Annotated in this window: 53 protein-coding genes (2 of these 53 only partly in view); 31 read left to right on the forward strand and 22 right to left on the reverse strand. The window is 64.3% G+C overall.

All coding sequences use genetic code 11. The annotated features are described in order from the left end of the window. From IVB46_RS23590 to IVB46_RS23605, 4 genes are all read left to right on the forward strand, one after another. Nucleotides 1-175, forward strand: partial view of a xanthine dehydrogenase family protein subunit M gene (locus IVB46_RS23590; RefSeq protein ID WP_247308610.1) — the 3' end only. Its footprint begins 842 nt before the window's first position; the window shows 175 of its 1,017 coding nt (coding positions 843-1,017); its start codon lies off the left edge, out of view; the stop codon is at nucleotides 173-175. A 7-nt stretch (nucleotides 176-182) separates the two neighbouring features. Continuing rightward, nucleotides 183-2,387 carry a xanthine dehydrogenase family protein molybdopterin-binding subunit gene (locus IVB46_RS23595; RefSeq protein ID WP_247308608.1) on the forward strand — a complete coding sequence of 735 codons (2,205 nt, stop codon included), beginning with the start codon at nucleotides 183-185 and terminating at the stop codon, nucleotides 2,385-2,387. Nucleotides 2,388-2,484: 97 nt separating this feature from the next. Further along, a complete protein-coding gene (locus IVB46_RS23600) occupies nucleotides 2,485-4,842 on the forward strand; it encodes an Orn/Lys/Arg decarboxylase N-terminal domain-containing protein (protein WP_071915534.1) in 2,358 nt (785 codons plus the stop codon). Between the two features lie 6 nt (nucleotides 4,843-4,848). Beyond that, on the forward strand, nucleotides 4,849-5,427 hold the full coding sequence (locus IVB46_RS23605; RefSeq protein WP_247308604.1) for a GNAT family N-acetyltransferase: 579 nt from the start codon (nucleotides 4,849-4,851) through the stop codon (nucleotides 5,425-5,427). A 3-nt stretch (nucleotides 5,428-5,430) separates the two neighbouring features. Here the strand turns inward: IVB46_RS23605 and IVB46_RS23610 are convergent, their stop codons facing one another. The 3 genes from IVB46_RS23610 to IVB46_RS23625 all read right to left on the reverse strand — a co-directional run bounded on the left by IVB46_RS23610 (nucleotide 5,431) and on the right by IVB46_RS23625 (nucleotide 7,401). Beyond that, nucleotides 5,431-5,643, reverse strand: coding sequence for a hypothetical protein (locus IVB46_RS23610; protein ID WP_028150282.1), 213 nt, complete (start codon nucleotides 5,641-5,643; stop codon nucleotides 5,431-5,433). Nucleotides 5,644-5,784: 141 nt separating this feature from the next. Beyond that, nucleotides 5,785-6,234, reverse strand: a complete 450-nt coding sequence (locus IVB46_RS23615) for a flagellar basal body rod C-terminal domain-containing protein (protein ID WP_247308602.1) — start codon at nucleotides 6,232-6,234, stop codon at nucleotides 5,785-5,787. A gap of 117 nt (nucleotides 6,235-6,351) precedes the next feature. Further along, complete coding sequence (locus IVB46_RS23625; protein WP_247308591.1) at nucleotides 6,352-7,401, reverse strand: hydroxyacid dehydrogenase; 1,050 nt, start codon at nucleotides 7,399-7,401, stop codon at nucleotides 6,352-6,354. Nucleotides 7,402-7,645: 244 nt separating this feature from the next. Between IVB46_RS23625 and IVB46_RS23630 the strand changes: the two genes are divergently transcribed. From IVB46_RS23630 to IVB46_RS23640, 3 genes are all read left to right on the forward strand, one after another. Then, entirely contained in the window at nucleotides 7,646-8,212 is a 567-nt protein-coding gene (locus IVB46_RS23630; protein WP_247308588.1) for a thiamine pyrophosphate-binding protein, read from the forward strand. Nucleotides 8,213-8,223: 11 nt separating this feature from the next. Continuing rightward, nucleotides 8,224-8,832, forward strand: coding sequence for a thiamine pyrophosphate-dependent enzyme (locus IVB46_RS23635; RefSeq protein ID WP_247308587.1), 609 nt, complete (start codon nucleotides 8,224-8,226; stop codon nucleotides 8,830-8,832). 77 nt (nucleotides 8,833-8,909) lie between these two features. Next, the gene (locus tag IVB46_RS23640) at nucleotides 8,910-9,272 is read left to right on the forward strand and encodes a VanZ family protein (RefSeq protein WP_247308585.1); all 363 of its coding nucleotides are present in this window, start codon (nucleotides 8,910-8,912) and stop codon (nucleotides 9,270-9,272) included. Between the two features lie 60 nt (nucleotides 9,273-9,332). Here IVB46_RS23640 and IVB46_RS23645 read toward each other — a convergent pair whose 3' ends face one another. From IVB46_RS23645 to IVB46_RS23695, 11 genes are all read right to left on the reverse strand, one after another. Further along, on the reverse strand, nucleotides 9,333-9,716 hold the full coding sequence (locus tag IVB46_RS23645) for a DUF1236 domain-containing protein (RefSeq protein WP_014496647.1): 384 nt from the start codon (nucleotides 9,714-9,716) through the stop codon (nucleotides 9,333-9,335). A 114-nt stretch (nucleotides 9,717-9,830) separates the two neighbouring features. Then, on the reverse strand, nucleotides 9,831-10,718 hold the full coding sequence (locus IVB46_RS23650) for a 2-hydroxy-3-oxopropionate reductase (RefSeq protein WP_247308583.1): 888 nt from the start codon (nucleotides 10,716-10,718) through the stop codon (nucleotides 9,831-9,833). Between the two features lie 12 nt (nucleotides 10,719-10,730). Beyond that, on the reverse strand, nucleotides 10,731-11,516 hold the full coding sequence (hyi, locus tag IVB46_RS23655; RefSeq protein WP_247308581.1) for a hydroxypyruvate isomerase: 786 nt from the start codon (nucleotides 11,514-11,516) through the stop codon (nucleotides 10,731-10,733). An 11-nt stretch (nucleotides 11,517-11,527) separates the two neighbouring features. Further along, nucleotides 11,528-13,318 (reverse strand): glyoxylate carboligase, encoded by a 1,791-nt coding sequence (gene gcl / locus IVB46_RS23660; RefSeq protein WP_247308579.1) that lies wholly within the window; start codon nucleotides 13,316-13,318, stop codon nucleotides 11,528-11,530. A 152-nt stretch (nucleotides 13,319-13,470) separates the two neighbouring features. Next, on the reverse strand, nucleotides 13,471-15,273 hold the full coding sequence (locus IVB46_RS23665; RefSeq protein ID WP_247308576.1) for an adenine deaminase C-terminal domain-containing protein: 1,803 nt from the start codon (nucleotides 15,271-15,273) through the stop codon (nucleotides 13,471-13,473). Nucleotides 15,274-15,358: 85 nt separating this feature from the next. After that, nucleotides 15,359-16,159: an NYN domain-containing protein gene (locus IVB46_RS23670; protein ID WP_028150272.1), complete on the reverse strand. Its 801-nt coding sequence runs from the start codon at nucleotides 16,157-16,159 to the stop codon at nucleotides 15,359-15,361. Nucleotides 16,160-16,213: 54 nt separating this feature from the next. Beyond that, entirely contained in the window at nucleotides 16,214-17,713 is a 1,500-nt protein-coding gene (locus IVB46_RS23675) for a tripartite tricarboxylate transporter permease (RefSeq protein WP_028150271.1), read from the reverse strand. Then, nucleotides 17,713-18,195 carry a tripartite tricarboxylate transporter TctB family protein gene (locus IVB46_RS23680; protein ID WP_247308573.1) on the reverse strand — a complete coding sequence of 161 codons (483 nt, stop codon included), beginning with the start codon at nucleotides 18,193-18,195 and terminating at the stop codon, nucleotides 17,713-17,715. Before IVB46_RS23680 ends, IVB46_RS23675 begins: the two co-directional genes overlap by 1 nt. Next, nucleotides 18,192-19,160: a tripartite tricarboxylate transporter substrate binding protein gene (locus tag IVB46_RS23685; protein WP_247308572.1), complete on the reverse strand. Its 969-nt coding sequence runs from the start codon at nucleotides 19,158-19,160 to the stop codon at nucleotides 18,192-18,194. Before IVB46_RS23685 ends, IVB46_RS23680 begins: the two co-directional genes overlap by 4 nt. A gap of 113 nt (nucleotides 19,161-19,273) precedes the next feature. Further along, on the reverse strand, nucleotides 19,274-20,116 hold the full coding sequence (locus IVB46_RS23690) for an IclR family transcriptional regulator (protein ID WP_063984517.1): 843 nt from the start codon (nucleotides 20,114-20,116) through the stop codon (nucleotides 19,274-19,276). 216 nt (nucleotides 20,117-20,332) lie between these two features. Next, entirely contained in the window at nucleotides 20,333-22,462 is a 2,130-nt protein-coding gene (locus IVB46_RS23695) for an acetate--CoA ligase family protein (RefSeq protein ID WP_247308570.1), read from the reverse strand. A gap of 347 nt (nucleotides 22,463-22,809) precedes the next feature. On the opposite strand from IVB46_RS23695, the gene IVB46_RS23700 reads away from it, so the two are divergent. The 3 genes from IVB46_RS23700 to frc all read left to right on the forward strand — a co-directional run bounded on the left by IVB46_RS23700 (nucleotide 22,810) and on the right by frc (nucleotide 26,657). Then, the gene (locus IVB46_RS23700) at nucleotides 22,810-23,505 is read left to right on the forward strand and encodes a GntR family transcriptional regulator (RefSeq protein WP_166105920.1); all 696 of its coding nucleotides are present in this window, start codon (nucleotides 22,810-22,812) and stop codon (nucleotides 23,503-23,505) included. A gap of 74 nt (nucleotides 23,506-23,579) precedes the next feature. Beyond that, on the forward strand, nucleotides 23,580-25,313 hold the full coding sequence (gene oxc, locus IVB46_RS23705) for an oxalyl-CoA decarboxylase (protein ID WP_247308567.1): 1,734 nt from the start codon (nucleotides 23,580-23,582) through the stop codon (nucleotides 25,311-25,313). Nucleotides 25,314-25,379: 66 nt separating this feature from the next. Next, nucleotides 25,380-26,657: a formyl-CoA transferase gene (gene frc / locus IVB46_RS23710; protein ID WP_063984521.1), complete on the forward strand. Its 1,278-nt coding sequence runs from the start codon at nucleotides 25,380-25,382 to the stop codon at nucleotides 26,655-26,657. 314 nt (nucleotides 26,658-26,971) lie between these two features. On the opposite strand, the gene bioB is transcribed toward frc, so the two are convergent. After that, entirely contained in the window at nucleotides 26,972-27,964 is a 993-nt protein-coding gene (bioB, locus tag IVB46_RS23715; RefSeq protein WP_247308565.1) for a biotin synthase BioB, read from the reverse strand. A 298-nt stretch (nucleotides 27,965-28,262) separates the two neighbouring features. Here bioB and IVB46_RS23720 point away from each other — a divergent pair, with 298 nt between their 5' ends. Next, entirely contained in the window at nucleotides 28,263-28,445 is a 183-nt protein-coding gene (locus IVB46_RS23720; RefSeq protein ID WP_063984522.1) for a hypothetical protein, read from the forward strand. A 206-nt stretch (nucleotides 28,446-28,651) separates the two neighbouring features. Here the strand turns inward: IVB46_RS23720 and IVB46_RS23725 are convergent, their stop codons facing one another. The 3 genes from IVB46_RS23725 to IVB46_RS23735 all read right to left on the reverse strand — a co-directional run bounded on the left by IVB46_RS23725 (nucleotide 28,652) and on the right by IVB46_RS23735 (nucleotide 29,480). Beyond that, nucleotides 28,652-28,876 carry a hypothetical protein gene (locus tag IVB46_RS23725; protein ID WP_028151477.1) on the reverse strand — a complete coding sequence of 75 codons (225 nt, stop codon included), beginning with the start codon at nucleotides 28,874-28,876 and terminating at the stop codon, nucleotides 28,652-28,654. 54 nt (nucleotides 28,877-28,930) lie between these two features. Beyond that, nucleotides 28,931-29,173 (reverse strand): transcriptional regulator, encoded by a 243-nt coding sequence (locus IVB46_RS23730; RefSeq protein ID WP_247308555.1) that lies wholly within the window; start codon nucleotides 29,171-29,173, stop codon nucleotides 28,931-28,933. A 97-nt stretch (nucleotides 29,174-29,270) separates the two neighbouring features. Continuing rightward, entirely contained in the window at nucleotides 29,271-29,480 is a 210-nt protein-coding gene (locus IVB46_RS23735; RefSeq protein WP_028151479.1) for a cold-shock protein, read from the reverse strand. A 554-nt stretch (nucleotides 29,481-30,034) separates the two neighbouring features. Between IVB46_RS23735 and IVB46_RS23740 the strand changes: the two genes are divergently transcribed. Beyond that, nucleotides 30,035-30,724 (forward strand): hypothetical protein, encoded by a 690-nt coding sequence (locus IVB46_RS23740; RefSeq protein ID WP_247308553.1) that lies wholly within the window; start codon nucleotides 30,035-30,037, stop codon nucleotides 30,722-30,724. A gap of 152 nt (nucleotides 30,725-30,876) precedes the next feature. Here IVB46_RS23740 and IVB46_RS23745 read toward each other — a convergent pair whose 3' ends face one another. After that, the gene (locus IVB46_RS23745) at nucleotides 30,877-31,119 is read right to left on the reverse strand and encodes a helix-turn-helix transcriptional regulator (RefSeq protein WP_071917595.1); all 243 of its coding nucleotides are present in this window, start codon (nucleotides 31,117-31,119) and stop codon (nucleotides 30,877-30,879) included. Between the two features lie 11 nt (nucleotides 31,120-31,130). Beyond that, complete coding sequence (locus IVB46_RS23750) at nucleotides 31,131-31,697, reverse strand: DUF2975 domain-containing protein (RefSeq protein WP_247308551.1); 567 nt, start codon at nucleotides 31,695-31,697, stop codon at nucleotides 31,131-31,133. A gap of 138 nt (nucleotides 31,698-31,835) precedes the next feature. On the opposite strand from IVB46_RS23750, the gene IVB46_RS23755 reads away from it, so the two are divergent. Together IVB46_RS23755 and IVB46_RS23760 are read left to right on the forward strand one after the other, a co-directional pair. After that, complete coding sequence (locus tag IVB46_RS23755) at nucleotides 31,836-32,273, forward strand: DUF2147 domain-containing protein (protein WP_084795231.1); 438 nt, start codon at nucleotides 31,836-31,838, stop codon at nucleotides 32,271-32,273. Nucleotides 32,274-32,469: 196 nt separating this feature from the next. Beyond that, on the forward strand, nucleotides 32,470-32,913 hold the full coding sequence (locus tag IVB46_RS23760) for an SRPBCC family protein (protein ID WP_063984525.1): 444 nt from the start codon (nucleotides 32,470-32,472) through the stop codon (nucleotides 32,911-32,913). Between the two features lie 169 nt (nucleotides 32,914-33,082). Here IVB46_RS23760 and IVB46_RS23765 read toward each other — a convergent pair whose 3' ends face one another. Next, complete coding sequence (locus tag IVB46_RS23765) at nucleotides 33,083-34,414, reverse strand: Hsp70 family protein (RefSeq protein ID WP_247308549.1); 1,332 nt, start codon at nucleotides 34,412-34,414, stop codon at nucleotides 33,083-33,085. Nucleotides 34,415-34,761: 347 nt separating this feature from the next. Between IVB46_RS23765 and IVB46_RS23770 the strand changes: the two genes are divergently transcribed. The 14 genes from IVB46_RS23770 (at nucleotide 34,762) to IVB46_RS23835 (ending at nucleotide 50,920) form a co-directional block, all read left to right on the forward strand. Next, nucleotides 34,762-34,899, forward strand: coding sequence for a hypothetical protein (locus tag IVB46_RS23770; protein WP_166098301.1), 138 nt, complete (start codon nucleotides 34,762-34,764; stop codon nucleotides 34,897-34,899). A 245-nt stretch (nucleotides 34,900-35,144) separates the two neighbouring features. Then, entirely contained in the window at nucleotides 35,145-36,437 is a 1,293-nt protein-coding gene (gene oxlT, locus IVB46_RS23775) for an oxalate/formate MFS antiporter (protein WP_071915554.1), read from the forward strand. A 260-nt stretch (nucleotides 36,438-36,697) separates the two neighbouring features. Beyond that, nucleotides 36,698-38,020, forward strand: a complete 1,323-nt coding sequence (gene oxlT, locus IVB46_RS23780) for an oxalate/formate MFS antiporter (protein WP_071915555.1) — start codon at nucleotides 36,698-36,700, stop codon at nucleotides 38,018-38,020. A 179-nt stretch (nucleotides 38,021-38,199) separates the two neighbouring features. Continuing rightward, complete coding sequence (locus IVB46_RS23785; RefSeq protein WP_063984529.1) at nucleotides 38,200-38,628, forward strand: CBS domain-containing protein; 429 nt, start codon at nucleotides 38,200-38,202, stop codon at nucleotides 38,626-38,628. Between the two features lie 98 nt (nucleotides 38,629-38,726). Then, the gene (locus IVB46_RS23790) at nucleotides 38,727-39,746 is read left to right on the forward strand and encodes a 2-dehydropantoate 2-reductase (RefSeq protein WP_247343545.1); all 1,020 of its coding nucleotides are present in this window, start codon (nucleotides 38,727-38,729) and stop codon (nucleotides 39,744-39,746) included. Between the two features lie 11 nt (nucleotides 39,747-39,757). Beyond that, a complete protein-coding gene (locus IVB46_RS23795; RefSeq protein WP_247308545.1) occupies nucleotides 39,758-40,531 on the forward strand; it encodes a fumarylacetoacetate hydrolase family protein in 774 nt (257 codons plus the stop codon). A gap of 615 nt (nucleotides 40,532-41,146) precedes the next feature. Continuing rightward, the gene (locus tag IVB46_RS23800; protein WP_247343548.1) at nucleotides 41,147-42,553 is read left to right on the forward strand and encodes a hypothetical protein; all 1,407 of its coding nucleotides are present in this window, start codon (nucleotides 41,147-41,149) and stop codon (nucleotides 42,551-42,553) included. Nucleotides 42,554-42,809: 256 nt separating this feature from the next. Beyond that, nucleotides 42,810-43,013, forward strand: coding sequence for a hypothetical protein (locus IVB46_RS23805; RefSeq protein ID WP_063984531.1), 204 nt, complete (start codon nucleotides 42,810-42,812; stop codon nucleotides 43,011-43,013). A 60-nt stretch (nucleotides 43,014-43,073) separates the two neighbouring features. Next, a complete protein-coding gene (locus tag IVB46_RS23810; protein ID WP_247308542.1) occupies nucleotides 43,074-43,724 on the forward strand; it encodes a hypothetical protein in 651 nt (216 codons plus the stop codon). Between the two features lie 184 nt (nucleotides 43,725-43,908). Then, nucleotides 43,909-44,469 carry a hypothetical protein gene (locus IVB46_RS23815; protein WP_166098330.1) on the forward strand — a complete coding sequence of 187 codons (561 nt, stop codon included), beginning with the start codon at nucleotides 43,909-43,911 and terminating at the stop codon, nucleotides 44,467-44,469. A 272-nt stretch (nucleotides 44,470-44,741) separates the two neighbouring features. After that, the gene (locus tag IVB46_RS23820) at nucleotides 44,742-45,737 is read left to right on the forward strand and encodes a nitronate monooxygenase family protein (RefSeq protein ID WP_063984534.1); all 996 of its coding nucleotides are present in this window, start codon (nucleotides 44,742-44,744) and stop codon (nucleotides 45,735-45,737) included. A gap of 25 nt (nucleotides 45,738-45,762) precedes the next feature. Further along, a complete protein-coding gene (locus tag IVB46_RS23825) occupies nucleotides 45,763-46,731 on the forward strand; it encodes a zinc-binding dehydrogenase (RefSeq protein ID WP_247343553.1) in 969 nt (322 codons plus the stop codon). 256 nt (nucleotides 46,732-46,987) lie between these two features. Further along, nucleotides 46,988-48,361, forward strand: a complete 1,374-nt coding sequence (locus IVB46_RS23830) for a cation-efflux pump (protein ID WP_085400612.1) — start codon at nucleotides 46,988-46,990, stop codon at nucleotides 48,359-48,361. Nucleotides 48,362-48,589: 228 nt separating this feature from the next. Continuing rightward, complete coding sequence (locus IVB46_RS23835; RefSeq protein ID WP_085400611.1) at nucleotides 48,590-50,920, forward strand: PAS domain-containing sensor histidine kinase; 2,331 nt, start codon at nucleotides 48,590-48,592, stop codon at nucleotides 50,918-50,920. Between the two features lie 215 nt (nucleotides 50,921-51,135). Here the strand turns inward: IVB46_RS23835 and IVB46_RS23840 are convergent, their stop codons facing one another. Next, on the reverse strand, nucleotides 51,136-52,029 hold the full coding sequence (locus IVB46_RS23840; protein ID WP_014496684.1) for a LysR family transcriptional regulator: 894 nt from the start codon (nucleotides 52,027-52,029) through the stop codon (nucleotides 51,136-51,138). A 224-nt stretch (nucleotides 52,030-52,253) separates the two neighbouring features. Between IVB46_RS23840 and IVB46_RS23845 the strand changes: the two genes are divergently transcribed. The 3 genes in view from IVB46_RS23845 to fdhF are tightly spaced (at most 10 nt apart) and all read left to right on the forward strand, a layout consistent with a single transcriptional unit that may run on beyond the window. Then, nucleotides 52,254-52,730, forward strand: coding sequence for a formate dehydrogenase subunit gamma (locus IVB46_RS23845; RefSeq protein WP_247308540.1), 477 nt, complete (start codon nucleotides 52,254-52,256; stop codon nucleotides 52,728-52,730). Next, nucleotides 52,727-54,283, forward strand: a complete 1,557-nt coding sequence (locus IVB46_RS23850) for an NADH-quinone oxidoreductase subunit NuoF (protein ID WP_247308539.1) — start codon at nucleotides 52,727-52,729, stop codon at nucleotides 54,281-54,283. Before IVB46_RS23845 ends, IVB46_RS23850 begins: the two co-directional genes overlap by 4 nt. A gap of 10 nt (nucleotides 54,284-54,293) precedes the next feature. After that, on the forward strand, nucleotides 54,294-56,860 hold the 5' portion of the coding sequence (gene fdhF / locus IVB46_RS23855; RefSeq protein WP_247343556.1) for a formate dehydrogenase subunit alpha. It continues 307 nt past the right edge of the window; only the first 2,567 of its 2,874 coding nucleotides appear in the window; the start codon lies at nucleotides 54,294-54,296; the stop codon falls past the right edge of the window.

The raw sequence follows: 56,860 nt of genomic DNA on the forward strand, positions 1-56,860 counted from the left end.
CCAGGCAGCGACGCCGGACCACTTCTCGCGCGCGGCCGATCTGCTGCTGCACGGGGCAACGGCCCGCTCACATAACCGCTTCAAGATCGAGCTCGCACGCCGCGCCATCGTGCGTACGCTGATACAGGCCGCCAGCGCCACGCCACAATCACAGGCTCACAAGAAAATCGCGTGAGGGACCGATGAACGCCTATGTCGGAACGCCAACGTCCCGCGTCGATGGCCGCGCCAAGGTCACCGGAGCCGCCCAATATGCCGGCGAATTTCCGGCAGACGGCCTCCTCCATGGCTTCGTCGTCGAGGCCACGATTCCGCGCGGACATATCGCTCACCTCGACGCCAGCGACGCGCTGCAAGTGAAGGGCGTAGTCGACGTGCTCACGCATGCGCATCGTCCGCCCCTCGCCGACAATGACGATGCCTGGAAGGACGAGGTGGCGCCGGAGAAGGGCTCGCCTTTCCGCCCGCTCTATGACGACAGGATCTGGTTCAACGGCCAGCCGATCGCGCTCGTCGTGGCGGATGACTGGGAAACCGCCAAATTCGCCGCGACCCGCGTGCGCGTTGAATACGACCGGGAGGCATTTGCGACCGACCTCGAATCCGAACATGGCAAAGCCGGCAAAGTGGATCGGCCGCACAAGCCGCGCGGCGACGCCGCCGCGGCGCTGGCTGGGGCCGCTGTGCGGCACCAGGCGGACTACGTCCTCCCGACCGAGCACCACAACCCGATGGAGCTCTATGCGACCACGGTGGTCCGCGACGGCAGCGGCAGGCTTGCCGTCTATGACAAGACGCAAGGTGTCCAGAACGTCCACAAATATCTATGCAGTGTGTTCAACAAGAAGCACGATGACCTCCGCGTGGTCTCGCCCTATGTCGGCGGTGCCTTCGGCTCCGGATTGCGGCCGCAATACCAGGTGGTGCTGGCGACCCTTGCCGCGCTCGAACTCAAGCGATCCGTCCGTGTCGTGCTGACACGGCAGCAGATGTACGGGCTCGGCTACCGGCCGATGACCATCGAGCGTGTCGCGCTCGGCGCAAGGCCCGACGGCACGCTCGATGCCGTCACGCATGAGGCCACTGCCATGACCTCGCGCTACGAGGATTTTTCGCGCAATGACAGCGGCTGGGCGGAACAGCTGTACAAGAGCCCGAACAGCCTCTTCTCCCACAAGCTCGTCGATCTCGACGTCTCCACACCCTGCGACATGCGCGCGCCCGGCGCCGCCTCCGGCGTCTGCGCGCTCGAATGCGCCATGGACGAGCTGGCCGTCGCGCTCAAGCTCGACCCGATCGAGCTGCGATTGAAGTGCTATTCGGACCGCGACCAGAGTGAAGACCTGCCCTACACCAGCAAGCAGCTGCGCGAATGCTACGCCCGCGGCGCGGAAGCGTTCGGCTGGAGCCGACGCAATCCTGCGCCGCGCTCCATGCGTGATGGCAAGGACCTGATCGGTTGGGGCATGGCGACGGGGGTGTGGGAGGCGCTTCAGATGCCGGTCGCCGTCCGCATCGTGTTGACGTCGAACGGCCATGCCGAGGTATCCTGCGCCGCGTCCGATATCGGCACCGGCACCTACACCATCGTGGCCCAGGTGGCCGCCGACGCCCTCGGGCTGCCGATCGAGAATATCGACGTGAGGCTTGCCGATTCGACCTTGCCGCAGGCCCCCGTCGAAGGCGGTTCCTGGATGGCGGCGTCGGCCGCGCACGCCGTGCTGGGCGCGGCCGAAGACATTCGCCAGGAGCTCGCACGGCTCGCCAAGGCGATGCCCGCCTCGCCCCTCGGCGGCGTCGATGCGCCCGATGTGATCCTGGTCGACGGCACGATCGCCAAGGACGGCGACAAGGCCCGTGCCGTCTCGATCGCGGACGCGATGCGTCACGGCAAGCTCGAGCGGATCGAGAAGCAGAAGCTCAATCATTTCGCGGAGGACAAGTCGCACGCGCGCAACACCCATTCGGCGGTCTTCGCCGAGGTCAAGGTCGACGAAGACCTGGGCGTCATCCGCGTCACGCGCGTCGTGAGCGCGGTCGCAGCCGGACGGATCCTCAATACCAAGACCGGCCGCAGCCAGATCATGGGCGGCGTGGTCTGGGGCATCGGAATGGCGCTGCACGAGGAGACGGTGATGGATCACCGCTTCGGCAGGATCATGAACGCGAACATCGCCGAGTACCACATTCCCGTGAATGCCGACGTTCACGACATCGACGTCATCTTCGTCGACGAACCCGACGACCGGATCAACAAGCTGGGCGTCAAGGGCATTGGCGAAATCGGCATCGTCGGCGTACCTGCGGCGATCGCGAACGCAGTCTATCACGCTACTGGTAAGCGCATCCGGCGCTTCCCGATCACGCTGGACAAGTTGCTGGATTGATCGCCCGTCACACGATCCCCGCTGGATCGGACGATTGTCATAGAACTGTCATCGAAAGTGCAGAGACCTGCCAGTCTCTGTAGATTCGGGACACACCATGGATTATTTCAAGCGCTTCAACTTCCTGTTCGCCGCACCTGTGTTCGACGCCGACGATCTGGAAGGCATCCGCTTCAACCAGATTATCGAGGAGATCCAGCGCTCCGGCTTCGAGGTCGTGAGGGCCCGCAGACTGGAGGACGCCGAGATCGCGGTGCAGACCGACGCCGCGATCGGCTGCATGGTGGTAGACTGGGGCAAGAAGGGCCTCGAGGGGAAGACCTCGGCGCTGATCAACCTGATGCGGCGCCGCGGCCTCGACTTCCCGATCATCCTCCTGATCCGGCGCAAGCGCTTCGAGGATTTGCCGGTCGAGGTGCTCGACTTCATCGACGGCTATGTCTTCCTCTCCGAGGAGACGCCGACCTTCATCGCCAAGAATTTGATCAGCCGGCTCAAGCAATATGCCGAGACGCTGAAGACGCCGTTCTTCGGCGCCCTCGTCGACTACGCCGAGGAAGGCAACCAGCTCTGGACCTGTCCGGGTCACAATGGCGGCGTGTTCTACAACCGCAGTCCGATCGGCCGGGTCTTCGTCGAGCATCTCGGCGAATCCGTGTTTCGCGACGACCTCGACAATTCCGTGCTCGACCTCGGCGACCTCCTCACCCATGAGGGTCCCGCGCTGAGGGCGCAGAAGGAAGCCGCCCAGATTTTCGGCGCGGAGAAGACCTATTTCGTGCTCAACGGCACCTCGACCTCGAACAAGGTCGCGCTCGGCGCTCTCGTCACCGACGGCGACCTTGTGCTGTTCGACCGCAACAACCACAAGGCCGCCCATCACGGCGCGTTGATGATCAATGGCGGCGTCCCGGTCTACGTCCCGACCATCCGCAACGCCTGGGGCCTGATCGGCCCGATGCGCTGGGACATGCTCGACGAAAAGGCCCTGCGCGAGGCGATCCGGAACCATCCGCTGGTGACGGACAAGGACGCCTGGCGCAAGGAGCGGCCGTTCCGCGTCGCCGTCGTCGAGCAGTGCACCTATGACGGCTCGATCCACAGCGCCGAGATGATCCTGAAGCGCATCGGCCATCTCTGCGAATACATCCTGTTCGACGAGGCCTGGGCCGGCTTCATGAAATTCCACCCGCTCTATGCCGGCCGCTTCGCCATGGGGCTGGCGAACCTTCCCCCCGAAGCACCCGGCATCATCGCGACGCAGTCCACCCACAAGCAGCTCGCGAGCTTCTCACAGGCCTCCCAGATCCACATCAAGGACCGCCATATCCGCGGCCAGAAGCGGCGCGTCGAACACCGCCGCTTCAACGAGAGCTTCATGCAGCACGCCTCGACCTCGCCGTTCTACCCGCTGTTCGCCTCCCTCGACGTCGGCGCGCAGATGATGAAGGGCCGCTCGGGCGAGGTGCTGTGGGACGACACGATCCGGCTCGGCATTGAGCTGCGCAAGAAGATCCGCGCCATGCGCCGGGAGTTCGAGGAGAAGGAGCAAAATCCGGATCGCCGCTGGTTCTTCGAGCCCTTCGTTCCCGATCGCGTCGCCATTCCCGACGTCAGCCGCCCCGGCGCCGCGCATAACGTCGCCTGGGAGACCCTCTCCACCGACGAGCTCGCCACCAATCCGGCGCTGTGGCAGCTCTCGCCAGATACCAACTGGCACGGCTTTCCCGATCTCGCGGAGGGCTTTGCCATGACCGACCCGAACAAGCTGACGCTGCTGACGCCTGGCTTCGATCGCACCACCGGCGCCTACGCCGAGCACGGCATCCCCGCGCCTGTGGTCGCGCAATATTTGCGCGAAAACCGCATCGTCCCTGAGAAGAACGACCTCAACTCCCTGCTCTTCCTGCTGACCCCCGGCGTCGAGGCGAGCAAGGCCGGCACGCTGATCTCCGGGCTTGTCGCATTCAAAAGGCTGCATGACGACAACGCGTTGCTGGCCGACGTCATCCCCGAATTTTACCAGCGGCGTCAGGCGCGCTATGCCGGTGTGCGGCTGCGCGATCTCTGCGGCGACATGCACCGCTTCTTCCGCGCCGCCGATGTCAGCGCCCTCCAGGCCCGGCAGTTCATGCCCGAGCACATGCCCGAGATCGCGATGTCGCCCCGCGATGCCGCGCGCTATCTGTTCAAGAACGACGTCGACTATTTGCCGATCGAGGCGATCGCGGGCCGCATCGCCACCACGCCCTTCGTGGTCTACCCGCCCGGCATCGCCACCATCGTGCCCGGCGAACGGCTGACGGAGCGGGCCAAGCCCATGGTGGATTATCTCAAGATGTTCGAAACCTGCTTCAACACGTTCCCGGGGTTCGATGTGGAAATCCAGGGCGTCTACAAGGAGATCGATGCACAGGGCCGCATCGGCCTCTATACTTACGTCGTTGCCGAGTAGGTGCCGATGAACGAAACAGCGATTGCGCGTACAGATGACGAACCAGTTCTGGTCCGCCCCTCACGGGAGAGCGATGTCGAGGCGATGCTGGCGATCTACCGCCATCACGTCCGCAATGGGGTGCCGCGCGATGTCGAGGGAACCGGCGCGCCCGAACCGGACGATCTGCGCGACCGCCGCAAGAACCTGAAGCAGACCCGACTGCCGCATCTGGTCGCGACCTATCGCGGCGAAGTCGTCGGCTATGCCTATGCGGTGCTGTTCCGCAAGCGTCCGGCCTACCGCTACACCGCCAAGCATTCGATCTACGTCCACCACGAACATCTCGGCCGCGGCGTCGGCCGGCTGCTGCTCCAGGGAATGATCGATGCGTGTGCGGCGGCCGGCTTCCGCCAGATGATCGGCTATATCGACGCCGACAACGCGCCCTCGCTGGCGCTGCACGAAAAGTTCGGCTTCGCGCGCGCCGGCCTGCTCTGCGGTGTCGCCTATCGCCACGGCCGCTGGTCGGACACGGTCATGGTGCAGCGATCGCTCGGCGCGGGCGTCACCGCGCCGCCAACGCTAACGGCACCGGGCCGGTAAACCTTACGAGGGAAAGTCAGCCGGCTTGACCTGGATTCGGTCGGCATGCAGCGACCAGTGATGCAACGCCTGGTCCTTGCAAAACCTCGCCTTCGCCCGCTCCCGGGCTTCGTCCTCGTCGGTGGCGTCGATTTCGAGCGTGCCCTGGCAAACCTCGATCTGCCGGCCGTACTGGCCGAGCACGTCCTTCATGAACCTGACGACATAAGTTGACATGGGACCTCCTGCCTGCGCCAGCGTGCCCCGGCGGCACTTTAATCCCATTTAGCCTGAACCGGGAAAGGAGTTTTTTGACGCGGATCAAGATCGGTGACGGTTCCCGCCGCCAATGCAGGCGTCGATACAATCCGTCAGCGATCAGGTCTTGATATCGAGGAGGGTCTGTTCTGTCTCGGCGTAGGCTTGAATGACCTTCGCATTGGCGATGAAGCTGTACTTGGCGGTCGCCATTTGAACGAACTCGCTGGCGAGATCGACGTTCGGCGCGGCGACCAGGCCGTCCTCGTTTGCGAAGGGAGCGCTGGGGTCGGATTGTGCGGTATAGCTCGGCGAAACCGTCGACACGGTCGCAACCGTACCGCCTGGCGTCGAGCCGCTCGATTGGGAGACCTGATCGACGCGCAACGGCACATAGGCCGCTGGAAATGTCGGGCCAATGCTCGAGCTGCCCGCACCGGCCGATGTGCTCGATCCGCTTGAGGCGGGTAGCGGGCCGGTCGTGCGGACATTTGCGATGTTGCTCGCGGCCACGTTCACACGCAAACTCGCCGCGGAAAGTCCTGATGTCGTAATCGAAAATATGCTCATGGACTTTCAACTACAGGACAAGTGATACGCGTTCATTCACGCCATCAGTAAAATCCGCAGCTTTCTATTTTCATCCTCGTAACCAACGATCAGAGCGCGATCAGGCTTCGCACGCCCCTACCCCGGCGTCACGCCGAACGCCTGCTTGAAGCGCTCGGCGTAGCGCGGCCAGACCTCGGGATTGATGATGCGCGGCGGGCGTTTGCCGTCGAGCGTCTGCAGCACCTGCTCGGCCGCGATACGGCCCATGTTCTGGCGCGCCTCGATCGTGACGCCTGCGGTGTGCGGGCTCGCCAGCACATTGTCGAGCTGGAGCAGCGGATGCTCGGGCGGCGGCGGCTCCTTCGACCAGACGTCGAGGCCGGCACCGGCGATGCGCTTGTCGCGCAGCGCCTGGAGCAGCGCATCCTCGTCGTGGATGAAGCCGCGCGCCGTGGTGATGAAATAGGCGTGCGGCTGCATCAGCGCGAATTCGCGCGTGCTGATCATGTTGCGGCTTTTCTTGTCGAGCGGACAGGAGATCGAGACGAAATCGGCGCGGCGCAGCAGCTCGTCGAGCTCGACCTTCTCCCCGCCCCGCTCGGCCATCACCTCGGTCGACAAATACGGGTCATAGGCCAGCACCGTCATGCCGAGCAGGCCCTTGCACAGCGCGGCAATGCGGCGGCCGACATTGCCGAGGCCGATGATGCCGACGGTCTTGTGCTCGACCTCGTTGCCGACGAGCTCGTTGCGGTTGACGTTGGCCTCCCTGCGGAGCTTGCGGTCGGACTGGATGATGCGCTTGGACAGCGTCAGCATCATCGCCAGCGCATGCTCGGCGACCGAATGGGCGTTGCCGCCGGACTGGTTGACGACCAGCACGCCCGCATCGGTGCAGGCCTCGACGTCGACAGGGTCGAAGCCCGCGCCATTGCTGGAGACCAGCAACAGATTTGGCGTGCGCTTCAGGAAGGCGGCATCGACATGGAAATGCGGGGCAAGTTCGTCGCGGGCGGCGCCGATCTGGTAAACATGCGCCGCGTTCAGGATCGGGGCATAGAAATCTTCGGGGCTCTCGTTCTCGATGCGATCGAGCCGGACGTCGGACCGCGCCTTCAGGATGTCGATATAGATCGGATTGGCCAGGTATTTGACGTAGAAGACGCGCTTGCTATTGACGGACATCAGGACCCTTCCGGCTCTCTCAAGGAGACCCGCAAGGCCAGCGCACCCCGCGCTCCGTCCATGCGTTCCTCCCGTTTTTGCATTATCGCCGCTTATGACATGGCGGTGCCGGCCACGACAGGCCGTCTGGCGCAGATCACGGTGCTGGCCCGGACATGTTGACAATCCCGCTGCCTGCGTCAAGTTCGGCAGACCGCCGCGACGACCAGAACCAAGAAGCATGCGCGGCTCAAGGGAGAACGCAATGGCGCTTGCGGAACAGCAGACCTCGCCCCAGGCGGCACAAGGCGCCAGCGACAGGAGCTGGCACGGCGTCGTCCTGCAGACCCTGAAGCGGAACGAGATCAGCCTGATCCCTTACGTGCCCGACCGCGTGCTGACGCCGCTGATCAAGAACCTGCACGCCGACCCCTTCTTCACCACCTTTGCCACCGCCCGCGAGGAGGAGGCCGTCGGCATCCTCTCCGGCGCCTGGATGGGCGGACGTCGCGGCGCGGTGCTGATGCAGACCTCCGGCTTCGCCACGCTCGCCAACGTGCTGGCCTCGCTCGCGGTGCCCTACCAGATCCCGCTGATCATGTTCGTCTCCGAGCGCGGCACGCTTGGCGAGTTCAATTACGGGCAATCGCTGGTCTGCCGGACCATGCGCCCGGTGCTGGATTCACTCGCGCTGGAGCACCACACCATCACCCGGCTCGACGAGCTCGAGTTCATCGCCGACCGCTCGATCAAGCAGGCCGTCACCACGCAGGCGCCGGTGGCGCTGATCCTCAACCCGCTGCTCACCGGCGGCAAGGTTTTCGACAAGTGAGGCCGGCCAGAATGAGCACAGATTTGGACAACCGCAACACCAAGGTCATGAACCGCTTCGATGTCACCTCGCGCCTGATCGCCAGGCTCAAGCACGAGGAAGCGGTGATCGGCGGCATCGGCAACACCAATTTCGATCTCTGGGCCGCCGGCCATCGCCCGCAGAACTTCTACATGCTCGGCAGCATGGGGCTGGCTTTCCCGATTGCATTGGGCGTCGCGCTGGCCCAGCCCGACCGCCGCGTCCTCGCGCTCGAAGGCGACGGCTCGCTGCTGATGCAGCTCGGCGCGCTCGCGACGATTGCGGCGTTGAAGCCGAAGAACCTCATCATGATCGTGATGGACAACGGCATCTACCAGATCACCGGTGCGCAGCCGACGCCGGCCGCGGGTGTGGCTGACATCGTCGCGATCGCCACAGGCTCGGGACTTGCCAACAGCGCCTGGGCCGCGGACGAGGAGGATTTCGAGCGGCTGGTCGACGAGGCCATGTCCGCCTCCGAGCCGAGCCTGATCGCGGTCCGCATCGACGACAAGCCGGGCGTGGGTACCACCCGCAGGGATCCCGTTCAGATCCGGGAACGCTTCATGCACGGCCTCGGCGTGCGCGAGCCACTTTAACGTTTCGTCATTAACTACACGGCGATCTGATCCCTGCCCCGCAACAGGCCGTTGCAAATCCGTGCTATCGGCACCGGATGCCCATTTTTATTCGCTTTTTTGCCTGGCTGCTCGCGGCCGCCGTCACTTTCGCAACCCTCGGCCCGCCCGGCCTGCGGCCCCATTCCGATCTCGGCCAGGACGGCGAGCACGCCCTCGCCTTCATCCTGGTGGGACTGGCCTTCGGCCTCGCCTACCGGAATCGCCGCTGGGCTGTCGCAGCCTTCGCGGTGGTCCTGATCGGCGTGCTCGAGCTGATGCAGTTCTGGGCACCGGGACGGCATGCACGGCTGGAAGATTTTCTGGTCGATGCCGGCACCGCCTGTATCGGCTTTGCGCTTGCCGCCGTCACCGATTGGATCATGGCGCGCTTCCGCGCCAGTTTGGCCCTGACGAACTAAGGCCCCGCGGAGTGACGCTCCGCGAGGCCCGGCTCTTCAAAGCCTTCACGCTCTGATCGATCAGTCGATGATCTTGACGACGCGGCGCGTGCGCGGTTCGACGATGACGCGGCGATCGTTCACGACCGCGTAGCGGTACTCGGTGTAGTTCGGCACGGGGCGCAGCACCACGGTCGGGGGTAGCGGCTCGCCGACGACGACGCGCTCGTGGATCACGACGGAATCGTCGCGCGGGATTCCGCCGAGCACGGCATTCGGAATTTCGAGGCCGGCGCCGACGGCCGCACCGACGGTGCCGCCAACCATCGCGCCGATCGGGCCACCGATGTCGCCACCCGCACGCGCGCCGTCCCTGGCGCCCTGTTCGGTCGTCGACTGGGCAAAGGCTGCACTCGACGCCAGCAGCGACACGGCAGCCAACGAAATCGCAAGACGGGTTTTCATGTCCACACTCTCCAGTGTTTGTTGATGCGCCGTCAACCGCGGGGCCGGAGCATTGTTCCGGTTCCCCCATGATGAAAGGCGCGTCAAATCTGGAGACTGTTACCGGGTAACAATTCAGGTCGCGGCGATCTCGTGCCCCGCCATCAGTTCCAGTGCCCGCACCATCGCGGAATGATCCCAGGCCTTGCCGCCATGCGCGGCGCAGGACGAGAACAATTGCTGCGCCAATGCCGTGCTCGGTAGCGACAGGCCGAGCGCGCGCGCACCTTCGAGCGCGAGGTTGAGGTCCTTCTGGTGCAGCTCGATGCGGAAACCCGGCTCGAAATTGCGCTTCACCATGCGCTCGCCATGCACTTCGAGAATCCGCGACGATGCAAAACCGCCCATCAGCGCCTTGCGCACGAGGGCGGGATTGGCCCCCGCCTTGGATGCGAACAGCAGCGCTTCGCTCACCGCCTCGATCGTCAGTGCGACGATGATCTGGTTGGCCACCTTCGTCGTCTGGCCATCGCCATTGGCGCCGACATGCGTGACGTTCTTGCCCATCTTGTCGAAGATCGGCTTCATGGTGCCAAAGGCCCGCTCCGGGCCGCCGACCATGATGGTGAGGGTCGCGGCCTTGGCCCCGACCTCGCCGCCCGACACCGGCGCGTCGAGATAGTCCGCGCCCAGCGCCTCGATCTTCTTCGCGAATTCCTTGGTCGCCAGCGGCGAGATCGAGCTCATGTCGACGACGATCTTGCCCTTGGAGATGCCGCTCGCGACGCCGTCCTTGCCGAACAGCACCGCCTCCACATGCGGGGTGTCAGGCACCATGATGATGACCGCATCCGCCTCCTCCGCGACTTCCTTCGCCGATTTGCAGGCGATGCCGCCCGCCGCGATCAGCTCGGGCGACACGGGCGTAACGTCGTGGAGCAGCACGCGATGGCCTGCGGCCAGAAGATGGCCGGCCATCGGCCGTCCCATGGTGCCAAGTCCGATGAAGCCGATGTCGATCATGTCTACGTTTCCTCAGGTCTCAAATGTCTGCGCGACGTGCCAGGACAGGCCTTCCAGCGTCGTGGTGCGCGGCTTGTATTCGCAGCCGATCCAGCCGCGATAGCCGATCGCGTCGAGGTGGCGGAACAGGAAGGGATAGTTGATCTCGCCGGTGCCGGGCTCGTGGCGACCGGGATTGTCGGCGAGCTGGATATGGGCGATTTGGGGGAGATATTCCTGCATGGTCCGGGCGAGATCGCCCTCCATGATCTGCATGTGGTAGATGTCGTACTGGATGAACAGATTGTTCGACCGCACCTCGGAGATCAGCTGAACCGCCTGCTCGGTGCCGTTGAGGTGGAAGCCGGGAATGTCGAGCGTGTTGATCGGCTCGACCAGGAGCTTGATGTTCTCGCGCGCCAGCGTCGAGGCGGCAAAGCGAAGGTTGCCAACCAGCGTTTCGTTGAGCTCGCGCGGGTCGGCATCGGCAGGCGCGATGCCGACGAGGCAATTGAGCTGCTCGCAATCGAGCGCCTTAGCGTAGTCGATGGCACGAAACACGCCGTCGCGAAATTCACTGACGCGATCGGGCAGGATCGCGATGCCGCGCTCGCCCGCTGCCCAGTTTCCCGCTGGAAGGTTGTGCAGCACCTGCGTCAGCCCGTGAGCCTCGAGCTGCTCGCGCAGCAGCGCCTTGTCGAAATCGTACGGGAAGAGATACTCGATCCCGGAGAAGCCCGCCGCTTTCGCCGCGGCGAAGCGATCGGGAAACGGCATCTCGTTGAAGAGCATGGTGAGGTTGGCGGCAAATTTCGGCATGATGCTCTCCCCTATTCCGCCGGCTGCAGCACGCCGGGCCGCTTGGTCCCGACCTCGTCCAGCGGCAAGTCCAGCACCTCCTCGAACTCGACGATGTTGTCGATCTCCGTGCCCATCGCGATGTTGGTGACGCGCTCGAGAATGAACTCGACCACGACAGGCACGCGGTGCTTCGCCATCAATTCACGCGCGGTCGCAAACGCCGCCTGCGTATCCTTGGGATCGGTGACGCGGATCGCCTTGCAGCCCAGGCCTTCGGCGACCGCGACATGGTCGACGCCGTAGCCACCAAGCTCCGGTGCGTTGACGTTCTCGAAGGAGAGCTGGACGTGGTAATCCATGTCGAAGCCGCGCTGGGCCTGGCGGATCAGGCCGAGATAGGAATTGTTCACGACGACGTGGATGTAGGGCAGATTGAACTGCGCGCCGACCGCGAGCTCCTCGATCAGGAACTGGAAGTCGTAATCGCCGGACAGCGCGACGATCTCGCGATCCGGGCATGCCGCACGCACCCCGAGCGCGGCAGGCAGCGTCCAGCCGAGCGGGCCGGCTTGCCCGGCATTGATCCAGTTGCGCGGCTTGTAGACGCCCAAGAACTGCGCGCCGGCGATCTGCGACAAGCCGATCACGGTGACATAGGTGGTGTCGCGGCCGAAGGCCTTGTTCATCTCCTCATAGACGCGCTGCGGCTTGATCGGGACATTGTCGAAATGGCTCTTGCGCAGCATCGTCTTCTTGCGATCGCGGCAGGCCGCGGGCCACGCCTGGCGCTCGCGGAGCCTGCCTGACCGGCGCCACTCCCTGGCGACGGTGACGAAGAGCTCGAGCGCGGCCTTGGCGTCCGAGACGATGCCGAGATCCGGATTGAACACGCGCCCGATCTGGGTCGGCTCGATGTCGACATGCACGAAGGTGCGGCCCTTGGTGTAGGTCTCGACCGAGCCGGTGTGGCGATTGGCCCAGCGGTTGCCGATGCCGAGCACGAAGTCGGATTCCAGCATGGTCGCATTGCCATAGCGGTGGCTGGTCTGCAGGCCGACCATGCCGGCCATCAGCACGTGGTCGTCGGGGATCGCACCCCACGCCATCAACGTCGGCACGACCGGCACGTTGGTGATCTCGGCGAATTCCACCAGCAGGTCCGAGGCGTCGGCGTTGATGATACCGCCACCGGCGACGATCAGCGGCCGCTCGGCGGCATTGAGCATCTCCAGCGCCTTCTCGACCTGCTTGCGCGTCGCGGTGGGCTTGTAGACCGACAGCGGCTCATAGGTCTCGTCGTCGAACTCGATCTCGGCGAGCTGCACGTCGAGCGGCATGTCGATCAGCACCGGACCCGGCCGGCCCGAGCGCATGATGTGGAACGCCTGGCTGAACACACGCGGCACCAGCGCCGGCTCGCGCACGGTCACAGCCCATTTGGTCACGGGCTTTGCGATCGACTCGATGTCGACCGCCTGGAAGTCTTCCTTGTAGAGCCGTGCGCGCGGCGCCTGCCCGGTGATGCAGAGGATCGGAATGGAATCGGCGATCGCCGAATAGAGCCCGGTGATCATGTCGGTGCCGGCCGGCCCCGACGTGCCGATGCAGACGCCGATATTGCCGGCCTTCGCCCGCGTATAGCCCTCGGCCATATGCGAGGCGCCCTCGACATGGCGCGCGAGAATGTGGCGGATCGACCCGCGCTTCTTCAGCGCCGAGTACAGCGGATTGATCGCGGCCCCGGGAACGCCGAAGGCAGTCGAGATGCCCTCTTTCTCCAGAATTCGCACGGCAGCATCAACGGCTCGCATCTTCGCCATATCGGACCTCGCTTGAGTTGCGTCAGCGAGTGCGATCATCAGGCGTGCAAGATGCGATCTCAACGAGATCGATTTTATTTTCCACGATGCGGCAGCCGTGGAAAAACCGCGGCGGTCTCAAGCGGTTAGATCGACATCGGCGTGAAAGCCGCTCACTCGAACAGTGGCGCGAGCTCCATCTGCGGCACCAGCACGAGGCCCTTGTCGGTGATGCGAATTTCCGGAATGACCGATAGTGGAATCAAATTGAAGCCCATGTAGGGGATGGTGCAGCCGGCTTCGGCCCATTCCTTCTTCAGCACCTTGACCGCTTCGGCGACCTCGGTAACCCGTTTGTCGGAGAGAAGGCCGGCGATCGGCAGCGGGACCAGCGCCCTCACCTTGCCGTCGGCGACGACGCAAACGCCGCCCTGTTCCGCCTTGATGGCCGATATCGCCGCCTGCATGTCGCCCTCGTTGGTGCCGGCGACGATGATGTTGTGACTGTCGTGCCCGACGCTGGAGGCGACCGCCCCGCGCTTCAGGCCGAAATCCTTCAGCAGGCCGTAGGCGACATTGCCGGCCGACTTGCCGTGGCGCTCGACCACCGTGACGAAGCACAGGCCATAGCGCTCAAACAGCGACGGCCAATCCTTGGCCGGCTCGATCGCGACCTTCTCATGGATCAGCGTAATGCCCGGCAGCGCCGTCTTGATGGCGTTGACGGTACACGCCTTCGCCGGCAATTCCGGCGTCAGCTTGACCTTCTCCGGGAGCTTCACCGTCACGTAGGCTGCCTTCGGATATTGATAGCGCTGCGACAACGCCTGATCGAGCCGCGGCGTGATCTTGCCATGCTCGACCACCAGCTCGCCGCCATACCAGGTGCATTGCGGTCTGAGCTGATCGTCCATCAGCACGAGATCGGCGCGGCGGCCGCCGCCGAGCCCGCCGATATCGCCCTCCATGCCGAAGCGTGTGGCGCCATGCAGCGAGCCCATCGACCAGGCCTGTTCGGGCGACATGCCGGCCTTTACGGCCTCGCGCACCACCCAGTCGAGACCAAACAGCAGAAGATCGTCGGCATCACGGTCGTCGGTGCACACCGCCGTACGTTTGTGCGACGCCCCGAGCTCGGTGATGGTGCGGATCGCCTGCGGCAGCGAATGCCAGGGCGTGGTCGGCGGACCGCCGCGCAGGAACACCCAGACGCCGGCGTCGAGCAGATCGTCGGCGATATCGCGATCGATCGCCTCATGGGTGTCGGTGACACCGGACGCCGCATAGGCCGCGACGAATTCACGGCCGTAAACGTGTCCGGACACCGGCCGTCCCCGCTTCAAGGCCGCGGCAAGGATGGCATGGCTGCGCTCGTCGCCCATCGTGACAGGCACGAAATCCATCTTCTCGCCGAGCGCGACCGCTTCGGGCCAGCGGTCGAACAGGCCGGCGATCTTGTCTGGCGTGAGGTCGCCGCCCGCGGTCTCCAGTTCCGCCGACGTGGCCGGCACCGTGCTCGGCACCGTCAAAAAGATCGAGAGCGGCGCCTCGCGCGCGTCCTCCAGCATCGCCTCGACACCGGCGACGTCCATGACGTTGCCGATCTCGTGGCTGTCGCAGAAGATCGTGGTGGTGCCGTTGAGGAGCGCAGCCTCGGCATAGGCGCAGGCCGTCACCATGGAGGATTCGATGTGGATGTGCGGATCGACCAGCCCCGGCGCGATGATGCCGCCGGCGGCGTCGTAAAGCGGCACCCCGCCCGAGATCTTCTTCGCCGTCCCGGCCGGTTTCACCGCTGCGACGCGGCCACCGGTGATCCAGACCTCCCGACCGGGATGGATGCGTTCCGAATAGGTCGAAAGCACCCGGGCCCCCGTGACGACGAGATCCGGTGCGACGCGTGCGGAGGCGACATCGGCCAGACGCCGGGTCATCGAATGCAGCGGTGCGACGGCGAAGCGGGTAAGTCTGGTCATCGGGACCCTCGCGTGGCGTTACGGCCCAGCGATGGTTACGCCCTGCGCTATAGCGGGCAAGCGCAAATATAACGGCAGGCCCTGCTTACGCCTTAGGCGCCGAACTGCCCGTCGTCCCCGCCCTTGCGGGCCTGCGCGGGTTCCGCCTTCTCGGCGGTGCTGCAGCAGCGGGCTTGACCCGAATTCGCATCGACCGGCCCTTTGGCTCATCGATCTCGAACGAATTCGTCTTGCGCACGAGGTCACTCAGCTTGCGGAACCCGAACGTTCTCGGATCGAAATCGGAGGCCAGATTGGCGAGCTGCCGGCCGACTTCGCCGAGCGCGACCCAGCCGTCCTCGCTCTCCATCTGGGTGATGACCTTCTTGATGATGGGCGTGGCTGCATCGGGCGGCTGAAGCGACGTCGATCTTGAGGCGGCATCCTGGGTGGTCGCCGGGACGGAGACCAGGTTCTCGGTGTAGACGAACCTTCGGCAGGCCTGCCTGAAACTTTCCGGCGTCTTCTGCTCGCCGAACCCGAACACGTCGACGCCCTGCTCACGGATGCGGGCGGCCAGACGGGTAAAGTCGCTGTCGGACGAGACCAGGCAGAAGCCGTCGAACCGGCCGCTGTGAAGCAGGTCCATCGCGTCGATGACCAGGGTTATGTCGGAGGCATTCTTTCCCGTCGTATAGGCGAATTGCTGCTGTGGGATGATGGCGTGTTTGGACAGGATGTCGGCCCAGCCCCTGGACCGCGCATTGGAGAAGTCGCCGTAGATGCGGCGGACGCTGGCCTCGCCGATCTTGGCAATCTCCTCGAACAGCCCATCCGCGATCTTCGCAGAGGCGTTGTCGGCATCGATCAGGACGGCGAGACGGGGCGAGCGAAGTTCCGACGGCATGGCGTTTCCTCAACGAGCTGGATGCAGCATTAGAGGACGCGCGCGCCGGGACGGCTAGTCCTCGTTCGCCTTGAAGCGCCCCATCCCCTTCAGCACGAACGGGGCCAGCAGCGCAACCAGCGCAATGCCGAGCAGCGTCGCCGAGATCGGGCTCTGGAGCAGCGTCATGGGATCGCCGAGGCTGATCGCGAGCGCGCGGCGCAGCTGGCTCTCGGCGATCGGACCGAGGATCAGGCCGACGACGACCGGCGCGATCGGAAAGTCGAACCGGCGCATCAGGAAACCGAGCACGCCGAAGCCGGCGAGCATCGACAATTCGACCACCGACGGCTTTGCGGCGATGGTGCCCATGGTCGCGAACACGAGAATGCCGGCATAGAGCCAGGGCTGCGGGATCGCGAGCAGCCGCACCCACAGGCCGACCAGCGGCAGATTGAGCACCAGCAACATGCAATTGGCGATGAAGAGACTGGCGATCAGGCCCCACACGAGGTCAGGCCGCTCGGCAAACAGCAGCGGCCCCGGGTTGAGGCCGTACTGCTGGAACCCCGCCAGCATCATCGCGGCCGTTGCCGAGGTCGGCAATCCCAGCGTCAGCAGCGGCACCAGCGTGCCGGCGGCGGAGGCGTTGTTGGCGGCCTCCGGTCCCGCGACGCCTTCGATCGCGCCCTTGCCGAATTCTTCCGGATGTTTTGTGAGCCGCTTCTCAGTGGAATAGGACAGGAAGGTCGGAATCTCCGCGCCGCCTGCGGGCAGCGCGCCGATCGGAAAGCCGAACATGGTGCCGCGCAGCCACGGCTTCCACGAGCGCTTCCAGTCTTCTTTTGTCATCCACAGCGAGCCGCGCACCGGCTCGAGCTTCTCCTCGGTGTGGTGGCGCCGCGATGCGACGTAGAGCGCCTCGCCCACCGCGAACAGACCGACCGCAAGCGTGGTCACCTCGACGCCGTCGAGCAATTCAGGGACGCCGAAGGCAAGCCGCGCCTGACCGGTCAGCTTGTCGATGCCGACGAGGCCCAGCGTCAGGCCGATGAACAGACTGGTCAGGCCGCGGATCGGGGAATCGCCAAAGGTCGCCGACACCGTGACGAAGGCGACGCACATCAGCGCGAAATAGTCCTCGGGGCCGAAGCGCACCGCGAAATCGACCAGCCACGGCGCGAGAAAGGCCAAGCCAATCGTGGCAATGGTGCCGGCGACGAAGGAGCCGATTGCGGACGTCGCAAGCGCCGGCCCGCCGCGGCCGGCCTTGGCCATCTTGTTGCCCTCGAGCGCGGTCGCCATCGATGCGCTCTCGCCGGGCGTGTTGATGAGGATGGCGGTGGTCGATCCGCCATACATGCCGCCGTAATAGATGCCGGCGAACATGATGAGCGAGCCGCCGGGATCGAGCTTGTAGGTCACCGGCAGCAGCAGCGCGACCGTCAGGGCCGGGCCGATGCCGGGCAGCACGCCCACGGCCGTGCCGAGGAACACGCCGATCAGCGCATAGAGGAGGTTCATCGGCTGGACGGCGACCGCCATGCCGTGGGCCAGCGCGGCAAAGGTGTCCATCACAGCAGTCGCTCCAGCGGACCGGTCGGAAGGCTCAGCGTCAACAGCCGGTCGAACGCGAGATAAATGAGGGTGGACATCACGAGGGCGATGATGCTGTCGACGAGGATGGCACGGCGCCCAAACGCCGCCGACGTCGTCACGAACAGCGCCGACGTCGCCAGGATGAAGCCGCCGCCGAAGCCGATGATGGCGATCAGCAGCGCAAGGCCAACGAGGATCAGAACCACAGGCACGGGATCGGCCCTCTCGCGCGCCGGCAGATTGCCGCGCAGCGCGTCGATGAAATTGCCGATCGCGAGCAGCGCGAGGCCGGTGGCGACCACGACCGGCATCGCCTCCGGTCCCATCCCATACATCGCAGTGGATTGCAGCCCGCGCGCGTCCCAGACCAGCACCGCGGCGAGACCTGCGAGCAATACAGCTATGACGATGCCGGCGCGATCGACGCGCCGCGGCTGGGCGGGATCGCCTGAGGTCATGACTTGACCAGGCCGACCGATTTCAGCACGTCGGTGACGCGCACGGTTTCCTTCTTCAGGAAGTCGGCGAAGGCGTCGCCGCCGAGATAGGCATCCTCCCAGCCCTTCTGCTTGAGGATCTCCTTCCAGGCGTCCGACTTCACCATCTTCTCGACCGCATCGCTCAGCGTCTTGCGCTGCTCCGGCGTGATGCCGGGAGGCGCGACCACCGAACGCCAGTTGGCGATCACGAGGTCGATGCCTTGCTCCCTAAAGGTCGGGATGTCGCTGCCCGCGATGCGCTTCTCCGAGGTCACGCCGATCGCGCGCAGCTTGCCGGACTTGATCTGCCCGTCATATTCGCTCAGCCCCGAAATGCCCGCGGTGACCTTGCCGCCGAGGATTGCCGCCAGCGATTCGCCACCGCCGGAGAACGGGATGTAGTTGATCTTCTTCGCATCGGCGCCGACGGCGCCCGCGAACAGCGCCGCCATGACATGGTCGACGCCGCCGGCCGAGCCGCCGGCGAAGGTCACCTTGGCGATGTCGGCTTTCACCGCGGCGGCGAGATCCTGCGCGGTCTTGATAGGCGAATTCGCCGGCACAACGATCACCTGGATTTCCTCGGTGAGGCGCGCGATCGGCGTCACCTGCTCGAGCGTGACAGGCGATTTGTTCATGGCGAGCGCGCCCACCATGACGAAGCCGTTGACCATCAGCTGGTTGCCATCGCCCTTGGCGCCGTTGACGAACTGCGCGATGCCGATGCTGCCGCCGGCGCCGGGAACGTTGGTGACCTGCACGCTGCGCGCGACGCCCGCGGCAACCAGCGCCTGCTGCATCGAGCGCGCGGTCTGGTCCCAGCCCCCGACCGGGGCCGCCGGCGCCATCAGCTTGAGCTCCAGCGGCTGGGCGAAGGCCGGCGTAGCTGCCGCAAGGGTCAACGCGACGGCTGCGCCGACAAGGCGCGCGGGAAATTGAAACATGAGGGTATTCTCCGGGCTCGTGCGGACGTCGTTGATCGGTTGCCGCATTGTGTCGTTTGGTCGCATATCAGCCAAAACGGCCGATGCTGTCCAGCGACAGGCCCAGTTCCTTGTTAGCCAGACTTCGGCATCACTCCACCGAGCGCGACGGTCAATTCGCCGGCGACTTCGCGCACGATTTGGCCGATTTCCGGCAATCTGTCGTCGGTCAGGCGGCTGGTCATGCCCGAGACGGAAATCGCCGCGAGCGGCTCGGCGCAGTCGTTGTAGACCACTGCGGCAATACAGCGCAGGCCCATACAGGCTTCTTCATCGTCGAGCGCAAAACCCTGCTTGCGGATCTTCTCGAGCTCCTTGAACAGATCGCCCGGCCGCACGATCGACTTCTCGGTCAGGCGAGGCATGCCGTGATGGCGGATGACCGCGCCGACGTCCTCGTCCGAATAAGTCGCGAGTACTGCCTTGCCGACGCCTGACGTCACCATGGCGACGCGGCCGCCGACCTGGGTCAGCGAGCGCATGATCTCGCGGCTCTCCATGCGGGTCAGCACGATGATGAACTCGTCGTCGACGACAGCGAGATTGGCGGTCTCGCGGGTGAGATCGCGCAGCTTGCGCAAGTAAGGAATCGCCTGCGTGGAGAAATTACGCCGCCGGGCAAAGCTCGCGCCGACCGTGAAGCTGCGCACGCCGACATGCCATTTGGACTGGGCGCGGTCGAACTGCACGAAGCGGCGGCTCTCCAGCGTCGCCAGCAGGCGGTGCACGGTCGAGGCCGACAGGCCGGTGCGCACGGCGAGGTCGCTGAGGCGATAGCCTTCGTCGTCTTCGGCCAGCGTTTCAAGGATCGACAGCGCGCGGTCGACGGACTGCACGCCGCCATCGCGCGCGTCGTGGTCGGCCTCCGATGGCGATCGAGGCTCGAGCGATTTGCGCCGGATCACGTTCTTGCTCATCGCGACCTGACCGTTCTCCCTCGCCCTATTCTTATTTCCCTCTCCCCGCTTGCGGGGAGAGGGTCAGGATGAGGGGGAGTCTCCGCAAGGACGGTGACAGTTAGACTCGTGGAGAGTCCCCCTCACCCGAATTGCTTCGCAATTCGACCTCTCCCCGCGCGCGGGGAGAGGTGAATAACCACCCGCTCCGGATCATACCGAAGCGTCGTCGTCGTCTCAGAGCAGCCCTGCCCCGCGCGCCCACTTGTACTTGGCGCCGAGCACCTCGACCGGAAGCTCGGTGGAGTAGGCGTAGGCCGGGATGCCGTTCTGATAGAGATATTCGGCGGCTTCCTCGACCTCGACGTCGCCGGCGAGCGAGGCGACGATCGGCTTCACGAAGCCCTTGGCCTCCATCTCCTTCTTCACCTCGACCATGTTGCGGGCGAACACCATCGGCGGCGTGACGATGGTGTGCCAGTAGCCGAGGATCAGCGAATGGATCCGCTCGTCCGACAGGCCGAGCTTCACCGTGTTGACGTAGGTGATCGGCGGCTCGCCGCCGGTGATATCCACAGGATTTCCGGCCGCACCGAACGGCGGGATGAATTTGCGGAAGGCCGCATCCAGATCCGGCGGCATCGACATCAGCGACAGGCCGTTGTCGACGCAGGAGTCCGACAGCAGCACGCCAGAACCGCCCGCACCGGTGATGATCAGCACGTTCTCGCCCTTCGGCGTCGGCAGCACCGGCACGCCACGGGCGAATTCGAGCAGCTGCCGCAGCGAGCGGGCCCGGATCACGCCGGACTGCGCCAGGACGTCCTCGTAGATCTTGTCGTTACCGGCGAGCGCGCCGGTATGCGACGAGGCCGCCTTTGCGCCGGCCGAGGTGCGGCCGGCCTTGAGCACGATGACCGGCTTCTTCTTGGAGACGCGCTTGGCGGCTTCCGCGAAGGCGCGGCCGTCCTTGAGGTCTTCGCAGTGCTGCGCGATCAGGTTCGTGTTTGGGTCCTGCTCGAAGAAGGCGAGCAGATCGTCCTCGTCGATGTCGGACTTGTTGCCGAGGCCAACGATCGCCGAGACGCCCATCTTGGCCGAGCGCGAGAAGCCGATGATGGCCATGCCGATGCCGCCCGACTGCGACGACAGCGCCGCGTGGCCCTTGACGTCGTAAGCCGTGCAGAAGGTCGCGCAGAGATTGGCCGGCGTATAATAGAAGCCGTAAATGTTCGGCCCCATCAGGCGGATGTCGTACTTCTTGCCGACCTCGACGATCTCGGCCTGAAGCTCCGGCGCGCCGGCTTCGGCGAAGCCCGACGGAATCAGCACCGCACCCGGGATTTTCTTCTCTCCGCATTCGGTGAGCGCCGCCGCCACGAACTTCGCGGGGATAGCGAACACGGCCGTGTCGATCACACCCGGAACGTCCTTGACGCTCTTGTAAGCCTTGTAGCCGAGGATCTCGGCGGCCTTGGGGTGGATCGGATAGATGTCGCCCTTGTAGCCGCCGTTGATGAGGTTCTTCATCACGGAGTTGCCGATCTTGCCGTCCTCGGCGGAGGCGCCGACCACGGCGACCGCCTTCGGCTGCATGATGCGGCTCATGGCCGCGACGATCTCTTCGGTCGGGCGCGGCTTCGGCTTGGGCACATAGGCGAAGTCGACGACGATACGCACGTCGGCGGCGATCGCGTCCTTGGCCGTCGCGAACACCGGGTTGAGATCGAGCTCGACGATTTCAGGGAAATCGGTGACGAGCTGCGAAACCTTGACGATGACGTCGGCGAGCGCCGTACGGTTCACCGGCTCGCCGCCGCGAACGCCCTTCAAAATCTCATGCGCCTGGATGCCGTCGAGCATCGAGAGCGCGTCTTCCTTGGTCGCGGGCGCGAGGCGGAAGGTGATGTCCTTCAAGACTTCGACCAGCACGCCGCCGAGGCCGAAGGCGACCAGCTTGCCGAACGAGCCGTCGGTGATCGAGCCGACGATGACTTCGGTGCCGCCGGCCAGCATCTGCTGCACCTGGACGCCCTCGATCTTGGCATCGGACTTGTACTTCTTGGCGTTGGAGAGAATGGTCTCGTAGGCCTTCTCGGCATCCTCGGCCGTCTTGAGGCCGACGATGACGCCGCCGGCTTCGGTCTTGTGGAGAATGTCCGGCGAGACGATCTTCATCACCACCGGGAAGCCCATCGAGGAGGCCATTTTGCCGGCCTCACCCGCCGACCTGGCCACACCCTCCTTCGGCACCGGAATGCCGTAGGCGTCGCAGACCAGCTTGCCTTCCGGCGCGGTCAGGCTGATGCGGTTGTCCGCCTTGACCTGGTCGAGCACTTTGCGGACGGCATCTTTGGAATTGGACATATGGCTTCTCCCTTGACCTCAGTTCGTTCTTTCAAAGCGCGCGCGTGTAGCGGCTGCCCGTGATGCTTGCCATTCGCCGCGCTCTGTTCCATGTCGCGGAACGGAGTGGCATAAAGCCCACATTACTCCGCCGCTTTGGATCAAAAATGGCTGGCGATGGCATTTGGTATGCCAGAAGCCAACTTGTCAAGCTGCTGCATGACTTAGAACGCCGCAAAAAATAGCCAGCTTGACATTCTGGCATGTGGTATGCCAAAAACTTTCCCGTTAATAATCCTGTAAAAGACGACTCCCACTGGAGGAGATTCGTCGTGTCACTGCGGAAACCAACCAAGGCGTTGCCGAACATGACCGAGGCAGATATCGCAATCGTTCGTATTGCCCCGGAGAGCAGCTTCAAGAACAAGGCGTATGACGCCTTGAAGGAAGCCATCCTCAAGATGGACATCTACTCGACGCCCGAGCCGGTGATGCTCGACGAGCGCGCGCTGTCCGAACGCCTGGGTGTGAGCCGCACCCCGATCCGCGAAGCCATCGCGATGCTCGAGCAGGACGGCTTCGTGAAGACGGTTCCGCGCCGCGGCATCATGGTGGTGCGCAGAACCAAGAGCGAGATCGTCGACATGATCCGCGCCTGGGCGGCGCTGGAGAGCATGGCGGCCCGCCTGATCACCACCACCGCACGCAAGAAAGACATCACGGCGCTGCGCGACTACTTCAAGGATTTCGGCAAGGACCGCCTGCCCGAGGATCACGTCGAGGAATATTCGCGCGCCAACATCGCCTTCCACCAGGCGCTGATCTCGCTGTCGGAATCGCCGGTGCTGGTCGACCTCACCAACGATCTGCTGCTGCACGTGCGCGGCTACCGCCAGCTCACCATCGGACGCAAGGATCGCACCGCCACTTCGCTGCCCGAGCATCTCAGCATGATCGAAGCACTGGAAGCGCGCGACACCGAGCTCGCCGAGAAGCGCGCTCGCGACCACACCCTTGGCCTTGCCGCTTACGTCGAAGCGCACGGTCAAGAACTGTTCACCTAGCAACGTTCACCAGAAGGGCGAGCCATTCGCCCACAAAGCCTAAAACGGCATATGAGACCAGGGAGACAAGGCCCATGCTGAATACCGCGACCAAGTCCGAAGCACCGGGCACCGAGCAGGAATTGACGGATGGCTTTCATCTCGTCATCGACGCGCTCAAGCTGAACGGCATCAACACCATCTATAATGTGCCGGGCATCCCGATCACGGATTTGGGCCGCATGGCGCAGGCCGAAGGCATTCGTATGATCTCGTTCCGCCACGAGCAGAACGCCGGTTACGCCGCAGGCATCGCCGGTTACCTCACCAAGAAGCCGGGCATCTGCCTCACGGTGTCCGCGCCCGGCTTCCTCAACGGTCTCACCGCGCTCGCGCACGCCACCACCAACTGCTACCCGATGATCCTGATCTCGGGCTCCTCCGAGCGCGAGATCGTCGACCTCCAGCAGGGCGACTACGAAGAGATGGACCAGCTCGCGATCGCCAAGCCGCTGTGCAAGGCGGCCTATCGCGTGCTGCACGCCCAGGACATCGGCATCGGTCTCGCCCGCGCCATCCGCGCCGCGGTCTCGGGTCGTCCGGGCGGCGTCTATCTCGACCTGCCGGCGAAGCTGTTCGGCCAGGTGATGAACGCCGATGCCGGCCAGAAGTCGCTGGTCAAGGTGATCGACGCCGCGCCCGCGCAGATCCCCTCGCCCGCTTCGATCAAGCGCGCGCTCGACGTGCTCAAGGCGGCGAAGCGTCCGCTCATCATCCTCGGCAAGGGCGCGGCCTACGCGCAGGCCGATGAAGAGATCAAGTCGTTCGTCGAGAAGAGCGGCGTGCCGTTCCTGCCGATGAGCATGGCCAAGGGCCTCCTCCCCGACACGCATCCGCAATGCGCTGGGGCCGCGCGCTCCACGGTGCTGAAAGAATCCGACGTCGTGCTGCTGATCGGCGCCCGGCTGAACTGGCTGCTCTCGCACGGCAAGGGCAAGAGCTGGGGCGAGACCCCGAAGAAGTTCATCCAGGTCGACATCGAGCCCAGGGAAATGGACTCCAACGTCGAGATCGTCGCGCCCGTCGTCGGCGACATCGGCTCGGTCGTCTCCGCCTTCAATCAGGCGATCAGCACGGGTTGGACCGCGCCGCCGGCCGAATGGACCAAGGCCATCGTGTCCAAGCGTGACGAGAACGTCGCCAAGATGGCGCCGAAGCTCATGAACAACAAGTCGCCGATGGACTATCACGGCGCGCTCGGCGTGCTGAAGAACGTCATCAAGGATCATCCCGAGGCGATCCTCGTCAACGAGGGCGCCAACACGCTCGACCTCGCCCGCGGCGTCATCGACATGTACAGGCCGCGCAAGCGTCTCGACGTCGGCACCTGGGGCGTGATGGGCATCGGCATGGGCCAGGCGATCGCGGCTGCGCTCGAGACCGGCCATCCCGTGCTGGCGGTGGAAGGCGACTCGGCCTTCGGCTTCTCCGGCATGGAGGTCGAGACCATCTGCCGCTACAACCTTCCGATCTGCGTCGTCATCTTCAACAATGACGGCATCTATCGCGGCACCGACGTCAACAGCGTCAACGCCGATCCGGCGACGACCGTGTTCGTCAAGGGCGCGCGCTACGACAAGATGATGGAAGCCTTCGGCGGCGTCGGCGTGAATGCCACCTCGCCCGACGAGCTCAAGCGCGCCGTCAACGAGGCGATGGCCTCGGGCAAGCCGACGCTCATCAACGCGGTGATCGATCCGGCCGCTGGCTCGGAGAGCGGCCGCATCGGCAACCTCAATCCGCAGAGCGTTCTGCAGAAGAAAAAGTAAGTCCTCCCCTTCAACCCTTAATTCCCTGCGGTTTGCGGGGGCAGACAGAGTATACGGAGCAACACGATGACCAAAGCGCTCAAGGGCGTTCGCATTCTCGACTTCACCCACGTCCAGTCCGGACCGACCTGCACGCAGCTGCTGGCATGGTTCGGCGCCGACGTGATCAAGGTGGAACGTCCGGGCGTGGGCGACATTACCCGCGGCCAGCTGCAGGACATCCCGAACGTGGACAGCCTGTATTTCACCATGCTCAACCACAACAAGCGCTCGATCACGCTCGACACCAAGAACCCCAAGGGCAAGGAAGTCCTCACCGAGCTGATCAAGAAGTGCGACGTGCTGGTCGAAAACTTCGGCCCCGGCGTGCTCGACCGCATGGGCTTTCCCTGGGAGAAGATCCAGGCGATCAACCCGAAGATGATCGTCGCCTCGATCAAGGGCTTTGGCCCTGGCCCCTACGAAGACTGCAAGGTCTATGAGAACGTCGCGCAGTGCACCGGCGGCGCCGCCTCGACCACCGGCTTCCGCGACGGCCTGCCGCTCGTCACCGGCGCGCAGATCGGCGACAGCGGCACCGGCCTGCACCTCGCGCTCGGCATCGTCACCGCCCTCTATCAGCGCACGCATTCGGGCAAGGGCCAGAAGGTCACCGCCGCGATGCAGGACGGCGTGCTCAACCTCGCCCGCGTCAAGCTGCGCGACCAGCAGCGCCTCGCGCATGGTCCGCTCAAGGAATACAGCCAGTTCGGCGAAGGCATTCCGTTCGGCGACGCCGTGCCGCGCGCCGGCAACGATTCCGGCGGCGGCCAGCCCGGCCGCATCCTGAAGTGCAAGGGCTGGGAGACCGATCCCAACGCCTACATCTACTTCATCACCCAGGCCCCGGTCTGGGAGAAGATCTGCGACGTGATCGGCGAGCCCACCTGGAAGACCGATCCGAACTACGCCAAGCCGGCCGTCCGCCTGCCGCGCCTCAACGAGATCTTCGCCCGCATCGAACAGTGGACGATGACCAAGACCAAGTTCGAGGCGATGGAGATCCTCAACAAGGACGACATCCCCTGCGGCCCGATCCTGTCGATGAAGGAGATCGCCGAGGACCAGTCGCTGCGCGCGACCGGCACCGTGGTCGAGGTCGATCACCCGACCCGTGGCAAGTACATCTCGGTCGGCAATCCGATCAAGCTGTCGGATAGCCCGAGCGAGGTGGAGCGCTCCCCGCTGCTCGGCGAGCACACCGACGAGATCCTGCGCAGCGTGCTCGGCTTCAGCGATCACCAGGTCGCCGACATCCACAAGTCCGGCGCGCTCGAGCCGCCGCAGAAGCAGGCCGCTGAGTAAGCCGCACCACGTTGAATGAGACGAAAGGGCCGCCCGAAGGGGCGGCCCTTTTTGCTTCAGAAGACCGTGCGGTCGCGGCTGTGACTAAAAAATGGAAAAACAACCCCATGCACAGTAGCTAACCTGTTGGTCATAAACGATTTCGTATTTCACGAAATGTCTTTTGACACGTCGGGCAAAACAGGGGCATTATGCCATGATCCGACAAAGCCAATATCCTGCCCGGCGAAGAGCGGCCGAGGGGTTGTTCGTCGGACAAACGACCTAACGGCCAGGGCATGATCGGGAAAGAGGCTCAGCGGCATGCAAAAAGGTCAGAGCGCCTCCAGTCCGAGCCGGCGGAACAACTTTCGATCGGCTTCGTCCTGCGGATTGCCCGCCGTCAGCAGCGTGTCGCCGACGAAGATCGAGTTTGCACCGGCAAAGAAGCACAGCGCCTGCATCTCGTCGGTCATCGCCGACCGCCCCGCCGAGAGTCGCACGAAAGAGGCCGGCATCATGATACGCGCCAGCGCGACAATGCGCACGAACTCGATCGGACCTATCGGCGTCGCCTTCGCCATCGGCGTTCCCGGAATCGGGATCAGCATGTTGATCGGCACGCTCTCCGGCGCTTCCGGGAGGTTGGCGAGCGTGACCAGCATGTCGACGCGGTCCTGTTCGCTCTCACCCATGCCGAGAATTCCGCCGCAGCACACTTTCATGCCGGCATCGCGGACATGCTCCAGCGTATCGAGACGATCGGCGAACGTGCGGGTGGAGGTAACGCTCGGATAGAAGCGCTCCGAGGTATCGATATTGTGATTGTAGTAATCAAGCCCGGCAGCACTCAGCCGGTCGGCCTGATCCCGGTCGAGCATGCCGAGCGTCATGCAGGTCTCGAGCCCGAGCTCCTTCACGGCTCCGACGACCTCGACAATGGCATCCATGTCGCGCGGCTTCGGATTGCGCCAGGCCGCGCCCATGCAATAACGCGTCGCGCCGCTGTCTTTTGCCTTGCGTGCCTCGGCAACGATCTTCCCGACCTCCATCAACTTGGAGGCTGCAAGAGCGGTCGCATGATGCGACGACTGGCTGCAGTAACCGCAGTCTTCCGGACAACCACCTGTCTTGATGTTCAGCAGCCGGCTCAACTGCACGCGATTTGGGTCAAAATGCTCCCGATGTACGGATTGTGAACGGAAGAGCAGATCGTTGAAGGGAAGCTGGTAAGCCGCCCATGCATCTTCACCGGTCCATCTTTGAGACCTTTGCGGCCTTTCCTTTGCGGGGATTGTCTCCCGTCGTTCACACCGAGCATTACACATCTCCTGACATTGCGGCGGGACAATCGCACTATCGCAAACCTGGCGCCAGTCCGCAGGGTCCTTGGAACAAAAGCGGCGGCGTGCCATTGTTGTCTAAGCCGGCGTGCTATCCCGACGTACGAGCGACGCAGCCGCCAAGGCGAGGGACTGAAACACATCGCAAAAGCATCTGCGCAACGCTGCAGAATTGGCCTTCTTCTCGCCCCGAAAGGTAGCAAGCCCACGTACAGCGTTTGCGGGTGGGAGGCGTCGGCCAGCACCTGTCCTGTCACAGCTTGTTGATCAAAACGAGGTCGAAATGTTGAGAGATCAATCCTCGGATCGGGCCAAGCGTGAAGCCAACAAGGCGTTCAAGCCTGTCAAAACGCAGAAGCCGATCAATGACTATGCGAAGGACCAGCACTCCTTCAACGAGAATCGCGAGCGGCTGAAAGCGGAGCGACTGGCCCGCGAGGCCGAGCCGAAGGACCGCTCTGAATAGGACGCGTTCCCTGCCGGGTCACAATGTTGCATCCGCGCGATGAAGGCTGGCGCTGAGGGCGTCGCGTCGAAATCGACGCCTGACTCAAAGTGCGATGAGATCGGAATGAATCGTCATCGCGCTTTAGGTTATTGTCTGAGCATGATCTTTTCGGAAAACCGCTTCGCACTTTGCGCTAACGCGGCCCGTCGGGTCCGTATCATGCTTTAGAGCATCGAAAGCACGACGATCCCGTCTTCGAGCTCCCCGGAGGCCAGTCGGCTCCGCGCGATGCGCTCGAATTCCGTCCGGTACTTCTGAAGATAGCTGAAGGCCTGCTTCTGCGTCTGAAACGTGGTCGCAAGGCGGCACATCTGCCGGCCGGCGCCAAGCGCAAGAAAGAAGGTGATTGTACCACCGCTGTCCGACTTGATCCTAGGCACGATCCGCACTCTCTGGCATGTGACCGGCCCTCTCCAGATTTTCGTCGACGCAGTTGAATTCGACTATGGCGTCAGCTTTCTCTTGCGCTTCGTCAGGGTTGGTGCCGGCAGCGATGCTTGAAGAGTTGCGTCGGCCGCTTCCTTGGCTTCGCGCAGTTCGCGAAGCCGCGCCATGTTCTTGCGAACATCGACGGCCTGTCTCTCGACGTCCGCCATTGCCCGCGTTCCCTCCTCGGCAGCCAAACGCTGACGGTTGGTACGCGCAATGCTTTGGGGTGACGGTTCAGCCGACTTCTTGCCGCTCATGCTTCACCCACTCCCGCAACGGACAAAACCCGCTCAATCCCTGGGATCGAGCGGGCAGCGTGGCCGTTTCAGTACATCCGTGAAACGGCGCAGGATCTTAGGCCAGCGAGAGATTCTCTGCGCTGACCTTGCCTCGCATCTTGTCGGTCTTGGCCTCGAAGTTGACCTTCTGGCCCTCGGCGAGACCTGAGAGACCAGCCCGCTCGACTGCGCTGATGTGAACGAACACATCGTTGCCGCCGTCGTCGGGCTGAATGAATCCAAAGCCCTTTTGGCCGTTGAACCACTTCACGGTACCTGTCGTCATTATTCTTCTCCAAAGCGCATACGCGCACATTCCGCGTGACACTCACGCAGAACCAGATTCAATTCGTCGATGTCTCTGGAAAAGGAGCCCGCGGGCGCATTCAACAAGGCACAGCGGCTGAACGAACAGCACCAACGTATACCTCATCGGCGCCAGTTGCAAGGCTTGGCGGGATTTAATGCCTCATGGGCTTCGGCGGAACAATTCGGACTTTGCGGATTCAGGCCCGAAAGGCGCCTGAGGCAAGGTGAATTGCGCGTTCGCAGCCGCGATTTGGTGTCGGCTAACTGTGCTGGCCCGAGAGCGTCGATGCGATGCCGTGCTATCGAGCGCTCACCGTACGCCACCGGCAAGTTGCTCGCGGAAGACCCGCACCACTCTCCCTCCAGCCAATCGACTGTGTGCACCGAAAGACTGCCAAGCTCCACACGTGCCGGCACCGCCGCGCAGGGATAGCAGATCGCACCTGACAGTGCGGGGTCGGATTGGAAGCGTGAACGACTTGCTCCCGGCGTCGGCGTCAAGGCAAAGTGCTGGAAAACAGGGAGGTCAGCATGTCACTGCTTGGCAAGGCCGCCGTCGCGATGTGGTGGAGCGTCCGCCGCGAGCAGCGCGCGGAGTTCGGCGACTGGCATTCCCACGAACATTTTCCCGAGCGGATGAGCATTCCCGGCTTCCGGCGCGGATCGCGCTGGACCAGCACGACGGACACTGACGGCTTCTTCGTGCTGTACGAGCTGGAGCGGTACGAGGTGCTCACGTCGAAGGGATATCTCGACCGGCTCAACGCGCCGACGCCGTGGTCGACCAAGATGATGCCGCACCATCTCGGCATGGTCCGCAGCCAGTGCCGCGTCGCCGCCAGCTTTGGCGGCGGCGTCGCGACCTCGCTCGCCACCATCCGGCTTTCGCCGGAGGCCGGGCGCGAGGCGGAGTTGCAAGCACATCTCTCGGAGACGCTCGGCACATTGGCGCAGATGCCGGGACTGACGGGCGCGCACCTCCTCCTGACCGACACGCCCCGGACCAGCTCGCCCACCACCGAGCAGCAGATCCGCGGCAAGGACGGCGCCGCCGACTGGATCATGCTGCTGTCGGGTTACGATGCCGACGCGATCGAGCAGGTGACCGCCGACCGACTTTCGCCGGCGGCGCTTGGCGCTCTGGGCGCGCAGGACAATCCGACGATCGGCCGCTACCGGCTCGCCTTCACGATGACGCCGCAGGATGTGGCAACGATCTGACGGATCGGTCGTCCGGCCGGCCGCGAGGTAGATCTCGCACCAGGCGAGCTCGATTCAATTGAGCGCGCAAACGGCCAACCGTTGCACATGGGGGATGTGTTTCAGGTTCTCGCGTGCAGCACGAAGGCGGACAAGGCTCGCCAGGTGTGAGCTCAGCTCCCCTCGCCTGCATCCTCATCGCTGCCCTCCTCGCCTGCGACATATTCGAGGATGTCTCCGGGCTGACAATCGAGCTCGCGGCAGATCGCGGCCAGGGTCGAGAAGCGCATCGCCCTCGCCTTGCCCGTTTTCAGGACCGACAGGTTCTGGATGGAAATGCCGATTGCGTCGGCGAGGTCCCCGAGGCGGCGCTTCCGCTTCGCAAGCATGACATCGAGGTTCACGACGATCGGCACAAGCATTCACCTCAGATCGTCAGCTCGTTTTCGGACTGCAGCAGGATGGCGTGCTCGATGACGAATTTCAGCGCCATCAGGAACATCCCGCCCGCGATCGTGCCGATGTCGACGTTGTAGGACGGCAGGAAGAACTTGACGTCGCCGATCTCGTGCAAGGCATAAGCCACCGCGTTGCTGGTGATCAGGTCGATGAACGGCCAGATCACCAGAATGATCCCCATCCACCACACGCCCTGAAGCGTCTCGGACGCGAAGATCCGGCCGTGTGCGAATCGGTGCACCATACGGTGCAGGATGCCGATCAACACGGCGAAGAACGAGAGCTGAAGCGCAAATAGCGTCCAGAACAACAGCTGTCCCGGGCGCGACATCTCGAGCGGATTGGCGACAAGGCCTGCGCATTTCACCTGGTCGGGACCAAGGCTCGCCGCGATCGAGGCGGAGGCGGTCGTGCTCCGGAGATAGGCGAGCCACACCACCACCGGCAGTGCCGCCCAGATCGCCCAGAACGCAAGATCGAGACGCCGGAACCAGCTCTGCCGGGCCTCACGTACCGATATCTCCACCACACCCATCTCCAAGCACTCCGCAATTTCCAGGCAACCACCCTCCCCCAATATGCATGTTCCGCACAATTGACTCAACCTTAAGCGCGATATATTGATCGTTTATCATGAAATATTTCATGACAATTGGTCCAATATGGAGCCCCCATGCGTTCCACCCTCGTCCGGCACCTGCTCGCAGCGCTGTTGTCCATCTCCCCGCTTGGAAACGCTGAAGCCGCAACGGCCAGCGGTCCCGCTGGTGTCTGGCTGACACAGTCTGGCGACGCGAGGATCAAGGTGAGCCGTTGCGGCAATGCGCTATGCGGCCGGGTCGTCTGGCTGAAGGAGCCGATCGATAAGAAGACGGGCAAGGCGCAGCTCGACGACCATAACGCCGATCCTGCATTGCGCGGCCGGAAGATCGTCGGCATCTCCCTGTTCATCGACATGCAGGCTGCCGGCGAAAATAAATGGTCGGGCAGGATCTACAATGCCGACGACGGAAAGACCTATGCGAGCACCGTCAGCTTGCTGCCATCCGGCAGTCTCAACGTCCGGGGCTGCATGGGAACGTTGTGCGCGGGTGAAGACTGGACGCGTTGAGCGGCAAGCCGATCCAAAACAACGTCCAAGATAAGTTCCAAGACGACAACAAAAACAGCATCAAGGGCCGCCGGTTTCGGCGGCCCCCGTTTATCTGCAATGCCATGTCGGATCGGCGGCGTCCCGGTCGTCCTTGAGACATGAATGGGCCGTAGACGCCAAGGTCGGGCCCATCAATGCAAGAGGATGAAGGAACATGCCCAGCACTGTACGTCTGCACCGCGTTCTCTCGACCAGTCCGGAGAAAGTCTATCGCGCCTTCCTCGAGGCGGATGCGCTGGCGAAATGGCTTCCGCCGAACGGCTTTACCTGCACCGTCCATCACCTCGAGCCCAAGGTCGGGGGCACGTTCAAGATGTCGTTCCGGAATTTCACGACGGGCAACAGCCACGCCTTCGGCGGCGAATATCTCGAGCTCGTCGCGGGCGAACGTCTCCGCTACACCGACAAGTTCGACGACCCCAATCTGCCCGGCGAAATCCAGGTGACCGTGACGCTGAAGAAGGTCTCGGTCGGCACCGAGGTCGACATCACCCAGGCCGGCATCCCTGACGTCATCCCGCCGGAGGCCTGCTATCTCGGCTGGCAGGAATCGCTGCGAAGCCTCGCAAGGCTCGTGGAGCCGGAGATCAATCAGTAGCGGCGAAATCAGTATCGTAGGGTGGGCAAAGCGCAGCGTGCCCACCGATGCTCTCTCAACCTCGGAAAGATGGTGGGCACGGCGCTCCGCGCCATTGCCCACCCTACGGCACTGATGACAGCTCTCCGTCGTCATTGCGAGCAGCCAAGCAATGGCGGCTGTTGCTGGGCTACGCGCCCGCCTTCGGCGTAATCCCACCGCTTGCGGTCCATCGATCGGGGTCGGGGCTGTGTCCGATCAGCGCAAGGCCGTAGGCGATCGACTCGAACTGGTCGCCCGACATCAGCCGTTCGTTGCCGAACCGCTCGGCAAACAGCTTTCTGACGGCCGGAACGAAGGAAGTCCCGCCGGTCAAGAACACCTTCTCCACCTCGCGCGCGGTGATGCCCGCTTCGCTTAGCACCTTGTCGACGGTGGCACCCAGCCGGGCGATGTCGTCGGCAATCCAGGTGTCAAAATTCTTCCGCGTGATGGTCGAGCCGATATCGACCCCGCCGCCTTTGAAGCGGAAGTCCACCTGATCCTGCGCCGACAGCGCCACCTTGGCGTCGGACACTGCGCGGTACAGCGAAAAGCCGAGGTCGAGATCGACGATGGTGATGAAATCCTCAAGCAGCTCTGGCTTCAGCGCGCTGCGCGCAAGCTCCCGGAGCTCGCGCAGATCGCCGTTGCTCTTCATCATCGCGAGCTGATGCCAGCGCGCGAGGTTGGTATAGTGGCCGGTGGGGACCGGCAGCACCTTGTCGAACGAGCGGAAGCTGGACCCCTTGCCCAGCCGCGGCGAGACGACGTGGTCGACGATGCGGTAATCGAACGTGTCGCCCGCAATCCCGATGCCGGCGTGTCCAAGCGGCTCCGCACGCAAGGCACCACCCACGCGCGAGAAACGCATCACGGAGAAATCGCTGGTGCCGCCGCCGAAATCCGCAACCAGCACGGTGGCATCACGCTCCAGCCGTCGGGCGAAGGAGAACGCCGCGCCCACGGGCTCGTAGACATAGCGCGCGTGGCCGGCGCCGAGGCGTTCGAACGCGGCCCGATAGCGCTGCATCGCCAGCGCTTCGTCGGGATTGCCGCCGGCGAACCGCACCGGGCGGCCGACCGTGATGTTGGACGTCTCGAAGCCGAACTTTTCGCCGCCATGGCGCGCCAGCGTGCGCAGGAACGCCGCCAGAATGTCCTCGAACTTGAAGCGCTGCCGAAACACTTGCGTGGTGTTGAAGCTGGAGCTCGCCGCAAACGTCTTGAACGACTGCAGGAAGCGGTAGACGTGGCGGCCTTCGAGGAACGTCTCGATCGCCCATGGACCGCCTTCGGCCTGGGCGCCGGCGCCCGGCCGATCCTCCCAGAAGCACAGCGCCGAGACGTAGACGCTGTGGCGCTGGCCGCCGTGATCGAAGCGGATGGCCTCGACCCGGCGATCGTCCGCCGCGATCGCGACGACCGTGTTGCTGGTCCCAAAATCGATGCCGATCGAGACGGCGGCCGAGGCGCTCGACATGAACCACTCTGACAGTTGATTGGAAAAGGGGGCAGACCACTAACGGCTTTGGCTGGGCCTGCCAAGACCTTGAATGTTGCGGTGCGGTTGGATTTGGAACCCGCGCGCCGCTCTGTCCGCGCTCTTTTGCCTCCGTAATGGGGGCCTTTTGGGGCCGATCTCGCAATTCCAGCAGCCCGGCTGGCAATTTTGAGCTCGGTTCGGTCCCTTTAACGGATCATTATGCTGCAATGCGGGAGCATACATGCTGCCATGCAATGGCATGCATGGACACTGGCATCTGGTATACGTAGATTGCCCTTCGAAATGAGACAGCATCACTGACCGTCTCGAGAAAGGGAATTCAGATGTCCAAGACCGCTTCCGTCGCGCTCGCCCCCTCCGCCTCGCTGTTCACCCGCTTCCTGGCTGCGGTCGACCGCTTCCTGATGGCGAGCGCCGAGATTTCGAATCACAACGGCGACCTGCCCCGCTTCGGCCTGTAAGCAGCGCCTCCCGCGCGGCAAGCGCGACGCGCCGGTTTCAGAACCGTCCACATACTACTTTTGATGAATGGCCCCGCAGGACGGGGCCATTTCTATTTGCGTTGTCCCGAGTCACAGCCGCAACCGATGAAGGTCCTGCGGCATTTGCGCACGGTGATCGGACCAGCGCTTGAACCTTGGCATAATGAATACAAGAATGCCCCTCCAGCGCTCGCAGAAAAATTAGAGGCGCCACGGGAGGCTTTATGACGGACATGGTGCAGGCAACGGTTCCAACCGCCGCGCGGGTTAGCGACACGTATCGCTGGACGCAATTGGCGGTCGGTGTAGCGGCGATGGTGATGATCGCCAATTATCAATACGGCTGGACGTTCTTCGTCCCCGACATCCAGAAAAAGTTCGGCTGGGATCGCGCCTCGATCCAATGGGCCTTTACGCTCTTCGTACTGTTCGAGACATGGCTGGTGCCGGTCGAAGGATGGTTCGTCGACAAATACGGCCCGCGCATCGTCGTGCTCGTCGGCGGCGTGCTCTGCGCCATCGGTTGGGCGATCAACGCGCAAGCCACCACGCTCAACGGCTTCTATCTCGGCATGATCATCGCGGGCATCGGCGCCGGCGGCGTCTACGGCACCTGCGTCGGCAATGCGCTGAAATGGTTTCCCGACAAGCGCGGTCTTGCTGCCGGCATCACGGCGGCCGGTTTCGGCGCGGGCTCCGCGCTCACGGTTGCGCCGATTCAGGCCATGATCAAGGACAGCGGATTCCAGACCACCTTCCTGTATTTCGGGCTCGGCCAGGGCATCATCATCTGCATCCTCGCCTTCTTCCTCTACGCGCCGAAGGCCGGACAGGTGCCTCCCGTTGTGCAGAACGCTGCGTTGCAACAGACCCGCCGCAACTATCAGCCAACCGAAGTGCTGCGCCAGCCGATCTTCTGGCTGATGTACTTCATGTTCGTGATCGTCGGCGCCGGCGGCCTGATGGTGACGGCGAACCTGAAGCCGATCGCAGTCGACTGGAAGGTCGACAGCGTTCCGGTGACGCTGATGGCGGTGACGATGACCGCGGTGACGTTCGCAGCCACGATCGACCGCGTGCTCAACGGTCTGACGCGTCCGTTCTTCGGCTGGATCTCCGACATGATCGGCCGCGAGAACACGATGTTCATCGCCTTCGGCATGGAAGGCTTCGGCATCTGGATGCTCTACCTCTGGGGACACGACCCGCTCTGGTTCGTGTTGCTGTCGGGCTTCGTGTTCTTCGCCTGGGGTGAGATCTACTCGCTGTTCCCCTCGACCTGCACCGACACGTTCGGCGCCAAGTTCGCGACCACCAATGCGGGCCTGCTCTACACCGCAAAGGGCACCGCCGCGCTGCTTGTCCCGATCGCCAACTACATGCAGCAATCGTCGGGCACGTGGGACAGCGTGTTCATCATCGCGGCCGGCGCCAACATCCTCGCTTCGCTGCTGGCGATCATGGTGCTCAAGCCCTGGCGCAAGGTCGTGGTCGCGAAATCGACCGCCGCCGCCTGACGCACTCCACCACTCCTTCAAGCACGACGCCCGGCCTCACGGCCGGGCGTTTTCGTTTTTGCAGAACCCGCCTTGGCTACCGCTGACGTGAAGGGAACCGCGCACTTTTCTTGCGCTGCGTCACAAGATTGGGCTTGCCTTCTGGAATATGGTATACCAATGTCCCCGCCGCGCTTGCGACGATAAGCCACAATATTTGCGACACTGGGTCATCTTGCAATCCCAGGTCGCATTCAATCAGGCGCGTTGGGAGGTTATTGATGATTTCCAGCACGGACGGCGCCGTCACAGCTGCGCCTCTTCGCACCGGTTTCCGTTGGTTCCAACTCGCCATGGGCATCGTCTGCATGGCGATGATCGCCAATCTGCAATACGGCTGGACGTTGTTCGTCGATCCGATTGACGCCAAGTATCATTGGGGCCGCGCGGCGATCCAGCTCGCTTTCACCATCTTCGTCGTCACCGAGACCTGGCTGGTGCCGATCGAGGCCTGGTTCGTCGACAAATACGGTCCGCGCATCGTCGTCATGTTCGGCGGCGTCATGATCGCGCTGTCCTGGGTGCTCAACTCCTACGCTGACTCGCTCACCCTGCTCTACGCCGCCGCGGTCGTCGGCGGCATGGGCGCCGGCGCGGTGTACGGCACCTGCGTCGGCAACGCGCTGAAATGGTTCCCCGATCGCCGCGGTCTCGCCGCCGGTGCGACCGCTGCCGGCTTCGGCGCGGGCGCCGCGCTCACCATTGTGCCGATCGCGACCATGATCGTAACGAGCGGCTACCAGCACGCGTTCCTCACCTTCGGCATCGGCCAGGGCCTGATCGTGTTCGTGCTCGCCTTCTTCATCCAGCCGCCGCGGATCTCGATTCCGCCGAAGAAGAAGCAGCTCAATCTGCCGCAGACCAAGATCGACTTCACCCCGCCGCAGGTGCTGCGCACCCCTATTTTCTGGGTGATGTATCTCGTTTTCGTCATGGTCGCCTCCGGCGGCCTGATGACCGCGGCACAGATCGGCCCGATCGCGCACGACTTCAAGATCGCCGACACGCCGGTGACGCTCGCGGGCTTCCAGATGGCGGCATTGACGTTCGCGATCTCGCTCGACCGCATCTTCGACGGTTTCGGACGTCCCTTCTTCGGCTGGGTCTCCGACACGATCGGCCGCGAGCACACCATGTTCATCGCGTTCGGCACCGCGGCGGTGATGCTGCTGACGCTGTCGGCCTATGGAAACATACCGATCGTCTTCGTGCTCGCGACCGCGGTTTACTTCGGCGTGTTCGGCGAGATCTACTCGCTGTTCCCCGCCACCTGCGGCGACACCTTCGGTTCGAAATACGCAACCACCAACAACGGCATGCTCTACACCGCGAAGGGCACGGCATCCCTGCTCGTCCCGCTCGCCAGCGTGATCTCGGCAACTTACGGCTGGAAGGCCGTGTTCGTGGTCGCGGTGGCGCTGAACGCGACGGCGGCGCTGACGGCGCTGTTCGTGATCAAGCCGCTGCGCCGCTCCTTCATCCTCGGCAAGGAAGCCGAGAGCGCCAACGCCGCGACCGGCAACGCCAAGACCGAGACAGCGTAGCGACCACACGCCTTTCAATCGGTCGAAAGGGGCGCAGCGATGCGTCCCTTTTTCTTTTTGGCACGATGACAAACGTCAGTATTGCTGCCGCAAGAATTTTCGGATCAGCCAAATCGAACGCTTGACGATTGGCATTATGTATACCACACTTCCCCTGTCATTCACCTAGGGAGGTTGCAATGCTGGTCGGAGACATTCTGCGCAAAAAGACACCGCGCGTTGTCACGGTGCGAATGAACGAAACGGTGGGTATCGCCGCCAAGCTGATGCGCGCCAACAATATCAGCGCGCTGGTGGTCAAGGACGTGGTCCGCTCCGAAGGCAACACCGCGGTCGGCATGTTCACCGAGCGCGACGTGGTGCGCGCCGTCGCCGAGCATGGTGCCAACGCCATTAACGTCAAGGTCTCGCAGCTCGTGTCGGTGCAGCAGCTGGTGTCCTGCAGCTCCTCAGACACGATCGAGCACGTCCGGCATCTGATGAACCGCAATCACATCCGTCACCTGCCGGTCATCGACGATTACAGCCTCGTCTCCGTCATCAGCATGCGCGACATTGCTGCTGCCGTTGACGAAGCGATCAACGGCTCGCCGCAAGCAGCAGCTTAAAGCGTCACACTTCCCCTGCGACCACCGGCCCCGGCTCGGACCTCTCCGAGCCGGACCGGATCTTTCGTCCCAAAATTCCGGACACCCGCGAGGATTTCATGAAGATCTGCATCTACGGCGCCGGCGCGATCGGCGGATATCTCGGGGTTCAGCTCGCACGCGCTGGCGCCGACGTCAGCCTGGTCGCACGCGGCGCCCACCTTGCCGCGATGCGCGAGCGCGGGCTGACCCTGCTCGCGGGCGAGGAGAAGCACACCGTGCATCCGCGCTGCACCGACGATCCCGCCGAGCTCGGCGTGCAGGACTACATCATCATCACGCTGAAGGCGCATTCGATCACCGGCGTGATCGAGAAGATGCAGCCGCTGCTCGGGCCGCAGACCCGCATCGTCACCGCCGTCAACGGCATCCCCTATTGGTATTTCTACAAGCACGGCGGCCAATACGAGAATTCGACGCTGGAGAGCATCGACCCCGGCGGACGGCAGTGGCGCGAGATCGGCGCCGAGCGCGCCATCGGCTGCATCGTCTATCCCGCCACCGAGATCGAAGCGCCCGGCGTGATCCGCCACGTCTACGGCAACAATTTTCCGCTCGGCGAGCCCTCCGGCGAAATCACCTCGGACGTGCAGCGCCTCGCCGATCTCTTCGTCGCCGCCGGGCTGAAAGCGCCGGTGCTCGACCGCATCCGCGACGAGATCTGGCTGAAACTCTGGGGCAATGTCTGCTTCAACCCGATCAGCGCACTGACCCATGCAACGCTCGACGTGATCTGCACCGATCCCTCCACGCGTGCGCTGTCGCGCGCGATCATGGTGGAGACGCAAGGCATCGCCGAGACGTTTGGCGTCAAATTCCGCGTCGACGTCGAGCGCCGCATCGAGGGCGCCCGCAAGGTCGGCGCGCACAAGACCTCGATGCTCCAGGATCTCGAGCGCGGCCGTCCGATGGAGATCGACCCGCTCGTCACCGTGGTGCAGGAGATGGGCCGCCTTACCGGCATCGCCACACCCGCGCTCGACTCGGTGCTGGCGATGGTGACCCAGCGCGCCCGCATCGCCGGCCTCTATGACGGCGTCTCCGCGCCTGCCGATCCCCGTGCACTGGCGGTGGCGTGATGGCGGGCGAAATGAAACAGTGGCTGCGCTTCCGCCATGCCGGTGCGACCGGTTTCGGCACCCTGACGCAATCAGGCATCAGCGTGCATGAGGGCGAGATGTTCGGCCGCCATGCAGCCACGGGCAAGACTCTGGCGCTGTCGGAGGTCGAGCTGCTCGCGCCCTGCACACCCAGCAAGATCGTCGCGCTGTGGAATAATTTCCACGCGCTCGCCGCCAAGCTGAACCAGCCCGAGCCGCCGGAGCCGCTCTATCTGCTGAAGGCGACCACCACGATCACGACGCCGGGCGCCGTGATCCGCCGCCCCTCTTACTACGACGGCAAGACCACCTATGAGGGCGAGCTCGGCATCGTCATCGGCAGGACCTGCGCCCGCGTCTCGCCGGCGGAAGCGGACAGCTTCATCTTCGGTTACACCTGCGTCAACGACATCACCGCCAACGACATCCTGACCAGCGATCCCACTTTCCCGCAATGGGCCCGCGCCAAGGGCATCGATGATTACGGCCCGTTCGGCCCCGTCATCGCAACCCGCCTCGATCCGGCCAAGCTCACCGTGCGCACCATCCTCAACGGGGCGGAGCGGCAGAACTATCCGATCTCGGACATGATCTTCACGGCGCAGGAGCTGGTCAGCAAAATCTCCCACGACATGACCCTGCTTCCCGGCGACCTGATCGCCGTCGGCACTTCGGTCGGCGTCGGGGTGATGAAGGAGCCGGTGAATACCGTGACCGTCGCGATCGACGGCATCGGCGAGCTGACGAACGAGTTTCGGCTGTAACTCGCTGCGTCATTCCTAGGCCGCAAATCCATCGTGGGCCCGGAATGAAGGCTCGCCGGCCATTTGCGCCGCAGCCCGGCAAAAATTGATCCTGCGCAAATCGGCGGTCGCGGCTGCCGCTATCCTTCCCGGCAACAGATCGATTTCTGATGCAAGGGAGGATGTCATGTCGAACGCCAGTAATGCACTTCTCTGGGCGGCTCTGTACTTCGCTCTCTCGTTCGCTGCGATCTTCGTGGTCTGGTTCGCCGACAAGATGCGCACGAACTTCCTCGGGAAATGATAGCCCGAGGCTCGCCGGCTCGCGCCGACGCCTGCTGCTAGCCTCCCCGAAAGGGGCCCACGCAGTGCCGTAGCCCGGATGGAGCGAAGCCTAATCCGGGACGGGCGTTTCTGCGCGCGCAGACCCCGGATTGCGCTTTGCTCCATCCGGGCTTACAGGCCTTGCCCCGCTCCCCGGGAAAACCTGGCACCCTGCTCTCCGCCAATCGACTGACGCAACCAGCAGTGGATCGCGCGACCGGAAACATCTGGCAACCCCGCCCGCCCCTTGATCTCGGTTCCGCTCTCCAATAGCAACTATGGCGAGAATGTGTCCCGGGTGGGGAAGTCACGATGTGGCTGTTTTTCGTGGTTGCCTGGTTTGTCCTGCTAGCCGCCATCGCGATCCTCGCCCAGCAGGCGTTTGGTTATGACGTCGCGCACCTGCCCGCGATGTTTGCGGACCTGCCGATGCCGCAGCGCATCGCAACCGGCGCGATCGTGACGCTCGGGCTGGCGCTGATCGGCGCCCCCGCCTGGCGGCTCTCGCGTCAGGACCGGCGCCTCAATACCCTGCGCGACCGCCTCAAGAAGACCCGCGAGGACGTCGTCGTCGCCCACGCCCTGCAAAACCACCTCGACGCCACCGTCCAGCACCTGATCGAAAGCGATCCCCGCGAGGCCGTCTCCGCCCTCCACGACAAGCTGGGCGAGACTGAGCAGCGCGCCCTGCTCCAGCAGGGCCGCAACGAATCCACCGACATGCACGACCAGCTCGCCGAGATCCGCCGGCGCCAGCAGGGAGTGCGAGAGATGGTGGGCAAGGTCGCCGATCAGCGGCGCGCGGTCGAGCCTGTTTTCACCGAGATCCGCGACCGCCAGAACCAGCTCGAACGCTCCCTGCTCGACCTCGAGACCGACGACCGCAAGAACAACCTCGCCGACCGCCTGAAAGATGTTGCGCGCGACGTATCGGCGCTGCTGTCACGGGTGAACGCGGTCCAGGACACTTTCGTGACCCTCAGCCAGTACAAGGAAGATCTGGCGAAATCCCATGCCGAGCTGATCCCGCTGCGCTCGTCGGACGCCGGCATCAATGCCCTGATCGGCGAGCTCGGCCTCAGCCATGACCGCCTGGCCAAGAGCATCGACGAGCTCGAGACCGGCGGCGAGGCGCCGCTCGACACTCGCGTCGAGACGCTCTCGAAGAACAAGATCGAGATCGCGCAGCGCCTCGCCCGCATCGACGACAGCTTCAACATCCTGAAAGCGATCCGGCTCGATTTCGAGGAGCTCGGCCAGCGCCAGGCCCAGCTCGAACGCTCGCTCGCCGACGTCGAAACCGACCCCGACGGCAAGACCCTCGTCGACCGTCAGAACGCGCTGAATGATTTCGTCCTCCAGTCGCGCCAGCGCCTGGGCGTGTTGCAGGAGACGCTGGCGACGCTGAACACCTTCAAGATGGAGCTGTCGAAGTCGCAGGCCGACCTCGTTCCGCTGAAGGCGCCGGTGTTCGGCATCGAGGCCCTGATCGCGGAGGTCGGCACCACCCGCGATCTTCTTGCGAAAACCGTCGGCGAGATCGAGGCGAACGGCGACGTCACCCTCGCCTCACGCGTCGATGCCCTCGCCAGGAGCAAGCGCGAGGTCGAAGACCGCCTCGCCCGCATCTTTGACAATTTCAACGCGCTCGATGCCTTGCGCAAGGACATCGGCGGCATCTTCTCGACGATCCGCAACAGCCTGAACCGGATCGGGTGAAGGGTGTGTAGGATGGGTAGAGCGCAGCGAAACCCATCATATCGCCCCGCGCAGATGGCCGATGGGTTTCGCTGCGCTCTACCCATCCTACAGACCCCCGCACTCCGAAACATCCAGACACATCACATCCCTGTACACCCGATCAATGCCGCCAACATGTCCCGCGGGTGCCGCAACTTGGACGCATTCGGCCGCCTTCTATGAGGCGTGTCTGGGGGCACGGCCGTGCCGTGTTTGGACCAAACCTTCTAGGGGTATGACTGTGAAGAAAATTGTAATTGCTCTGGGTGCGACGCTTGCTCTGGTGACGGCTGCGAACGCTGCGGATCTGCCGCGTCGCCAGCCCGTTCCCGTCTATCCTGCGGAGCAGGCGCCGATCGGCAAGATGCCGATTGGCAAGAGCCCGATTGGAAAGGCCCCGATCGGCAAGGCGCCCGGCCCGGTCGCTGCGCGCTACTGACGCGCAACGGAAATACGCGCAAGAAATCTGCGTAAGCGGCCGGTAGTCGAGGGGCACAACGTGACGAACACATCTGATCGATCGGGATCCTGCATCCTCGCGGGATTCGCTCTCGCGGCGATGCTCGCCTGCACCACCCCCTCGGCCTCGGCCCACGAAGCGAACAAGCGCGTTGCCGACGCCAATGCGCTTGCTACGACCGACTCCGCATCACGACCGGCGCCGCAATCGACGCGGCGCTCCGTCGCACGCGCAGAGAAAGGTCCCTACTACGTCGACTTCCGCGCGCGGACGGCGGCGAGCTGGGGCCATGCGTTCGTCTGGTACGGCAAGACCAGCGAGCGCGCCGTCGAAGTCGCGGGCCTCACGCCCGCCGGCGACACTTGGGCCTATGTGCTCGGTCACCTCACCTGGGTGCCAGCCGAAACCGGCGCGAGCTACGGCGACCTCGATCCGGACTATCTGACCGCGAACTACCGCGTCTATCTGAGCGAAGCCGACGCCAAGCGCGTCTTCGCCTATATCAAGAAATTGCAGGCGAGCTCGCCGGTCTGGAACGCTGAGACCACCAACTGCACCGGCTTCATCGGCGACATCGCCGAGTTCATGGGCCTGCAGGTCCCCTACCGCTGGCAGCGCCCGGAAAAATTCGTCAACAGCCTCAAGGAAATGAACGGCGGCCGCCAGATGGTGCGGCTGTCGGCGGAGTAGCCGTTATTCGCCTTTGACATGATTGGCGAGCATTCCTCGACAGTGCTATTGTAGGTGGTGAGCAGGCGCTGCGGGAAAGCGTCGGGCGTAGCGTAATCAAAACTCAATCGAGGCAAGACCGAGGACTATAAGCAACGCGCCCAGGTGCCGCTCATCCGTTCCACAAACCTTCACGGAGGTCGAGATGGCTAACAATCAGACGGGCTCAAGTGCTGACCGGTTGAAGCATCCATTTCTCGAAAAGCTCGGCGCGATACCGGCCGCAGCCGAGGGCCTGTTTGCATACAGCGCGAAGATCGTATGCGGCAAGCAATCCGAGGCAAGCTGCTGTTGTGTCGCCGGCGCCCGGCCGGGCGTGTATGCGACCGAGGTCAACATTCAAAATCTCAACCTGGTGACGGCACCGGTTCTGAAGTTCGTCGTGCCCTTGATCAACTCGGGCGCTGTTGTTGCGCGTGAACCCGACGTCGCCGACCCGACCACGTTCGCTGCACGTCAGGTAGAGGTCATCAAGCTTCCTCCGTTGGGGGCGACGATGGATGATTGCTGCCGTATCGCAGAGATGCTGCTGGGCGCGGCCCCGAGCGGAGACACCGCGCTCACCATCGCCATCCTGACGATTGTCAGCCAATTCGAACTGTCTGTCTCCGTCGTCTACACCGCGAACCCTCTGAGCGGAGACGGCATCAGCATCGACGTCGAGTATATTCCATCGCGACTCCTGCGGCTTCGTGGCCAAGGTTGACGCGGGATCCAGTTGGCGCTCGGCCTTCCGGGCACCCTTGGAGCAGCACCTTTGCTACCTCTCCGCCGTCGCCCCCTTTTCGCCAGGACGACGGCAGGAGAATACGCCAAGCGCCCCGCACCAAAATTATCCGCCCCACGGAATCCCCTCACGCCTCGCATGATCGCCCCGCCCCCACCGCACGGCGGCGCAATAGACATTTCCCGACCCCGGCGGCATCCTGCCGCCATCAACCGATAACAGAGCGCCACGCGAGGCGGGGGAAACAGATCATGCTGCAGACACGGTTCACAAAGCTCGTCGGCGTCGAGCACCCGATCGTCCAGGGCGGCATGCAATGGGTCGGACGCGCCGAGCTGGTCGCCGCGGTCGCGAACGCCGGCGCGCTCGGCTTCATCACGGCGCTGACCCAGCCGACCCCGGAAGACCTGACCAAGGAGATCGCGCGCTGCCGCGACCTCACCGACAAGCCCTTTGGCGTCAACCTCACCATCCTGCCCGCGATCAAGCCGCCGCCCTACGCCGAATACCGCGCCGCCATCATCGAGGCCGGCATCACCGTGGTCGAGACCGCCGGCAACAAGCCGCAGGAGCATGTCGACGAGTTCAGGAGGCATGGCGTCAAGATCGTGCACAAATGCACCAGCGTCCGCCACGCGCTCTCGGCCGAGCGCATGGGCGTCGACGCCATCTCGATCGACGGGTTCGAATGCGCCGGCCACCCCGGCGAGGACGACACCCCCGGCCTGATCCTGATCCCGGCCGCCGCCAACAAGATCAAGATCCCGATGATCGCCTCGGGCGGCTTTGCCGATGCCCGCGGCCTCGTCGCCGCCCTGGCGCTCGGCGCCGAGGGCATCAACATGGGCACCCGCTTCATGGCCACCAAGGAAAGCCCGATCCACCAGCTCATCAAGGAGAAGATCGTCGCCAATGACGAGCGCGAGACCGAGCTGATCTTCCGCACCATGCGCAACACCTCGCGCGTTGCCAAAAACGACATCTCGACCAAGGTCGTCGCCATGGAGAAGGAAGGCGCGAAGTTCGAGGACATCCGCGAGCTGGTTGCGGGCGCCCGTGGTAAGATGGTCTATGCGACCGGCAATTCGGACGAAGGCATCTGGTCGGCGGGCCAGGTGCAGGGCCTGATCCAGGACATCCCGAGCTGCGCCGAGCTGATCTCCCGCATCGTGCGCGAGGCCGAAGCCATCATTCGCAGCCGGCTCGAAGGCATGATCGCTCATCCGAGCGCACAAGCCGCTGAATAATCACTGCAAGAAGCGAGAGTAATTCATGAAGGCTTATGTCTACGGCCCTGACGGCGCTCAGATTTCCGACGTCGCTCAACCAAAGCCTAAGGGCACGCAGGTGCTGGTCCGCGTCCGCGCCTGCGGGCTGAACCGCGCCGACACCGGCATGCGCAAGGGCCACGCCCATGGCGCCGCCGGCGGTGCCGGCACCGTGCTCGGCATGGAATGGGCCGGCGAGGTCGCCGAGCTCGGACCGGATGCCAAGGGCGTGAAGGTCGGCGACCGCATCATGGGCTCGGGCGGCGCGGCGTTCGCCGAATACACCCTGGCCGATCACGGCCGGCTGTTCCGCGCGCCCTCGAACATGAACTTCGAGGAAGCCGCCACCCTGCCCGTCGCGCTCGCGACCATGCACAATGCGGTCGTCACCGTTGGCGGCATTCAGCCCGGGCAAGCCGTGCTGATCCAGGGGGCGAGCTCCGGCGTCGGCCTGATGGCGATGCAGATTGCGCGGCTCAAGGGCGCCAAGCTCGTGATCGGCTCGTCGACCGATGCCTATCGCCGCGGCCGTCTCAAGGAGTATGGCGCCGACCTCGCCGTCGACTCCTCCGACCCCAAATGGGTGGACGAGGTGCTGAAGGCGACGAACGGCGAAGGCGTCGACCTCATCGTCGACCAGGTCTCGGGCAAGGTCGCGAGCCAGAACCTCGCCGCCACCAAGGTCAAGGGCCGCATCGTCAATGTCGGCAGGCTCGGCGGCACCCACGCCGACTTCAACTTCGACCTGCATGCCGCACGCCGGATCGACTATGTCGGCGTCACCTTCCGCACCCGCACCATCGAGGAGGTCCGCGAGATCTTCGACGAGGTCCGCAAGGACATCTGGGGCGCGGTCGAGTCACGCAAGCTGCAGCTGCCGATCGACAAGGTCTATGCCTTCGCCGACATCGACAAGGCGTTCGAGCACATGGAGGCGAACAAGCATCTGGGGAAGATCGTCGTGACGCTGTGATCCCTGGCCGGGCGACGAGCGCCCGGTCTCGTAGGGTGGGCAAAGCGGAGCATGCCCACCACAGCGGTTGATCAGGAGACACTCGTTGGTGGGCACGGCGCTACGCGCCTTTGCCCACCCTACGAGACTGAGCCAGTGGCATAAGCAAGCATTCAATTCGGAAGCATTCGCAATAGTTTCGCTCCTGCAACTCACTCGCGACTACAGCTGTGGATCGTCGCTTGATGTTCAGCCCTAGGCTGCTAAATCCCCGGCCATGAGCGCACAGCACAACAAGACCTCGGTCGCAGCAATCTCGATCTTCGCCAGCGGCGGCATGGCGGCGGCCAAGTTCGCGGTCGGCATCGCGATCGGCTCGCTGGCGCTGATTTCCGAGGCCCTGCATTCCTCGATCGACCTGGTCGCGACCATCATCACCTGGGCGGTGGTGCGGGTGTCCGACAAGCCGGCCGACGAAGAGCACCATTACGGCCACGGCAAGCTGGAGAGCATCTCCGCGCTCGGCGTCACCGCACTGCTCTACGTGCTGGCCGGGGGCATCCTGGTCGAATCCTACAGCCGCCTGCGCGAGGGAACTCCGCCGCCGACCATCTCGGCCGTACCGTTCGTGGTGCTGGTGATCGACATCGTCGTGAACTTGTGGCGTGCCCGCGCCCTGCACCGCGCTGCACGGGAAACGCGCAGCCAGGCCCTCGCGGCGGACGCGCTGCATTTCGCCTCCGACGTACTCGGCTCGTTCGCCGTGATCATCGGCCTGATCCTGGCCGCCCTCGGCTTCTGGTGGGGCGACGCCGCGGCGGCCGCCGCCGTCGCCGTAATGATCGCCCTGCTCGGCCTGCGCATGGCCGGCTCGACCGTGCAGACGCTGGTCGATCGCGCCCCCGAGGGCGCGCAGGAGAAGGCCACGGCCGCGATCCTTGGCGTGCCCGGCGTGATCGACGTCGAGCGGCTGCGGCTGCGCATGGTGGGCGCGACCATGTTCATCGACACCATCGCGAAGGTGCCGCGAACCTATCCGATCGACCGCGTCGAGGAGATCAAGCGCAAGGCGCAGGCGGCGGTCGACAAGGCATTCGGCGACGCCGACCTTACCTTCACCGCCGTCCCCGTCGCGCGCGACAACGAGACCGTGCGCGACCGGATCATGGTCATCGCACACAATTCCGGCCTCGCCATCCACCACGTCACGGTGCACGACCTCGGCGCCAAGCTCATCGTCGGCATCGACCTCGAGGTCGACGCCGGGATGCAGCTCGACGCCGCCCATGACATCGCCAACACGCTGGAGCGCAGCATCCAGGAGGAGTTCGGCGCCGACGTCGAGGTGGACGTCCATATCGAACCATTGGAACCGGAACTGCCGTTCGGGGTCGATGCCGTGCCGGAACGGGTGCGGGCCATCGCCTCCGCCCTGACGGAATATGCCGCCGGCGGCGAGATCTACGACATCCACAATGTGCGTGTCCGCAACACCGACGCCGGCGAGATCGTCAATTTCCACTGCCGCGCCACGCCCTCGATGAGCGTGATCAAGGTGCACGAGCATGTCGACGCGATCGAGCGCGCGCTCCGCCGCGCGTTCCCGAGCGTGAAGCGCGTGATCAGCCACGCCGAGCCGCCGCGGGCGTGACGCGAAATGTGCGGGGAGTCACACGTTCTCGTTTCGGACTCACCACGCACGTAAGTTTGCGGACGCAAAATGCGCAAACTGCGCGTTGGATAAGAATAAATTCGCGTTAACGATTCGTTGACTCTCGACAGCCTGCGAAAACTGGATTCAAATCAGGCTTGATTCGGAAGCGATGTGGGGCTGCTTCCGAACTCAAGTTGCAAGCAGGTTTTCCAGGGGGCAGAAGGCATGTCGCGTGCAGACGCCGCGAACGTGCGCGTCCAATCCGATTCGATCAAGGGATTGGCGCAATCGATCGCGAAACCTGCCTATCATCGGCTCCTGATCGCGGAGCCGGCGCTGCGCCGCGCCGTGCCGACGCTGATCATCGCGTTCCTGGTCACGATCTGTCTCGGCGCGTTCGTGCAGGTCGTCGATCAGACGCGCCAGAAGCGGCAGGTGCTCCGCCACGACATCTCGGCGCTGGCCGACCTGCTCGCAGAGCGGATCGATCGCCTGACCTCGTCGCGGCAGGAGCGGCTCAAGAACATCGAGAACCTGCCGACGCTGCTGCCCGATCTGATCCCGTCCTGGGGCACGGCCTCCGGCCGCCACGTCGTCGTCACCTCGGCCGGCGTCGACCGCCGCATCCTCGCCCGCATTCCGATCGACCGCGACCCCTCAGGCAACGACCGCCTGCTCGATGCGATCACCACGGCGCAACTGGTCGCGGCGCCGCCGCGCGACAACAACGTCTCCGACATGACGCTGCCGAACGGCAACGCCGCGATGGTGACCTCGCGGCAGATCAAGTCGCTGCCGGGCCTCGTCACCGTGATCCAGGAGCGCAACGAGCCGATCTGGGGCTCGGACGCCGCGCTCTCGGTGACGCTGTCGGCGACCACCGGCTTCGTCGTCCTGATCCTCGGCTTCGCCTTCCACTGGCAGTCGACCCGCGCCCGCGAGGGCGACCTCATCAACGACGCCGTGCGCGGCCGCATCGACACCGCGCTCAACCGCGGCCGCTGCGGCCTGTGGGACTGGGATCTGTCGCGCGGCCGGATCTTCTGGTCGCAGTCGATGTTTTCGATGCTCGGCCTCGACGGCCGTAACGAGCTCCTCACCTTCGGCGAGGTCAATGCGCTGGTGAAGTCCGACGACATCGACCTGTTCGAGATCGCCGACCAGCTCATCTCCGGGAAGATCGACCATATCGACCAGACCTTCCGCATGCAGCACGTCGACGGTCACTGGATCTGGCTCCGCGTCCGCTGCGAGAAGACGCACGGGGCGACCGATTCCAGCGTGCACCTGATCGGAATCGCCGTCGACATCACCGAGCAGAAGAGCCTCGCCGAACGCACCGTCGAAGCCGACCTCCGCCTGCGCGACGCCATCGAGACCATTCCGGAGGCCTTCGTGCTGTGGGACGCGAGCGACCGCCTCGTGCTCTGCAACTCGCACTTCCAGCGCCTGCACAAGCTGCCCGACAGCGCCGTCATCCCCGGCACCTCCTACGAGACCGTGCTCGAAGTCGGCCGCATGCCGGAGGTGCGCACCCGCCACAACGAGACGGCCAGCCAGGGTCCGGGCGCACGCACCTTCGAGGCGCAGCTCGACGACGGCAGCTGGCTGCACATCAGCGAGCGCCGCACCAAGGACGGCGGCTACGTCTCGGTCGGCACCGACATCACCCGCATCAAGGAGCACGAGCAGAAGCTGGTCGACAACGATCTGCGCCTGCGCGCCACCGTCATCGACCTGAAGCGCTCCCAGGCGGCGCTGGAGCGCCAGACCAACGAGCTCGCCGACCTCGCCGAGAAGTATCAGCGCGAGAAGACCCGCGCCGAGGAAGCCAACCAGACCAAGTCGAAATTCCTCGCCAATATGAGCCACGAGCTGCGCACGCCGCTCAACGCCATCATCGGCTTCTCCGAGATCATGGGCTCGGGCATGTTCGGCGAGCTCGGCTCGGAGAAGTACCAGGAATACTGCCAGGACATCCTGACCAGCGGCCATTACCTGCTCGAAGTCATCAACGACATCCTCGACATGTCCAAGATCGAAGCCGGCCGCATGAAGCTCGACATGGAAGAGCTCGACCTCGGACAGACGCTCGCGGAGTCCCTCCGTGTCGTCTCCGGCCGCGCACAAGACAAGCATCTGACGCTCGACGCCGGGATCGAGAAATCGATCTCGGTCGTTGCCGACCGCCGCGCGACCAAGCAGATCATCGTCAACCTGCTCTCCAATGCGGTGAAGTTCACGCCCGACGGCGGACGCATCGTGGTGCGCAGCCGGCAGCTCGACGACAAGATCGTGCTGTTGATCGCCGACACCGGCATCGGGATCGCGCCGCATTCGCTGGCGCGGCTCGGCCGCCCGTTCGAGCAGGTCGAGAGCCAGCTCACCAAGACCTATCACGGCTCCGGACTTGGACTTGCGATCGCGCGCTCGCTGGCGCAGCTCCACGGCGGCTCGATGCGGCTGCGCTCGAAGATCGAGGTGGGCACCGTCGTCCGCGTGACCCTGCCGCGCGATGCGATCAAGGCGGCGTCCGGGATGTCGGCTGCGGCTTAGAGCATGGCGGGAAGCTCGCCTGCGGCCATCCTTCGAGACGCCCGCCTCCGGCGGGCCCTCAGGATGAGGGCAGAGTGCGCAGCAGCAGTTTCAGCGAACACCGATACAACGGAGCCTCATCCTGAGGAGACCGCGAAGCGGTCGTCTCGAAGGACGAGGCGCTTGCTCGGGCCCTGCCGAACAGGTATCCACTTCGCTCGAAAACGCTGTAGACCCTACAATTGCAGCGACGGCGCCACTTCGCGCGCGACGTTGACCAGCGCCGCGATCAGCGGCGTCATCGGATCGCGCTGCGGGATCACCATGCCGATGCTGTAATTGACATCAGGGTCGGTGATCGGGATCGAGCGCACCGTATCGGACAGGCCGAGCGTCTCGGCGAGCTTGGCCGGCATCACGCTCGCCCAGCGCCCCGTCTTCACATGCGTGAACAGCACGAGCAGCGAGTTCGAGGTCAGGGTCGGCGTCGCCTCTGCGCCGACCGAGCGGAGCGCGCGGTCGATGATGCGGCGGTTCTGCATGTCGGGCGTCAGCAGGCACAGCGGCACCTGCCCGACCTCCTTCCACGTCACCGTCTCGCGATCGCCGAACATTCCGTCCGGCGCGGTCAGCAGGCGATAGCTCTCGTTGTAGAGCGGAATGGTGCGCACCTTGCCGATCGGCTCGTTCTCGATATAGGTCAGCCCCGCATCGACCTCGAGATTTTCGAGCAGCCCCAGCACCTCGGATGAGGTGGTGGACTGGATGCGGAAGCGCACCTCGGGATGCTTGGCGCGGAACGGCGTCGTCAGCTGGGCGACCATGCCGAGCACGGTCGGGATCGCCGCGATGCGGATTTCGCCGGAGAGCTGATGCTTCAGCCCGTTGATCTCGTCACGCATGGCGCGGGCATCGCCCACGATCCGCCGCGCCCAATCCAGCGCCCGCTCGCCCTCAGGGGTAAAACCCTGGAAGCGGGAGCCGCGTTGCACCAGCATCACGCCGAGGATCTCCTCGAGCTGCTTGAGCCCGGTCGACATCGTCGGCTGCGTCACGCCGCAGACTTCTGCAGCGCGTCCGAAATGCCGCTCCTTCGCCAGCGCCAGCAGCAGTTCAAGCTTGTCGATCAACCGGTCGTCCCCTCGGATGCCATCGTGGCATGCAAGCTAGCACGGCAGGTCATTACCAACACGGAAAAACCGGCAAGCGGAACGCGATTAATTGCATTTCCGTATCGTCCGATTGCACTTCCAGATCGATCGGAATTCGCAATCGCAGCATGAGACAGCTTTATTGATCTTCGAACGATTCCAAATAGTTTGCGATCAAGGGACGCTCAATCTGAGAACAAAGAATGACAGCGGTTTACGAGCCTTGGGACGAGACGCGCGGCGCCGAGATCATCGCCGAACATGCGAAGCAAGAGGGCGCGACGCTGGTCATCCTGCACACCCTTCAGGAGGCGTTCGGCTACGTGCCGGAGGCGGCGATCCCCATGGTGGCGCAGGCGCTGAATCTGTCGCGCGCCGAGGTGCATGGCGTGTTCACATTCTACCATGATTTCCGCCACAAGCCGGCCGGACGTCATGTCCTGAAGCTTTGTCGCGCGGAAGCGTGTCAGGCTGCGGGGGGCGATGCTCTCGCTGCGCGCGCCGAGGCGAAGCTTGGCGTGCCCCTCGGTAACACGACCGCCGATGATCGCGTCACGCTGGAGCCGATCTACTGCCTCGGGCTGTGCGCGACCGCACCGTCCGCGATGCTCGACGGCCGCCTCATTGGCCGGCTCGATGAGAAGCGCCTCGATGCACTGGTCGCGGAGGCACAGCGATGAGCATGCGTCTATTCGTCTCACGCGACGCGGGTGCGATTGCGGTTGGCGCCGACGAGGTTGCGCTGGCGCTGGAGCAGGATGCGGCCAAGCGCGGCGTTGCAGTCGAGATCGTCAGGACCGGCTCGCGCGGCATGTACTGGCTGGAGCCGCTGGTCGAGGTCGCGACGCCGCAGGGCCGGATCGCCTTCGGCCCGGTGACCGAGGCCGATGTGCCCTCCCTGCTCGACGCCCTCGCCAGCAACACGCCGCATCTGCTGCGGCTGGGGGCGACCGACGAGATTCCCTGGCTGAAGCGCCAGACCCGCCTCACCTTCGCCCGCTGCGGCGTGATCGATCCGCGCTCGCTTGACGACTACCGCGCCCATGGCGGCTATAAGGGCCTCGAGCGCGCGCTGTCGCTCGGCTCGGATGCGATCCTCGCCGAGGTCACCGCATCCGGCCTGCGTGGCCGCGGCGGTGCGGGCTTCCCGACCGGCATCAAGTGGAAGACCGTTGCGCAAGCGAAGGCCGACCGCAAATTCATCGTCTGCAACGCCGACGAAGGCGACAGCGGCACCTTTGCCGACCGCATGATCATGGAAGGTGACCCCTTCCTGGTGATCGAGGGCATGACGACCGCCGGCATCACCGTCGGCGCGACCAAGGGCTACATCTACATCCGCAGCGAATATCCGCATGCGGTCGAGGCGATGAATGCGGCCATCAAGGCAGCAAAGCGCGGCGGCTATCTCGGCGACAAGATCGGCGGCTCCACCTACAGCTTCGATCTCGAAGTGCGGGTCGGCGCCGGCGCTTACGTTTGCGGCGAAGAGACCTCGCTGCTGGAGAGTCTCGAAGGCCGCCGTGGCCTGGTCCGCGCCAAGCCGCCGCTGCCCGCGCATCACGGCCTGTTCGGCAAGCCGACCGTCATCAACAACGTGCTGTCGTTCGCCGCCATCCCCTTCATCCTCGCCGAGGGCGCCAAGGCCTATGCTGATTTCGGCATGGGCCGCTCGCGCGGCACGATGCCGATCCAGCTCGCCGGCAACATCCGCCATGGCGGGCTGTTCGAGACCGCGTTCGGCGTGACGCTCGGCGAGCTCGTCGACGATATCGGCGGCGGTACCGCCACCGGCCGTCCTGTCCGCGCGGTGCAGGTCGGCGGCCCGCTCGGCGCCTACTTCCCGCGCGCGCTGTTCGACACGCCGTTCGACTATGAGGCCTTTGCCGCACGCGACGGCCTGATCGGCCATGGCGGCATCGTCGTGTTCGACGACAGCGTCGACATGCGCAACCAGGCGCGCTTCGCCATGGAATTCTGCGCCATCGAATCCTGCGGCAAGTGCACGCCCTGCCGGATCGGCTCGACCCGCGGCGTCGAGACCATCGAGAAGATCATCCGCGGCGAGCGCGTGAGCGAAAATCTCGCGCTCGTCGAAGACCTCTGCAACACCATGAAATTCGGCTCGCTCTGCGCACTCGGGGGCTTCACGCCCTACCCCGTGCTCAGCGCATTGAAGCACTTCCGGGAGGATTTCGTCCCGGCCCCGACCACGCTTCAGGCCGCGGAATAGGAGAACAACGATGTCTCTGATCGAAGAAATCGACTACGGCACACCGCGCTCCAAATCGACGTCGATGGTGACGCTGACCATCGACGGCAACCAGGTCACGGTGCCCGAGGGCACCTCGATCATGCGGGCCGCGATGGATGCCGGCCACCAGATCCCAAAACTCTGCGCGACCGACATGGTCGACGCGTTCGGCTCCTGCCGCCTCTGCGTCGTCGAGATCGAGGGCCGCGCCGGCACGCCAGCCTCCTGCACCACGCCTGCCATGAACGGCCTCGTCGTGCACACCCAGAGCGAACGGCTGAAGAAGCTGCGCAAGGGCGTGATGGAGCTCTACATCTCCGACCATCCGCTCGACTGTCTCACCTGCGGCGCCAACGGCGATTGCGAATTGCAGGACATGGCCGGCGCCGTGGGCCTCCGCGACGTGCGCTACGGCTATGAGGGCGAGAATCACGTCTTCGCCAAGTCCAATGGCGGGGTGAATGCAGCCTGGATGCCGAAGGACGAGTCCAACCCCTATTTCACCTACGATCCGTCGAAGTGCATCGTCTGCTCGCGCTGCGTCCGTGCCTGCGAGGAAGTGCAAGGCACCTTCGCACTGACCATCTCGGGCCGCGGCTTCGACAGCCGCGTTTCGCCCGGCATGAGCGAGAGCTTCCTCGGCTCCGAATGCGTCTCCTGCGGCGCCTGCGTGCAGGCTTGCCCGACCGCGACGCTGACGGAAAAGTCGGTGATCGAGATCGGCCAGCCCGAGCACTCCGTCGTCACCACCTGCGCCTATTGCGGCGTCGGCTGCGCCTTCAAGGCCGAGATGCGCGGCGAGGAAGTCGTACGCATGGTGCCGTACAAGGACGGCAAGGCCAATCGCGGCCATTCCTGCGTCAAGGGCCGCTTCGCCTGGGGCTACACCAACCACAAGGAGCGTATCCTCAACCCGATGATCCGCGAGCGGATCGAGGATCCCTGGCGCGAAGTCTCCTGGGACGAGGCGTTCTCGTTTGCCGCTGCCAAGATGCGCGGCATCCAGAAGAAATACGGCCGTGACGCCATCGGCGGCATCACCTCGTCCCGCTGCACCAATGAAGAAACCTATCTGGTGCAGAAGCTGATCCGCGGCGGCTTCGGCAACAACAATGTCGACACCTGCGCCCGCGTCTGCCATTCGCCGACCGGTTACGGCCTGTCGCAGACCTTCGGCACGTCGGCCGGCACGCAGGACTTCGACTCGGTGGAAGATACCGACGTCGCGGTCATCATTGGTGCAAATCCCGCCTCCGCTCACCCGGTGTTCGCGTCGCGCCTGAAGAAGCGGCTGCGCCAGGGCGCAAAGCTGATCGTGATCGATCCGCGCCGCACCGAAATGGTGGAATCGCCGCACGTAAAGGCGTTGCACCTGCCGCTGATGCCCGGCACCAACGTTGCGGTCGTGACCGCGCTGGCGCATGTCATCGTCACCGAGGGCCTCGCCAACGAAGCCTTCGTGCGCGAGCGCTGCGACTGGGCCGAGTTCGAGGAATGGGCCGCCTTCGTCGCCCAGCCGAAACACAGCCCGGAAGCCACCGCGATCCTGACCGGCGTCGATCCGCAGGTGTTGCGTGAAGCCGCGCGCATCTACGCCACCGGCGGCAATGGCGCGATCTATTACGGCCTCGGCGTCACCGAGCACAGCCAGGGCTCGACCACCGTGATCGCGATCGCCAACCTCGCGATGGCTACCGGCAATATCGGCCGCCCCGGCGTCGGCGTGAACCCGCTGCGCGGCCAGAACAACGTGCAAGGTTCCTGCGACATGGGCTCGTTCCCGCACGAGCTGCCGGGCTATCGCCACATCTCGGGCGACGCCGTGCGCGACCAGTTCGAAGCGCTGTGGAACGTCAAGCTCAACCCGGAGCCGGGCCTGCGCATTCCCAACATGTTCGATGCCGCAATCGAAGGCACGTTCATGGGCATCTACGTGCAGGGCGAGGACATCCTCCAGTCCGATCCCAACACCAAGCACGTGGTGGCGGCGCTGTCGTCGATGGAATGCGTCATCGTTCACGACCTCTTCCTGAACGAGACCGCAAACTACGCCCATGTCTTCCTGCCCGGCTCGAGCTTCCTCGAGAAGGACGGCACCTTCACCAACGCCGAGCGCCGCATCCAGCGCGTCCGCAAGGTGATGACGCCGAAGAACGGCATGGCCGACTGGGAGGTCACCATCGCCCTCGCCAAAGCCATGGGCTTCGAGATGAACTACAGCCATCCGTCCGAGATCATGGACGAGATCGCGGCACTGACGCCGACGTTTACCGGCGTCTCCTACGCCAAGCTCGACGAACTCGGCTCGGTGCAGTGGCCCTGCAACGAGAAGGCGCCGGAGGGCACCCCGGTGATGCATATCGGCGGCTTCGTCCGCGGCAAGGGCAAGTTCATCGTCACCGAATATGTCGCGACCGACGAGCGCACCGGCCCCCGCTTCCCGCTGCTGCTCACCACGGGCCGCATCCTCAGCCAGTACAATGTCGGCGCGCAGACAAGGCGCACCGAGAACGTGGTCTGGCATGCCGAGGACCGGCTCGAGATTCATCCGCACGA

It is taken from the genome of Bradyrhizobium sp. 61 (assembly GCF_023073075.1).
Taxonomy (GTDB): domain Bacteria; phylum Pseudomonadota; class Alphaproteobacteria; order Rhizobiales; family Xanthobacteraceae; genus Bradyrhizobium; species Bradyrhizobium barranii.

Bases quoted from the DNA above. Each gene is read 5' to 3' on its own strand.
- IVB46_RS23595 (WP_247308608.1), top strand. From the start codon at position 183: ATGAACGCCTATGTCGGAACGCCAACGTCCCGCGTCGATGGCCGCGCC.
- IVB46_RS23600 (WP_071915534.1), top strand. From the start codon at position 2,485: ATGGATTATTTCAAGCGCTTCAACTTCCTGTTCGCCGCACCTGTGTTC.
- IVB46_RS23605 (WP_247308604.1), top strand. From the start codon at position 4,849: ATGAACGAAACAGCGATTGCGCGTACAGATGACGAACCAGTTCTGGTC.
- IVB46_RS23610 (WP_028150282.1), bottom strand. From the start codon at position 5,643: ATGTCAACTTATGTCGTCAGGTTCATGAAGGACGTGCTCGGCCAGTAC.
- IVB46_RS23615 (WP_247308602.1), bottom strand. From the start codon at position 6,234: ATGAGCATATTTTCGATTACGACATCAGGACTTTCCGCGGCGAGTTTG.
- IVB46_RS23625 (WP_247308591.1), bottom strand. From the start codon at position 7,401: ATGTCCGTCAATAGCAAGCGCGTCTTCTACGTCAAATACCTGGCCAAT.
- IVB46_RS23630 (WP_247308588.1), top strand. From the start codon at position 7,646: ATGGCGCTTGCGGAACAGCAGACCTCGCCCCAGGCGGCACAAGGCGCC.
- IVB46_RS23635 (WP_247308587.1), top strand. From the start codon at position 8,224: ATGAGCACAGATTTGGACAACCGCAACACCAAGGTCATGAACCGCTTC.
- IVB46_RS23640 (WP_247308585.1), top strand. From the start codon at position 8,910: ATGCCCATTTTTATTCGCTTTTTTGCCTGGCTGCTCGCGGCCGCCGTC.
- IVB46_RS23645 (WP_014496647.1), bottom strand. From the start codon at position 9,716: ATGAAAACCCGTCTTGCGATTTCGTTGGCTGCCGTGTCGCTGCTGGCG.
- IVB46_RS23650 (WP_247308583.1), bottom strand. From the start codon at position 10,718: ATGATCGACATCGGCTTCATCGGACTTGGCACCATGGGACGGCCGATG.
- hyi (WP_247308581.1), bottom strand. From the start codon at position 11,516: ATGCCGAAATTTGCCGCCAACCTCACCATGCTCTTCAACGAGATGCCG.
- gcl (WP_247308579.1), bottom strand. From the start codon at position 13,318: ATGGCGAAGATGCGAGCCGTTGATGCTGCCGTGCGAATTCTGGAGAAA.
- IVB46_RS23665 (WP_247308576.1), bottom strand. From the start codon at position 15,273: ATGACCAGACTTACCCGCTTCGCCGTCGCACCGCTGCATTCGATGACC.
- IVB46_RS23670 (WP_028150272.1), bottom strand. From the start codon at position 16,159: ATGCCGTCGGAACTTCGCTCGCCCCGTCTCGCCGTCCTGATCGATGCC.
- IVB46_RS23675 (WP_028150271.1), bottom strand. From the start codon at position 17,713: ATGGACACCTTTGCCGCGCTGGCCCACGGCATGGCGGTCGCCGTCCAG.
- IVB46_RS23680 (WP_247308573.1), bottom strand. From the start codon at position 18,195: ATGACCTCAGGCGATCCCGCCCAGCCGCGGCGCGTCGATCGCGCCGGC.
- IVB46_RS23685 (WP_247308572.1), bottom strand. From the start codon at position 19,160: ATGTTTCAATTTCCCGCGCGCCTTGTCGGCGCAGCCGTCGCGTTGACC.
- IVB46_RS23690 (WP_063984517.1), bottom strand. From the start codon at position 20,116: ATGAGCAAGAACGTGATCCGGCGCAAATCGCTCGAGCCTCGATCGCCA.
- IVB46_RS23695 (WP_247308570.1), bottom strand. From the start codon at position 22,462: ATGTCCAATTCCAAAGATGCCGTCCGCAAAGTGCTCGACCAGGTCAAG.
- IVB46_RS23700 (WP_166105920.1), top strand. From the start codon at position 22,810: ATGACCGAGGCAGATATCGCAATCGTTCGTATTGCCCCGGAGAGCAGC.
- oxc (WP_247308567.1), top strand. From the start codon at position 23,580: ATGCTGAATACCGCGACCAAGTCCGAAGCACCGGGCACCGAGCAGGAA.
- frc (WP_063984521.1), top strand. From the start codon at position 25,380: ATGACCAAAGCGCTCAAGGGCGTTCGCATTCTCGACTTCACCCACGTC.
- bioB (WP_247308565.1), bottom strand. From the start codon at position 27,964: ATGTGTAATGCTCGGTGTGAACGACGGGAGACAATCCCCGCAAAGGAA.
- IVB46_RS23720 (WP_063984522.1), top strand. From the start codon at position 28,263: ATGTTGAGAGATCAATCCTCGGATCGGGCCAAGCGTGAAGCCAACAAG.
- IVB46_RS23730 (WP_247308555.1), bottom strand. From the start codon at position 29,173: ATGAGCGGCAAGAAGTCGGCTGAACCGTCACCCCAAAGCATTGCGCGT.
- IVB46_RS23735 (WP_028151479.1), bottom strand. From the start codon at position 29,480: ATGACGACAGGTACCGTGAAGTGGTTCAACGGCCAAAAGGGCTTTGGA.
- IVB46_RS23740 (WP_247308553.1), top strand. From the start codon at position 30,035: ATGTCACTGCTTGGCAAGGCCGCCGTCGCGATGTGGTGGAGCGTCCGC.
- IVB46_RS23750 (WP_247308551.1), bottom strand. From the start codon at position 31,697: ATGGGTGTGGTGGAGATATCGGTACGTGAGGCCCGGCAGAGCTGGTTC.
- IVB46_RS23755 (WP_084795231.1), top strand. From the start codon at position 31,836: ATGCGTTCCACCCTCGTCCGGCACCTGCTCGCAGCGCTGTTGTCCATC.
- IVB46_RS23760 (WP_063984525.1), top strand. From the start codon at position 32,470: ATGCCCAGCACTGTACGTCTGCACCGCGTTCTCTCGACCAGTCCGGAG.
- IVB46_RS23765 (WP_247308549.1), bottom strand. From the start codon at position 34,414: ATGTCGAGCGCCTCGGCCGCCGTCTCGATCGGCATCGATTTTGGGACC.
- IVB46_RS23770 (WP_166098301.1), top strand. From the start codon at position 34,762: ATGTCCAAGACCGCTTCCGTCGCGCTCGCCCCCTCCGCCTCGCTGTTC.
- oxlT (WP_071915554.1), top strand. From the start codon at position 35,145: ATGACGGACATGGTGCAGGCAACGGTTCCAACCGCCGCGCGGGTTAGC.
- oxlT (WP_071915555.1), top strand. From the start codon at position 36,698: ATGATTTCCAGCACGGACGGCGCCGTCACAGCTGCGCCTCTTCGCACC.
- IVB46_RS23785 (WP_063984529.1), top strand. From the start codon at position 38,200: ATGCTGGTCGGAGACATTCTGCGCAAAAAGACACCGCGCGTTGTCACG.
- IVB46_RS23790 (WP_247343545.1), top strand. From the start codon at position 38,727: ATGAAGATCTGCATCTACGGCGCCGGCGCGATCGGCGGATATCTCGGG.
- IVB46_RS23795 (WP_247308545.1), top strand. From the start codon at position 39,758: ATGAAACAGTGGCTGCGCTTCCGCCATGCCGGTGCGACCGGTTTCGGC.
- IVB46_RS23800 (WP_247343548.1), top strand. From the start codon at position 41,147: ATGTGGCTGTTTTTCGTGGTTGCCTGGTTTGTCCTGCTAGCCGCCATC.
- IVB46_RS23805 (WP_063984531.1), top strand. From the start codon at position 42,810: ATGACTGTGAAGAAAATTGTAATTGCTCTGGGTGCGACGCTTGCTCTG.
- IVB46_RS23815 (WP_166098330.1), top strand. From the start codon at position 43,909: ATGGCTAACAATCAGACGGGCTCAAGTGCTGACCGGTTGAAGCATCCA.
- IVB46_RS23820 (WP_063984534.1), top strand. From the start codon at position 44,742: ATGCTGCAGACACGGTTCACAAAGCTCGTCGGCGTCGAGCACCCGATC.
- IVB46_RS23825 (WP_247343553.1), top strand. From the start codon at position 45,763: ATGAAGGCTTATGTCTACGGCCCTGACGGCGCTCAGATTTCCGACGTC.
- IVB46_RS23830 (WP_085400612.1), top strand. From the start codon at position 46,988: ATGAGCGCACAGCACAACAAGACCTCGGTCGCAGCAATCTCGATCTTC.
- IVB46_RS23835 (WP_085400611.1), top strand. From the start codon at position 48,590: ATGTCGCGTGCAGACGCCGCGAACGTGCGCGTCCAATCCGATTCGATC.
- IVB46_RS23845 (WP_247308540.1), top strand. From the start codon at position 52,254: ATGACAGCGGTTTACGAGCCTTGGGACGAGACGCGCGGCGCCGAGATC.
- IVB46_RS23850 (WP_247308539.1), top strand. From the start codon at position 52,727: ATGAGCATGCGTCTATTCGTCTCACGCGACGCGGGTGCGATTGCGGTT.